Here is a 57671-nt window from a genome sequence, read left to right on the forward strand (position 1 = left end):
CCGCCTTGCCCTTCACCAGGTCACCTGCCGAGGCCAGCTCGTCCGCGGTGGCGACCACCGTCGAGCTCAGCGGATTCCCGAACCCGTCCGTGCCGCCGCGCAGATCGTCCAGCACGCGGACTCCCGCCGCCCCGATCGCGACATCGGTCAGACCGTTGCGCCAGGGACGCCCGAAGGTGTCCGTGACGATCACCCCGACCGACACGCCGAGAGTGTCCCGCAGCCCGTCCCGGATGACCCGGGCGGATGCGTCGGGGTCCTCGGGCAGCAGCAGGACCGTCCCGGCAGGCGTGTTCGACGCGTCGACCCCCGCCGCCGCCATGATCAGGCCCTGCCGGTTCTCCACGATCCGCAGGGACCCGCGCCGCGCGACCACCCGCACCGTCTCGGCGTCGATCGCGGCCTCCCGGTCGGCGGCCCGCACGATCCGGCCCTCCGCCTTGGAGACGATCTTGGAGGTGACGAGCAGCACGTCCCCGTCCACCAGTCCCGGCTCGGTGCTCGCGATCAGCTTCGCGAGGTCGTCCCCGGCCCGCACCTCCGGAATCCCCGGCAGTGCCCACACCCGGAACGAGGGCGCGTCGGCAGAGGCCTCGCTCATGCGCGTACCTCCTCGGCCAGCGCGAGCGCCTGCCGCGCCATCTCGGCCGTCGCGTCGATGTCCGTCATCATCAGCGGCACGGCCCGGCACCGGATGCCCGCCGTCTCCACCTCGTCGACCGCCCCGGCGTCCACCGTGTCGACGAGCCACCCGTCGAGCAGCCCGGACCCGTAGTGCTGTGCCACCGCCGCGGCCGTCGTCTCGACACCGACCGCGGCCAGCACCTTGTCGGCCATGCCCCGCACCGGTGCGTCACCGACGATGGGGGAGAGGCCGACGACCGGCACCCCGGCCTCGGCGATCGCTTCCCGGATGCCGGGCACGGCCAGAATCGTCCCCACCGAGACGACGGGGTTCGACGGCGGGAAGACGATGACATCGGCCTCCCCGATCGCTTCGAGCACACCCGGCGCCGGCTTGGCCTGCTCCGCGCCGACCGGCACGATCGCCTGCGCGTCGACCGAGGCACGCAGCTTCACCCAGTACTCCTGGAAGTGAATCGCCCTGCTCTCACCGTCGACATCGACCGCCACATGCGTCTCGACCCGGTCGTCGGTCATCGGCAGCAGCCGGACCCCCGGCTTCCAGCGCGCACAGAGCGCCTCCGTGACCGCGCTCAGCGGATAGCCCGCGCCGAGCATCTGCGTACGGACGATATGGGTCGCGAAGTCACGGTCGCCGAGCCCGAACCACTCCGGTCCCACGCCGTACGCCGCGAGTTCCTCCTTGACGTGGAAGCTCTCGTCGGTACGCCCCCAGCCCTGTTCCTCGTTGATGCCACCGCCGAGGGTGTACATCACGGTGTCCAGGTCGGGGCAGACCTTCAGCCCGAACAGATGGATGTCGTCGCCGGTGTTGCCGATCACCGTGATGTCCGCGTCGGGCGCGGCCTGCTTGAGGCCACGCAGAAAACGAGCACCACCGATACCGCCGGCCAGAACCACAATGCGCATGCACGGCAGTTTGTCAGGCGGGTACGACATCCACGGCCGCCGGGGCGCACCGCGCAGCGTGCATCGGCATATCGGTCAGGCCGGGGAAGTAGATGTGCAGGCTGACGGCCGGTTCCAGCGAGTCGTTGACGACCTCGTGGACGTAGCCGGGGGCGAACACACGCTGCGCGCCCGCGTCCAGGGCCCGCGCCTCGCGGCGGGTGTGCTCGGTCAACTGTCCGTCCAGGACCGTCAGTACGCCGGAGGACAGCCCGTGGTCGTGACTCCCGCTGCCCTGGCCGGGCACCCAGCTGAGCAGCCAGACCTCGTAACCGGGGCCGGTGCGCAGCCGGTGGTACCAGCGGCTCGCGGTGTCGTACCGGACGAGGGGCGCCCACAGGGCGCGGTCGGCCGCGAGGGAACGGGCCAGGCCGACGAACTCGGCCACGGTGGAGGGGTGCTCGCGGGCGGGCCTCAGGAGGTGCTGGACCTCGAGGATGTCGCCGGCGATCTGAAGGTCGCTGTCGCTGTTCATGGGTGCGGTGGTTCCTCGGCGTGGGGAAGAGTCGCGGGGCTGACGAGTCGCGGGGCCAACGAGTCGCGGACGTCAGAAGAGTCGCGCGGCAGTCGAAGAGCTGGAACGAAAGGCTGGATCAGAGCTGGAGCACGAGGGCATCAACAGCTGTGACAGCTGGAACAGCAACAGCTGGCCTGGACAGCGCTGCGGAACCCACGGACGTGGGTCACGTACATCGCTGCGGTCGCTGGCATGACGTCAAGGAGACCGGCTCTCTGTACCTCTGTCAACCCAATGACCGATTTGGGGGCAATGTTTCACCTCATCCGGTTGCCCGGTCCGGAGAAAGGTTTGTGCAGCCACCTCAGCGGAGATGTGGCGCATCAACCGCACCGCCAAACACTGTTGAGGACCCGTGACCCGACTGTGATCTTGGTCGCTTCGGTGATCGAATCACAACAATGCGGGGAACACGCTCGTCTCACAGGGCGGGAGGCGGTGTCACGCCGACCGCGTGGCATATGTCAGATTTTTGACGATTTGAACACTTTCCGCATACGCTTGGTCCCGCAGAGTGAATCCCGGGGCCAATACCAGATCCTCGCTTGACCGGCACGGAGATACACACTTGTAATTTCACTCGTGTCGTTCGGCCGCAATCAGCGACGGCCGCACCACGGGGACGCAAGAGACAGACGAGGGGCGCACATGACCGAGCTGTTCCAGCAACTGCTGGTCGAGGACGCGGACGAGGAACTCGGCTGGCAGGAGCGCGCATTGTGCGCCCAGACCGATCCCGAGTCCTTCTTTCCCGAAAAGGGCGGATCCACCCGCGAGGCCAAGAAGGTCTGTCTCGCCTGCGAGGTCCGTTCCGAATGCCTTGAGTACGCGCTCTCCAAAGACGAGCGGTTCGGCATCTGGGGCGGGCTTTCGGAGCGCGAGCGGCGGCGCCTCAAGAAGGCCGCCATCTGACAGCCGCGCACACCTGGCGGCCGAAGCGCACGAGACAGACCCACGACGGTCCCGTCCGGGAGACGACCACTCATCGGCCGGTACCGGCCGGCCGGTGACCGCCGGAGCGTGACCAGGCCGATGGCCCGTGGTCCGGACCCTGCCACGCAGGGTCCGGACCACGGGCCATCGGCCTGTCCGCCCGCACCCCGGAACCGGTGCCTCGGGGCCCGTTCCCCCGCTCGGCGCCGACGCGGTTGTCCGTACCGTTAGTGTGGGGCCCCGTCCGAGATGCGCCACGCCCCGCCGGGGCGCGCGTGTACACCGATGCAGCCCCCGGGGGGACGCCCCCGGGACCCGGCCGGAGGGCCCGTACCTCGATGTCCGTGCACAGCCACTCGGCGGCGCCGAATCCGGCCGCCGCCGCCCCAGAGTTCCCCCGGCACGTCGTCACCGCCGTGCTCGTCGCCCACGACGGCGCCCGCTGGCTGCCCGCCGTGCTCGCCGGGCTGCTCGGGCAGGAACGCCCCGTACAGAACGTCGTCGCGGCCGACACCGGCAGCGCCGACGACTCCGCGCGGCTGGTCACCGAGGCGCTCGGGGGCGAGCGGGTCCTCCATCTCGCACGCCGTACGGGCTTCGGCACCGCGGTCGACGAGGCGGCCCGTACGGCCGGTGTCCTGACCGCCGAGGAGCTGCCGTACCTGAAGCGTCCCAGCGGATGGGACCCGGTCAGCCGGTCCTGGCGCGACGACACGTACGACATGCCCGACTTCCCGCACGGTGAGCCGGTCCAGTGGCTCTGGCTGCTGCACGACGACTCCGCACCCGAGCCCGACGCGCTCGCCGAGATGCTCCGCGTCGTCGACGGGGACCGTCACGCCGCGATCGTCGGACCCAAGCTCCGCGGCTGGTACGACCGCAAGCAACTGCTCGAAGTCGGCGTCTCCATCGCCAACAGCGGGCGCCGCTGGACCGGACTCGACCGCCGCGAGCAGGACCAGGGCCAGCACGACCAGGTCCGCACCGTGCTCTCCGTCTCCTCCGCCGGCATGCTGATCCGCCGCGACGTCTGGGACGAGCTCGGCGGCTTCGACCGCGCTCTCCCGCTGATGCGTGACGACGTGGACCTCTGCTGGCGTGCGCACATGGCGGGACACCGGGTGCTCATCGCCCCCGACGCGGTCCTGCGGCATGCCGAGGCGTCCGCGCGGGAACGCCGCCCCATCGACTGCGCGGGGCGCTCCGTCTCCAACCCGCACCGTGTCGACAAGGCGGGCGCCGTCTACACGATGCTCGTCAACGCCCCCACCAAGACCCTGCCGTGGGTCCTGCTCCGCCTCGTGTTCGGCACCCTGCTCCGTACCCTCGCCTATCTGGTCGGCAAGGTTCCCGGACAGGCCGTCGACGAGGTCAGAGGACTCCTCGGCACGCTGCTGCGGCCGGGCAGGATCATCGCGGCCCGCCGCAGACGCGGCAGGTCCACGGTCGAGGCCGGCGAGCTGCGCTCCCTGTTCCCGCCGCCCGGCGCCACCGTCCGCGCCACCGTCGAACAGGTCGCCGAGAACTTCGGCGGCCGGACCGAATCCGAATCCGGCGGCTCGCGGCACGGCGCCGTCGAGTCCGGCCCCGGCGGCGACGACGCCGACTTCCTGGAGATCGAGCAGTTCGCCCGGCTGAAGCGCATCGCGCGCCGGCCCGGTCCCGTCCTCTTCGCCGTCCTGCTGCTCGTCTCCCTCATCGCCTGCCGGGGTCTCCTCGGCGGCGGCGCGCTCGCGGGCGGCGCGCTGCTGCCCGCGCCCGGAGACGTCTCCGAACTCTGGGGGAGGTACGCGGACGGCTGGCACCCGGTCGGCACCGGCGGCACCCAGACGGCACCGCCCTACCTCGCCGTGCTCGCCGCCCTGTCGGCCCTGTTCCTCGGCTCCACGGGCTTCGCGCTCACCCTGCTGCTGGTCTGCTCAATCCCGCTGGCCGGACTGGCCGCGTACTTCGTCTCCCGGCCGCTCATCGAATCGCGGCTCCTGCGGGCCTGGGCGAGCGTGGCGTACGCCTTCCTGCCCGCCGCGACCGGGGCGCTGGCCACCGGCCGCCTCGGCACCGCCGTCCTCGCCGTGCTGCTCCCGCTGATCGCCCGTACCGCCGTATCGGCCCACGGGCTGCGCGCACCAGGCTCGGACGCGCCGCGCGGCAGCTGGCGCGCGACCTGGGCGTACACCCTCCTGCTCACCCTCGCGACGGCCTTCACCCCCATCGTCTGGCCGCTCGCCGTGGCACTCGGCATCGGTGTGCTGGTCCTGCGCCGCGGCGACATCACCGCGTACGGGCTCCGCTTCCTGGCCGCCGTCGGCACCCCGCTGCTCGTCCTGGCGCCCTGGTCGCTGACCCTGCTGACCAGCCCGGCGAGCCTCCTCAAGGAGGCGGGCCTCGACCTGGGCGCCGGCACCGCGTCCGCCGTCGACCTCCTCGGGATCAGCCCCGGCGGCCCGAAGGCGGCAGGCGGCGTCCTCCTCCTGGGCGTCGTGCTGGCCGCCCTCGCCGCACTGCTGCGCGGTGAGCGGCAGTTCGCGATCCGTACCGCCTGGGCCGTCGCACTCGTCGCACTGCTCTTCGCGGGCCTCGCCAACGGCTCGACGTGGGCCGGCCCCGCCACCCTCGTCTACGGCATCGCGCTGATCGCCGCCGCGCTGCTCGGGGCGGACGGCGCCCGGGTACGCGTCGCGGGACTCAGCTTCGGCTGGCGCCAGCCCGTCGCCGCCCTGATAGCCGTGGCCGCGCTGGCCGCACCCGCCCTCGCCGCGTTCGTCTGGATGGCCGGTGGCGCGACCGGGCCGCTGGACCGCCGGGACCCGGTACAGGTGCCCGCGTTCGTAGCGGCGGAGAGCGTCACCCGCGACCAGCCCCGCACGCTGGTCCTGGGCGGAACCTCGCCGCACTCCGTCTCGTACACCCTGGTCCGTGGCTCGGGCGCCCGCCTCGGAGACGCCGAGCTGACCGAGTCGGGCGGCGGCAACACCCACCTCGACAAGGTCGTCGCCAACCTCGTCGCGGGCTCGGGCGCCGACCAGGGCCGTCAGCTGAGCGGCTTCGCCATCCGTTACGTCCTCGTACGGGACGGGGCGCCCCGCGAGATGAGCCGGGTCCTCGACTCGACGCCCGGTCTGAGCCGGCTCAGCCAGCTGGACGGCAGCGCACTGTGGTGGGTGGACCGTCAGGTCGCCAGGGTCATGGTCGTTCCCCCGTCCGCCGAGAGCGGCACGGGCGGCACGGAGCCCGAGTGGCTGCCCGTCGCGTCGAGCCCCGTCGAGGCACACACCGCGATCCCTTCGGGCACCGCCGGCCGTACGCTGCGGATCGCCGACGCCGCGGACCCCGGCTGGCAGGCCACGCTCGACGGGAAGGCCCTGACCGGCAAGACCGTCGACGGATGGGCCCAGGGCTTCGAGCTGCCCGCCGAGGGCGGCACCCTGGACCTCACGTACGACGCCCCCCTCACCCACACCGCCTGGATCTGGGCGCAGGCCGTGCTCGCCGTCGTCCTGCTGGTGCTCGCCCTGCCGACCCGGCGCCGGGTCATCGACGACGACCTGCCCGAGGAGACCGAGGCCGTACCGCTCGAAGCGGTCGCGGGGGAGGGCCGCCGGGCCCGCAGACTCCGGGCCGCCGCCCAGACGGAGGCCGAGGGCCAGGACCGGGACGGCGAGGCACTCGCCGCGGAACCGACGGTGGCGCCCGAGGAGTTCATCCCGGCGCAGCGGTCCGCCGACCCGTACGCGGCGGTCCCGGACGACCAGGACGCCTTCGCCCAGCAGAGCGACACCGGTACGTACGCGGCGGTGCCGCAGCAGCAGTACGCCGAGTGGGACGCGCAGCAGTATCAGGGCGCCGACTACCAGCAGCCGTACCAGGGCGAGCAGTACGACCAGTACCAGGGCGGCGCACAGCCGCAGACCGGCCAGTACGGCGGCGAGCAGTACCCGGCGGCCGGTCAGTACCAGGCCGACCCCTACCAGCAGGACCCCGGCTATGACCCGTACGGCTACGCACAGCAGCAGCCCTACGGCACCACGGGCGGCACCACGGGCACGGGTGAAGCCGCCGCCCCGTACGACGGCCAGGGCGGGTACGGCCCGCAGCACGGCACCCGGAACGACGAGCACGACCCAAGCACCGCCCCGGGCGAGGGCCCGTGGCATCCCGGTAACGCATCGCGAGGCGAGTCCGAGTGAAGTCCACCCCCCTTTCCCTCATCGCGGGCGTCGTCGCCCTCGCCGCCGTCACCGGGTTCGCCGCGCTCAACGCGCCCGGCGACCCGGCCCCGGAAGTGGCGAAGGCCGCCGCCCGGCTGCCCGTCGAACGCTCCAGCCTGCTCTGCCCGGCGCCCAGCAGCTCCGACCTGGCGGCCACGACGTACATGTCCTTCACCCCGGCGGGCAAGAGCGCCGGTGAGGCCGCCGGCGCCGAGCTGAAGCCGGCCGCGGCGTACTCCGCCGACGAGGCGACGGAACCGGACCCGAAGCAGGACAAGAAGGTTCCGGCCAAGGACGGCAAGGCGGTCCTCACCCTCAAGGAGCCCGGAAAGCCGGTCGGCGCCGAGACCTCGAAGCCCGACGCCCCCGCCCTGGTCGGCACCGCCACCGGCAGCCTGGCGCCCGGCTGGACCGCGCAGCAGACCACCGCGGTCACCGCGGGCGCCGCCCGCGGCCTGCTCGGGGCCACCTGCACCGGGCCCGGCACGGACTTCTGGTTCCCCGGCGCGAGCACCTCGAAGGCACGCCAGGACTACGTCCACCTCACCAACCCCGACGACAGCGCGGCCGTCGCCGACATCGAGCTGTACGGCCCCGACGGGCCGCTCAAGTCGGACGTGGGCGACGGGATCACGATCCCGGCCCGCTCCAGCGTCCCGATGCTGATCTCCACCCTGACCAGCGAGGCCGTCGAGGACGTGGCCGTCCACGTCACCACCCGTTCCGGCCGGATCGGCGCCCTCGTCCGCGCCGCGGACGACACGGCGGGCAGCGACTGGATCGCCCCGTCCGCCGACCCCACGGGCACCCTCGTGCTGCCGGGCATTCCGGCCGACGCCACCTCCGTACAGCTGGTGGCCTTCGCACCGGGCGAGGACGACGCCGATGTGAAGGTGCAGCTGCTGGGGAAGAACGCGGCGTTCGCCCCCGCGGGGAACGACACCCTGCACATCAAGTCGAGGATGACCGCGAGCATCGACCTGCGGGACGTCACCAGGGGAGAACCCGGTTCGCTGCGGCTGACGCCGGTGGATGCCGGACGAGCCACCCCGATCGTCGCCGCGCTGCGCGTCGTCCGCGGTACGAAGAGCGGGCGGGAGGTCGCCTTCATCCCGGCCACGGGACCGGTGGGCGTCCGGGCGAGCGTGGCCGACAACAGGGCCAAGGGCTCGGTCCTCTCCCTCACCGCGCCGGGCGCCACGGCCGAGGTCGAGGTCACCGCGTCGGCGGGCACCGAGGGCGGCGAACAGGTCGTCAAGACGTACACCGTCAAGGGCGGCACCACACTCGCGGTCACCCCGCCGGTGCCGTCCGGTCTCAAGGGCAGCTACGCGCTGACGGTGGCGACGAAGTCCGGCGGCCCGGTCCACGCGGCCCGTACGCTCGCTCTCCCGCAGGGCGGCGTCGAGATGTTCACGGTGCAGACGCTGACCGACGACGGGGGCACGGTCGCTGTCCCGACGGCACGGCAGGACCTGTCACTCCTGGACGACTGAACTCCTGTACGGCTGAGCTCCCGGACGGCTGACCTCCCGACAACTCGCGCCGACGGGGCGCACAGGTACGGGCGGGGCTCAGTCCTGCCCGTACCGGGGATCGACCGACTCCGGTGCGAGTCCGAGCAGCTCGGCGACCTGCTCGACCACGATCTCGTGCACCAGCAGGGCACGTTCGTCGCGGCTCTTGGTGCGGATCTCGACAGGACGCCGGTAGACGACGATCTGAGCGGGCTGTCCCTTCTCGGCGGAGACGGCACGCCCGAGCGGCACGGTGTCGCCGAGGGTTCCCGGCACGTCCAGGACCTGGAAGTCGACATCCGCCAGCTGAGGCCAGCGCCGCTCCAGCCGCTCCACCGAGTCCTGCACGAGATCGCGGAACGTCTCACTCCTACTGGCCGACATCGGCACCTGGGGCGGCGCGACGGGTCCGCGCATGCCACGTCCGTGTCGGTCGCGGCGGCGGGGACGGGGCTCGGACGGGTGGGGAGGTACGGGACTGTCCATCACTGACGCAGCGTAACGCTCCGCGCGGCGACCCGGTCGAGGCTCCCGCACAGGACCCACGGGTGTTCAATTCCGAACATTCAGGCCAAGGTGAGTCAGGATCAGGCCCCGACTCCGACTGTCCCTCCGCGCCGGATGACAGCCTGTGCTCATGACATCCACCGGAATCCACCGGCCGATGGCCCGGACCCTTCTGCTGCCGTGCAGGTCAGGGCTGTTGCCCGGAACGCCGTTGTGCCGGAGGTCACAGGGCGACACGTGGGGGTGAGGTGCGGGAGAGTCGTCGCAGCCCGCTCAAGAGTGCGGTACCGTCCAACATCGTGAGCCCTGTACGTCGCTGTTCGCGAACTGCGTGCGGCCGCCCTGCCGTCGCGACACTGACGTACGTCTATGCCGACTCGACTGCGGTCCTCGGCCCGCTCGCCACCTATGCCGAGCCCCACTGCTACGACCTGTGCGCCGAACACAGCGAGCGGCTGACCGCGCCACGCGGCTGGGAAGTGGTCCGGCTCTCCGACCCCTCGGCCCCCACGCGCCCCAGCGGGGACGACCTCGAAGCGCTCGCCAACGCGGTGCGGGAAGCGGCCAGGCCGCACGACCGCGGTCCGGGCGCCGGCAACCGCGGACCGCGCACGGCCGATCCGGTGGAGGTCGCGCGCCGCGGCCATCTGCGGGTGCTCCGCTCACCCGATTCCTGACCCGTACCGAGCCCGCCGATCCCTCTTCCGTCCTGGGCTGGATGCCGCCCTGACGGGCGCCCCGGGTAGTTTGGGCCCTCCGCAGAGACCCCCAGGAGGACCGGCCGTGGTTGCTGACCTGTCGCAGCTCGTGAAGGCGTACGACGTGCGCGGCGTCGTGCCCGACCAGTGGGACGAGCCGCTGTCCGAACTCTTCGGCGCCGCCTTCGTCCAGGTCACGGAAGCGGACGCGATCGTGATCGGCCACGACATGCGGCCCTCGTCGCCCGGCCTGGCCGCGGCCTTCGCACGGGGCGCCGCGGCGCGGGGCGCCGACGTCACCCTGATCGGCCTCTGCTCCACGGACCAGCTGTACTACGCGTCGGGGGCACTGGACCTGCCGGGCGCGATGTTCACGGCCTCGCACAACCCGGCCCGGTACAACGGCATCAAGATGTGCCGGGCGGGCGCGGCACCGGTCGGCCAGGACACCGGCCTCACGGAGATCCGCACACTGGTGGAGAACTGGTCGACCGACGGCGCCCCCGTCCAGGCGCCCACCACCCCGGGCACCATCACCGAACGCGACACCCTCACCGACTACGCCGCCCACCTCCTCGGCCTGGTCGACCTGTCGGCGATCCGCCCCCTGAAGGTCGTCGTGGACGCGGGCAACGGCATGGGCGGCCACACCGTCCCCACCGTCTTCGCGGGCCTCCCGGTGGACCTCGTCCCGATGTACTTCGAACTGGACGGCACCTTCCCCAACCACGAGGCCAACCCCCTCGACCCGAAGAACATCCTCGACCTCCAGGCCCGCGTACTCGCCGAGGGCGCCGACCTGGGCCTCGCCTTCGACGGCGACGCGGACCGCTGCTTCGTCGTCGACGAGCGCGGCTCGGGGGTCTCCCCCTCCGCGATCACGGCCCTGGTCGCGGCCCGCGAACTGGCCCGCAACGGCGGCGAGGGCATCGTCATCCACAACCTGATCACCTCCTGGTCGGTCCCCGAGGTGATCCGCGAGAACGGCGGAACCCCGGTCCGCACACGCGTCGGCCACTCCTTCATCAAGGCCGAGATGGCCGAACACGGCGCGATCTTCGGCGGCGAACACTCGGCGCACTACTACTTCCGGGACTTCTGGAACGCGGACACGGGGATGCTGGCCGCTCTCCACGTCCTGGCCGCGCTGGGAGGCGGGGATGCCCCGCTCTCGGAACTGCTCGCCCAGTACGACCGGTACACGGGCTCCGGCGAGATCAACTCCACCGTCGACGACCAGACCGGCCGTCTGACCGCGATCAAGGCGGCGTACGGCGACCGTGACGACATCACCTTCGACGAACTCGACGGCCTCACGGCAACATCCATGGACTGGTGGTTCAACGTCCGTGCCTCCAACACGGAACCGCTGCTGCGCCTGAACGTGGAGGCCCGTGACGAGAAGACGCTGGCAGCGGTACGCGACGAGGTCCTGACCCTGATCCGGGCCTGACCACATCCAGCTCCGGTATCAAGCCCGCCCGGCGATCGAGGGCAGCTCTCGGGGGCTCCGGGGAGCGCCCCGGTTCCGGGGAGGGGCGGGCGGGGGACAGCCCGACGCAGGCGCCCAGCCCCGGGCACACCTCACCCCCGGGCACACCTCACCCCCGTGCCGCCCCCGCCCCGGCCGCGCCCCCGCCACCCCGGCGGTAGGCTGACGTCGCCCGACCCACGCGACCGCAACCGCACCCCGCGACCGCGCCAGCGAACCGCTCGTACGAACGCCCGAAGGGACCCACCCCATGCCGCTCGAAGCCGGCCTTCTGGAGATCCTCGCCTGCCCGGCCTGCCACTCTCCGCTCGACGACCGGTCGGCAGCCGGGACCCCGGAGCTCGTCTGCACCGGCAAGGACTGCGGTCTGGCCTACCCGGTACGCGACGGCATCCCGGTCCTCCTCGTCGACGAAGCCCGCCGCCCCGCGTAACAGCGCGCCACACGCGCCCAGCGCGACCCGCGAGAACGGGGACACGACGCGACGGGTCGGCGACGACCGGCGCCCGCACTCCCGTACCCGCACCCCGCACCCCGTACGGTGATCGGAGGCCCACCGCCATGCTCGACGAGTCATTGCTCGACGCCCCGGAAGCCCTGGCCCGCGCCGACCGCCGCGGTCTGCTCCGCGGCGCCGCCGAGGCCGGTGCCCGGGTCCGTACCGCCGCCCGGCACGCCGCAGAGGCAGGCATCGGCGGCCTGGCCCCGGAGGGCAGGCCCAGAGCCGTCCTCGTCGCGGGCCCCGGTACGGCCGCGTCCGGCGTCGCCGACCTGATCGGCGCACTCGTGGGCGCCGCGGCCCCCGTCGTCCGTGTCCACTCCACCGGCGTCGCACCCGCCGCGGGCGCCCTGCGCTGGGCACTCCCCGGCTGGGCGGGTTCCGTGGACCTGCTGCTCATCGCCACTCCCGACGGCTCCGAACCCGGCCTCGCCCAGCTCGCCGAGCAGGCGTACCGCCGGGGCTGCACGGTCGTGGCCGTCGCCCCCATGCGCTCCCCGCTCCGTGAGGCCGTCGACGGCGTCCACGGCCTCGTCGTCCCCATGGCGGCGGCCCCGCACGGCGAGTACGACGCCGAGACCGAGGCAGCGGGCCCCGGCACCCTCTGGGCGCTGCTCACACCCCTGCTCTCCCTGCTCGACCGGCTCGGCCTGGTGGACGCGTCGTCCGAGGCGCTGCAGAGCGCCGCCGACCGCCTCGACCACACCGCCGAACGCTGCGGCCCCGCCATCGCGACGTACAGCAACCCGGCGAAGACGCTCGCAGCCGAGCTCGCCGACAGCCTGCCGCTCATCTGGACGGAGGCCGGAGCCGCGGGCCCGGTCGGACGCCGGTTCGCCGCGGTGCTGACCGATCTCGCCGGCCGCCCCGCCCTCGCCGCCGAGCTGCCCGAGGCGCTGCCCCTGCACGGCAGGCTGCTGGCCGGGGCCTTCGCCGCCGGAGCCGACCCCGACGACTTCTTCAGGGACCGCGTCGACGAGCCGGAGGCGATGCGGGCCCGCGTCGTCCTGCTCCGGGGCCGCACCGCCGGCGGCCTGAGCGCCGCACCCGCGGCCCGCGAACTGGCGCTCAGCCACGACACGGCGATCAGCGAACTCGAACCGGAGGAGGGCACCGACCTCGAAGCCCTCGCCGAACTCCTCGCGGTCACCGACTTCGCCGCCGTCTACGTGGCCCTGGCCTCCCGGAACCACTGACTCCTGCCCTCGCGGCACCCACCACCGCATCCACCCCGCTTCCCGAGGACGAACCCCATGGACCGGCTCTCCAACACCGTGCGCCCCTATGCCTGGGGCTCCACCACGGCCATCCCCGAGCTGCTCGGCATCGCCCCCACCGGCGAGCCGCAGGCCGAGATGTGGATGGGCGCCCACCCAGGAGCGCCGTCCAGGGTCACCCGCGCGGGCGCCGAGCAGCCCCTCACCGAGGTCATCGCCGCCGACCCCGGCCGCGAACTGGGCCGGCCGGCCGTCGACAAGTTCGGCCCCCGCCTCCCCTTCCTCCTGAAGCTGCTGGCCGCCGGCGCCCCGCTCTCCCTCCAGGTGCACCCCGACCTCGACCAGGCCAAGAGGGGATACGCGGACGAGGAGAGCCGGGGGGTCCCGGTCTCGGCTCCCCACCGCACGTACAGGGACGCCAACCACAAGCCCGAGCTGATCTGCGCGCTCACCCCCTTCGAGGGACTCTGCGGTTTCCGCAGGCCCGCCGAAGCGGCCGACGCGATAGAGGCACTCGGTGTCGATTCCCTCATGCCGTACGTGGACCTCCTGCGTGCCAAGCCCGAAGAGGCGGCCCTGCGTGAGGTCCTGACGGCGATCCTCACCGCCGAACCGGCGGAGATGGCGGCCACGGTCACCGAGGCGGCGGCCGCGGCCGAACGCCTCGGCGGCGCCCACGCCCCGTACGCCCAGCTCGCCCACCACTACCCCGGCGACCCCGGCGTCCTCGCCGCGATGCTCCTGAACCACGTGGAACTCCAACCCGGAGAGGCCCTGTTCCTCGGCGCGGGCGTCCCGCACGCCTATCTCGGCGGCCTCGGCGTCGAGATCATGGCCAACTCGGACAACGTGCTGCGCTGCGGACTCACCCCCAAGCACATCGACGTCCCCGAACTCCTGCGCGTCGTTCGCTTCGAGGCGACCGACCCGGGCGTCCTGCGCCCCGAGGCGGCACCGTCCGGCGAGGAACCCTACGAGACGCCGGTCGACGAGTTCCGGCTGTCCCGCTACGACCTGTCGCCCGGAGCCGCCCCTGTCGACCTGACGGTGTCCACTCCGCAGATCCTGCTCTGCACCTCCGGTGCCCCCCGCGTCGGTGATCTCGAACTCGCCCCTGGCGAATCGGTGTTCGTTCCGGCGGACGAAAAGGTCGAAGCATCCCGTACGGGCACGCTGTTCCGCGCGACCGTGGTGGCTTGACGTACCGTCCGCACAGCGGCTGCAACAATGTCCGGCCGTACAGCGGCGCCCGTGCCGCAGCACCGAGGAAGGGACACCAGGCACCCATGAGCGCGTCAGGCGGAACCAAGGCGATCGTGGCGGCACTAGTCGCCAACCTCGCGATCGCAGTGGCCAAATTCGTAGCGTTCGTCTTCAGTGGCTCGTCGTCGATGCTCGCGGAGAGCGTCCACTCGCTCGCCGACTCCGGCAACCAGGGTCTCCTCCTGCTCGGCGGCAAGAAGGCCAAGCGCGAGGCCACTCCCGAGCATCCCTTCGGATACGGGCGCGAGCGCTACATCTACGCCTTCCTCGTCTCCATCGTGCTGTTCTCGGTCGGTGGCATGTTCGCGATCTACGAGGGCTACGAGAAGATCAAGCACCCGCACGAGATCGAGGCCTGGTACTGGCCGGTCGGCGTGCTGGTCTTCGCGATCATCGCCGAGACCTTCTCCTTCCGCACGGCCATCAAGGAGTCCAACCTGACCCGGGGCGAGCGCTCCTGGACGGAGTTCGTCCGCCACTCGAAGGCCCCCGAGCTCCCCGTCGTCCTCCTGGAAGACCTCGGTGCCCTGGTCGGCCTGATCCTGGCCCTCGCCGGTGTGAGCCTCGCCCTGGTCACCGGCGACGGCGTCTGGGACGGCATCGGCACCCTCTGCATCGGCATCCTGCTGATCATCATCGCGATCGTGCTCGCAGTCGAGACGAAGTCCCTCCTCCTCGGCGAGTCCGCAGGCATCGAGGACGTCGAGAAGATCAAGGCGGCGGTCGTCGACGGCGAGAGCGTCACCCGCATCATCCACATGCGCACCCTCCACCTCGGCCCGGAAGAACTGCTGGTGGCGGCAAAGATCGCGGTCGAGCACGACGACAGCGCCACCGAGATCGCCCACGCCATCAACGCCGCCGAATCCCGTATCCGCGAAGCCGTCCCGATCGCCCGGGTCATCTACCTGGAGCCGGACATATACAACGAGGAAGCCGCCGCCGCGGGCACCAACCCGGCCACGTCTCCCGGTGCCCCGGCTCCGACGAAATCCGGCCACTGACGAGCGGCTGACGAGCCTCTGACGAACACCGCCTTCCACCCCCGACGGCCCGGTGATCGCCCCAAGCCCCTGGACGGGCTGGGGCACACCGGGCCGACCGGTGTAGATTCTTATGGAGTAACAGACGTCGCTGCTGATGGCGGTCGATCGGTCCGCACCGCGGACCGGCCGAGGGAGAGAGGGCCTCCGACGGACTGCACCGCGAACTCCCGGGCATTCGTGTGCCCGCCGCCGCAGAGCCAGCCAAGCCCACCCTCGACCCATCACGAGGAGCAGCCCGTTATGACGACGACCGCCAATCGCCAGGACTTCAAGGTCGCCGACCTTTCCCTTGCCGCCTTCGGGCGCAAGGAGATCACCCTCGCCGAGCACGAGATGCCCGGCCTGATGTCGATCCGCAAGGAGTACGCCGCCGCGCAGCCGCTGGCCGGCGCCCGGGTCACCGGTTCGCTGCACATGACGGTGCAGACGGCCGTGCTCATCGAGACCCTGGTCGCCCTCGGCGCCGAGGTCCGCTGGGCGTCCTGCAACATCTTCTCCACCCAGGACCACGCCGCCGCGGCCATCGCCGTCGGACCGAACGGCACCCCGGAGGCCCCCGCAGGCGTCCCGGTCTTCGCCTGGAAGGGCGAGACGCTGGAGGAGTACTGGTGGTGCACGGAGCAGGCGCTGACCTGGCCGAACACCCTCACCGGTGGCCCGAACATGATCCTCGACGACGGTGGCGACGCCACCCTCCTCGTCCACAAGGGCGTCGAGTTCGAGAAGGCGGGCGCGGCCCCGGACCCGTCGACGGCGGACAGCGAGGAGTACGCGTACATCCTCACCCTGCTGAACCGCACCCTCGGTGAGGCCCCGCAGAAGTGGACCCAGCTGGCGTCCGAGATCCGCGGCGTCACCGAAGAGACCACGACCGGTGTGCACCGCCTGTACGAGATGCACCGTGACGGCACCCTCCTCTTCCCGGCGATCAACGTCAACGACGCGGTCACCAAGTCGAAGTTCGACAACAAGTACGGCTGCCGCCACTCGCTGATCGACGGCATCAACCGCGCCACCGACGTCCTGATCGGCGGCAAGACCGCCGTCGTCTGCGGCTACGGCGACGTGGGCAAGGGCTGCGCGGAGTCCCTGCGCGGCCAGGGCGCCCGCGTGATCATCACCGAGATCGACCCGATCTGCGCCCTTCAGGCCGCAATGGACGGCTACCAGGTCGCCACGCTCGACGACGTCGTCGCCCAGGCCGACATCTTCATCACCACGACGGGCAACAAGGACATCATCATGGCCGCGGACATGGCCAAGATGAAGCACCAGGCCATCGTCGGGAACATCGGCCACTTCGACAACGAGATCGACATGGCAGGCCTGGCGAAGATCGACGGCATCGTCAAGGACGAGGTCAAGCCGCAGGTCCACACCTGGACGTTCCCCGACGGCAAGGTCCTCATCGTGCTGTCCGAGGGCCGCCTGCTGAACCTGGGCAACGCCACCGGCCACCCCTCGTTCGTCATGTCCAACTCGTTCGCGGACCAGACCCTGGCCCAGATCGAGCTGTACACGAAGCCCGAGGAGTACCCGACGGACGTCTACGTGCTGCCCAAGCACCTCGACGAGAAGGTCGCCCGTCTCCACCTCGCCGCACTCGGCGTCAGGCTCACGACCCTGCGTCCCGAGCAGGCCGCCTACATCGGCGTCGAGGTCGACGGACCGTACAAGTCCGACCACTACCGCTACTGATCCACCCGCCGGCGCCGCGGTCGTCACCACCTGGCGCCGACGGAGGGAAACAACCTCAGCAGCAGCTACGAGCGCAGGCCCCCGCACCCCCGTGCCGGGGGCCTGCCCCGTATCGCACCCGCACAGCCCCGAGGAACCCGAAGGACCCCATGCCCCGCGGCCGGTATTCGCTCCACGATCTCCACGACCACACCCCCCTCGGCGAAGAACACTTCCACTGCGCCCCCGGCCCTTCCGGTTGGCGCTACGTCTCGCAGACCACGGCCCCGTCCGGAGACCACCTCGGCTCCCTCGACCTCACCCTCGACGAGCTCGGCCGCCCCATCCGCATGGAACTCCATGCCAGGAGCTGGCAGGTCCGCGGCGCAGCCCTCGAAGGCGTCACCTGGGTCCGGAACGACCCGAGCGGGACCCATGCCACGGAAGGCAATGTCCGCGCCCACGCCTTCTCCGGCACCTCTCCCGCGTTCCTCGTCGCCACTGCCCGACTCCTGCGCCTCACCCCCGATTCCGCCGAGACCCGGATCCGCCTGGTCACCTTCACGGACCCGGTCCTCGCACCCCGCACCGTCGATCAGTCCTGGGCCCTGGTGAACAGTGAAGCCCACGCCACTGACAACGGACCCTTGGTCGTGGACGAATACCAGGTCAGCGACCTGGACACCGGCGACAGGCACACGGTCCACCTCGCGGGCGACGTGGTCCTCTCGGCCCCGGGCATCGAGCTGGAACACCTGGAATCACCTCCCTCGCCCCCCGCGCACTAGGCAGGCGGAGCGAACCCGCTGGACGTGCCCTCCTCGGGTTTCGAAGTGCCCGCCTCAGACTTCCGCAGAGGCACACGAGCCCCAGCGACGGGCACCCGCGCAGGCACCACAGCCGCCGCCCCCGCCCCACGCGCCATCGTTGGTAGTGACGGAACCCCGCCCCCACCCGAGGCCACGGGGCGCCCGGCGGGCGAAGGCGCGAACGCCCGCCGCGCATCCCGCGCCTGCCGCTCGTTCACCACCGCCGCCAGAAAGGCCGCCGCGGGGACCCCGGTCGGCACCGGTACCCCCGTCCGCGCCGCCAGATCACCGGCCAGACGCTCGGCGACGGACCATCCCACCGCCGCGTCGAGTTCGCGCATACGCGTCAGGTACTGCCGGATCGCCAGCCAGAGATCATCGGGGACGGACGACAGATCCAAGTGGGCGAACCGTCCGACCAGCCACGGCGGCGGAGGCGGTACGGCCACGGCCCGCCCGGCCGGCAGCCGCTCACGTACGACGAGCGTGCCGGCGAAGACATCACCGAGCCGCCGTCCACGCGCCGACACCAGCGACGCGATGCAGGCCACGACACCGAACGTCAGCAGAATCTCGACGATCCCCATGGACCCCCGCACGAGCGCGTGCCGGAACCGGATCGGCCCCCCGTCGTCGCGCACCACGCGGAGCCCGCACGCCAGCTTCCCCAGCGAACGGCCGTGGCTCAGTGTTTCCACCGCGATAGGGCCTCCCACCAGTACGAGGAGGAAGGTCGCGACCGCTATCGCCGCCTTCGCCGCCTCGTCGAGTGACACCGTCGCAATGGCAAGACAGATCGATACCGTCACGAACACCAGCAGAACCGCCGCCAGATCGATCGCTGTCGCCAACGCGCGGCTCGGCAGCCTCGCAGGCCGCAACCCCAATACGACCGCGTCACCGGTCACCAGCTCATTCATCGCGCCCACCCCTTCGACGACCTTCCATGCCCCTCAAAACCTCAGTCTGCCAAGCTGACCCGCAACGCGCCGCAGTAGTACGGACCCGTACGCACCCATGCCTGGAGCAGCAGCCGACCATGGATCTCGACGTCTTCGTCACCGCCCACCACACCGAGTGGGACCGCCTGGACCACCTCCTGCACCGCGGAAGGCAGCTCACAGGGGCGGAGGCGGATGAACTTGTCGTGCTCTACCAGCGCACGGCGACCCATCTGTCACTGATCCAGTCCAGCGCTCCGGACCCCCTGCTCACCGCCCGTCTCACGCAGCTGGTTGCCCGAGCCCGCTCCGTGGTCACCGGCACCCGCAAGGCGTCTTGGCGCGACGCCGCCCGGTTCCTGAGCGCCGGATTTCCCGCAGCCGTCTACCGCTCCCGGCACTGGTGGGTTCCCACCGCCGTACTCTCCACACTGCTGGCGGCACTCATCGGCTGGTGGATCGGCACGCACCCGGAGGTCCAGTCGGCGATCGCCGCCCCCGACGACCTGCGTCGGCTCACGCGACCGGGCGGGGAGTACGAGACGTACTACTCCAGCCACCCGGCAGCCTCGTTCGCGGCCCAGGTGTGGACGAACAACGCGCAGGCCGCCGCGATGTGCCTGGTCCTCGGGGCGTTCCTCTGCATACCGGTGATCTACATCCTCTTCGTCAACGTCCTCAATCTCGCCGTGGGCATAGGCCTCATGTCCTCGGCCGGCCGGCTGGACGTCTTCCTCGGCCTTGTCCTTCCGCACGGCCTGCTGGAGCTGACGGCCGTCTTCGTGGCAGCGGGTACGGGCCTCCGGCTCGGCTGGACCGTCATCGATCCGGGCCCCTTCACCCGACGTTCGGCCCTGGCCCAACAGGGACGTGCCGCGATCGGTATGGCTATCGGACTCGCGTTGGTGCTCTTCGTCTCGGGCCTCATCGAAGGCTTCGTCACCCCTTCCGGCCTTCCGACCTGGGCCCGCGTCTCCATTGGTATCGGGGCTGAGCTGGCATTTCTTGCCTACGTCTACATCCTCGGAGGCCGAGCGGCCCGCGCCGGGGACACCGGCGACCTCGACGCGGGCGAGCGCAGCGCCGAACTCCCGTCCGCCGCCTGAGGACCGATGTGCAACGCCCCTCGGCGACCTGCTAGTCTCCTCTTCGCCCACAAAAAACTGTTGACACAGTCTGCGTGGGGAGGTAGATTTAAACAGTTCACTCGGACTGGACAAGTTCGGGTGTGACGGTTAAGTTCATCTCGCTCGTACCGGAAGTCCAGGACTTCCGCAGAGCCATCGATTCTCTTATTTGAAATCATCAGGCCGTTCAATCGGCCGGAATATTTCTGATAAAGTCGGATCAGCCGAAAGGCAAAGGCCCTCCAACAGGCCGCCGGAAGCAAATTCGAACCGGAAACGGTACGAAATGATTCTGGTAAGGTTGGAACCGCCGGAAAGGGAAACGCGAAAGCGAGGAACTGGAAAGCGAATCCCGCTTCGACCGGGAATCGGACACGAAAGAGTCTGATAGAGTCGGAAACGCAAGAACGAAGGGAAGCGCCCGGAGGGCCCCGGTGAAACGGGACCGAAGGAAGCGTCCGTTCCTTGAGAACTCAACAGCGTGCCAAAAGTCAACGCCAGATATGTTGATACCCCGGCCTGCTTCGGCAGGTTGGTGGTTCCTTTGAAAAGTCCTATTCCGGGCCCTCGTGGTCCGGGTAGGCAACACTAGCGAGGACGCTGTGAACGACCGGTCATATTCCGACTCGGTCGTTCCGCTCTCGTGGTGTCGTCCCGATTACGGGAATACATTCACGGAGAGTTTGATCCTGGCTCAGGACGAACGCTGGCGGCGTGCTTAACACATGCAAGTCGAACGATGAAGCCCTTCGGGGTGGATTAGTGGCGAACGGGTGAGTAACACGTGGGCAATCTGCCCTTCACTCTGGGACAAGCCCTGGAAACGGGGTCTAATACCGGATAACACTCTGTCCTGCATGGGACGGGGTTAAAAGCTCCGGCGGTGAAGGATGAGCCCGCGGCCTATCAGCTTGTTGGTGGGGTAATGGCCTACCAAGGCGACGACGGGTAGCCGGCCTGAGAGGGCGACCGGCCACACTGGGACTGAGACACGGCCCAGACTCCTACGGGAGGCAGCAGTGGGGAATATTGCACAATGGGCGAAAGCCTGATGCAGCGACGCCGCGTGAGGGATGACGGCCTTCGGGTTGTAAACCTCTTTCAGCAGGGAAGAAGCGCAAGTGACGGTACCTGCAGAAGAAGCACCGGCTAACTACGTGCCAGCAGCCGCGGTAATACGTAGGGTGCGAGCGTTGTCCGGAATTATTGGGCGTAAAGAGCTCGTAGGCGGCTTGTCACGTCGGATGTGAAAGCTCGGGGCTTAACCCCGAGTCTGCATTCGATACGGGCTAGCTAGAGTGTGGTAGGGGAGATCGGAATTCCTGGTGTAGCGGTGAAATGCGCAGATATCAGGAGGAACACCGGTGGCGAAGGCGGATCTCTGGGCCATTACTGACGCTGAGGAGCGAAAGCGTGGGGAGCGAACAGGATTAGATACCCTGGTAGTCCACGCCGTAAACGTTGGGAACTAGGTGTTGGCGACATTCCACGTCGTCGGTGCCGCAGCTAACGCATTAAGTTCCCCGCCTGGGGAGTACGGCCGCAAGGCTAAAACTCAAAGGAATTGACGGGGGCCCGCACAAGCAGCGGAGCATGTGGCTTAATTCGACGCAACGCGAAGAACCTTACCAAGGCTTGACATATACCGGAAAGCATCAGAGATGGTGCCCCCCTTGTGGTCGGTATACAGGTGGTGCATGGCTGTCGTCAGCTCGTGTCGTGAGATGTTGGGTTAAGTCCCGCAACGAGCGCAACCCTTGTTCTGTGTTGCCAGCATGCCCTTCGGGGTGATGGGGACTCACAGGAGACTGCCGGGGTCAACTCGGAGGAAGGTGGGGACGACGTCAAGTCATCATGCCCCTTATGTCTTGGGCTGCACACGTGCTACAATGGCCGGTACAATGAGCTGCGATGCCGCGAGGCGGAGCGAATCTCAAAAAGCCGGTCTCAGTTCGGATTGGGGTCTGCAACTCGACCCCATGAAGTCGGAGTTGCTAGTAATCGCAGATCAGCATTGCTGCGGTGAATACGTTCCCGGGCCTTGTACACACCGCCCGTCACGTCACGAAAGTCGGTAACACCCGAAGCCGGTGGCCCAACCCCTTGTGGGAGGGAGCTGTCGAAGGTGGGACTGGCGATTGGGACGAAGTCGTAACAAGGTAGCCGTACCGGAAGGTGCGGCTGGATCACCTCCTTTCTAAGGAGCATCTAGGTTTCCTTCGGGGAATCCAGAGACCATTTCGTCGGCAAATGTTCGACGGTGGTTGCTCAAGGGTGGAACGTTGACTATTCGGCACGACAGGTTGGTTTTCTCAAGTACTGCTTCGGCGTGGAAAGAGGGAATGGGTCGGTCGGGTCGGGCACGCTGTTGGGTATCTGAAGGTACGGGCATTTTTTTGTCTGGATCTTCGGTGCCGGCCCCAGTGAACTCGCCTGTAAGGGTGGGGTGATGGGTGGCTGGTCGTTGTTTGAGAACTGCACAGTGGACGCGAGCATCTGTGGCCAAGTTTTTAAGGGCGCACGGTGGATGCCTTGGCACCAGGAACCGATGAAGGACGTGGGAGGCCACGATAGTCCCCGGGGAGCTGTCAACCAAGCTTTGATCCGGGGGTTTCCGAATGGGGAAACCCGGCAGCCGTCATGGGCTGTCACCCACTGCTGAACACATAGGCAGTGTGGAGGGAACGCGGGGAAGTGAAACATCTCAGTACCCGCAGGAAGAGAAAACAACCGTGATTCCGGGAGTAGTGGCGAGCGAAACTGGATGAGGCCAAACCGTATGCGTGTGATACCCGGCAGGGGTTGCGCATACGGGGTTGTGGGATCTCTTTTTCATAGTCTGCCGACTGTGAGACGAGTCAGAAACCGTTGATGTAGGCGAAGGACATGCGAAAGGTCCGGCGTAGAGGGTAAGACCCCCGTAGCTGAAACATCAACGGCTCGTTTAAGAGACACCCAAGTAGCACGGGGCCCGAGAAATCCCGTGTGAATCTGGCGGGACCACCCGCTAAGCCTAAATATTCCCTGGTGACCGATAGCGGATAGTACCGTGAGGGAATGGTGAAAAGTACCGCGGGAGCGGAGTGAAATAGTACCTGAAACCGTGTGCCTACAAGCCGTGGGAGCGTCGCTGTTGTTCTTCGGAACAGCAGTCGTGACTGCGTGCCTTTTGAAGAATGAGCCTGCGAGTTAGCGGTGTGTAGCGAGGTTAACCCGTGTGGGGAAGCCGTAGCGAAAGCGAGTCCGAATAGGGCGATTGAGTTGCACGCTCTAGACCCGAAGCGGAGTGATCTAGCCATGGGCAGGTTGAAGCGGAGGTAAGACTTCGTGGAGGACCGAACCCACCAGGGTTGAAAACCTGGGGGATGACCTGTGGTTAGGGGTGAAAGGCCAATCAAACTCCGTGATAGCTGGTTCTCCCCGAAATGCATTTAGGTGCAGCGTCGTGTGTTTCTTGCCGGAGGTAGAGCACTGGATAGGCGATGGGCCCTACCGGGTTACTGACCTTAGCCAAACTCCGAATGCCGGTAAGTGAGAGCACGGCAGTGAGACTGTGGGGGATAAGCTCCATGGTCGAGAGGGAAACAGCCCAGAGCATCGACTAAGGCCCCTAAGCGTACGCTAAGTGGGAAAGGATGTGGAGTCGCAGAGACAACCAGGAGGTTGGCTTAGAAGCAGCCACCCTTGAAAGAGTGCGTAATAGCTCACTGGTCAAGTGATTCCGCGCCGACAATGTAGCGGGGCTCAAGCGTACCGCCGAAGTCGTGTCATTCACACATATAGGGCCAACGCCCGTGTGGATGGGTAGGGGAGCGTCGTGTGCCGGGTGAAGCAGCCGCGGAAGCGAGTTGTGGACGGTTCACGAGTGAGAATGCAGGCATGAGTAGCGATACACACGTGAGAAACGTGTGCGCCGATTGACTAAGGGTTCCTGGGTCAAGCTGATCTGCCCAGGGTAAGTCGGGACCTAAGGCGAGGCCGACAGGCGTAGTCGATGGACAACCGGTTGATATTCCGGTACCCGCTTTGAAACGCCCAGTACTGAATCAGGCGATGCTAAGTCCGTGAAGCCGGCCCGATCTCTTCGGAGTTGAGGGAAGTGGTGGAGCCGATGAACCAGACTTGTAGTAGGTAAGCGATGGGGTGACGCAGGAAGGTAGTCCAACCCGGGCGATGGTTGTTCCCGGGGTAAGGGTGTAGGCCGTGTGATAGGTAAATCCGTCACACATCAAGGCTGAGACCTGATGCCGAGCCGATTGTGGTGAAGTGGATGATCCTATGCTGCCGAGAAAAGCCTCTAGCGAGTTTCATGGCGGCCCGTACCCTAAACCGACTCAGGTGGTCAGGTAGAGAATACCGAGGCGTTCGGGTGAACTATGGTTAAGGAACTCGGCAAAATGCCCCCGTAACTTCGGGAGAAGGGGGGCCATCACTGGTGATCCGATTTACTCGGTGAGCTGGGGGTGGCCGCAGAGACCAGCGAGAAGCGACTGTTTACTAAAAACACAGGTCCGTGCGAAGCCGTAAGGCGATGTATACGGACTGACGCCTGCCCGGTGCTGGAACGTTAAGGGGACCGGTTAGTGCACTTTCGGGTGTGCGAAGCTGAGAACTTAAGCGCCAGTAAACGGCGGTGGTAACTATAACCATCCTAAGGTAGCGAAATTCCTTGTCGGGTAAGTTCCGACCTGCACGAATGGCGTAACGACTTCTCGACTGTCTCAACCATAGGCCCGGTGAAATTGCACTACGAGTAAAGATGCTCGTTTCGCGCAGCAGGACGGAAAGACCCCGGGACCTTTACTATAGTTTGATATTGGTGTTCGGTTCGGCTTGTGTAGGATAGGTGGGAGACTTTGAAGCGGCCACGCCAGTGGTTGTGGAGTCGTCGTTGAAATACCACTCTGGTCGTGCTGGATGTCTAACCTGGGTCCGTGATCCGGATCAGGGACAGTGTCTGATGGGTAGTTTAACTGGGGCGGTTGCCTCCTAAAGAGTAACGGAGGCGCCCAAAGGTTCCCTCAGCCTGGTTGGCAATCAGGTGTTGAGTGTAAGTGCACAAGGGAGCTTGACTGTGAGACCGACGGGTCGAGCAGGGACGAAAGTCGGGACTAGTGATCCGGCAGTGGCTTGTGGAAGCGCTGTCGCTCAACGGATAAAAGGTACCCCGGGGATAACAGGCTGATCTTCCCCAAGAGTCCATATCGACGGGATGGTTTGGCACCTCGATGTCGGCTCGTCGCATCCTGGGGCTGGAGTCGGTCCCAAGGGTTGGGCTGTTCGCCCATTAAAGCGGTACGCGAGCTGGGTTTAGAACGTCGTGAGACAGTTCGGTCCCTATCCGCTGTGCGCGTAGGAATATTGAGAAGGGCTGTCCCTAGTACGAGAGGACCGGGACGGACGAACCTCTGGTGTGCCAGTTGTCCTGCCAAGGGCATGGCTGGTTGGCTACGTTCGGAAAGGATAACCGCTGAAAGCATCTAAGCGGGAAGCCTGCTTCGAGATGAGTATTCCCACCCCCTTTGAGGGGTTAAGGCTCCCAGTAGACGACTGGGTTGATAGGCCAGATGTGGAAGCCCGGTAACGGGTGGAGCTGACTGGTACTAATAGGCCGAGGGCTTGTCCTCAGTTGCTCGCGTCCACTGTGTTAGTTCTGAAATAACGAACAGCTGTGTTCATGCCAGCGTTCAAATTTCATAGTGTTTCGGTGGTCATTGCGTCAGGGAAACGCCCGGTTACATTCCGAACCCGGAAGCTAAGCCTTTCAGCGCCGATGGTACTGCAGGGGGGACCCTGTGGGAGAGTAGGACGCCGCCGAACAATTATTCCGGGAAAGCCCCGTGCCCTTGTGGCACGGGGCTTTTCTGCGTTCAGACACATTTTCAGCGGGCTGCCCCCTTCTGCTGGTCCTTGCGGCCTGCTGGTTCCGACCGACGAGGGGAAGGGGACGCTGGGCGTCGGGATTCAGAGCCGACCGGCAGCCTTGAGAGCCAGATAGGCATCCGCCAGCGCGGGCGCAAGCTTCTCCGGGGTGGCATCGACGACCACGACACCATGACGCTTGAGCTGATCCGCGGTGCGGCGCCGCTGGGCCTGAGCCTGAGTGCCGGCTGCTGCCTCGTAGATCGCGTCCACTGTGCCCCGTGCCTGCGTCATCGACTCGGTGCGGGGATCGGCTACCGAGGCCAGCAGCACCGTGTGGCGCTTGGTGAGCTGAGGAAGAACCGGCAGCAGACCCTCCTCGATGGGGGCGGAATCCAGGCCGGTGAGAAGGACGATCAGGGAGCGGCGGGGCGCGCTCGCCAGTGCGGCCTTGCTGAGGCCGCGGGCATCCGTCTCGACGAGTTCGGCTTCCAGAGGCGCCATGGCTGTGACGATCGACGACAGAACGTCGCCCGCAGCCGTGCTGCCCTGGACCTGGGCGCGGACTCGGCGGTCGTAGGCGAGGAAATTGACTCGGTCGCCGGCACGCGTCGCGAGAGCGGTGAGGAGCAGGGTGGCGTCCATCGCCGCGTCGAGACGGGGAACGTCACCTACGCGGCCCGCCGATGTGCGGCCGGTGTCCAGCACGATGAGGATGTGCCGGTCCCGCTCGGGACGCCAGGTCCGCACAGCGACGGCTGACTGCCGGGCCGTGGCCCGCCAGTCGATGGAGCGGGTGTCATCACCGGGCACGTAGGCACGAAGGCTGTCGAACTCGGTGCCTTCACCACGGGTCAGCACGCTGGTGCGGCCGTCGAGCTCGCGCAGACGCGCCAGACGGGAAGGCAGATGCTTGCGGCTCGTGAACGGCGGAAGGACGCGGACCGTCCAGGGGACCTGGTGGTTTCCCTGGCGGGCGGCCAGGCCGAGAGGACCGAAGGAGCGAACAGTCACCTGCTCGGCCCGGCGGTCTCCGCGCCGGGTGGGGCGGAGGAACGTGGTGAGGCGTCGGCGTTCACCCGCCGGGACCGTCACCTCGTGCCGGGACGCGGCCCGGTCCGTGCCGACGGGCCAGCTGCTGGGCGGCCAGGCATCGCGCACGTGGGCCCGCAGTCGGCGACGCGAGGGATTGGTTACGGTCAGTTGCACCTGCGCCGCGTCACCCAGTCGAACGGACGTGTCGCCGGATCGGGTGAACTGGAGCGTACGCACTGGCGCTGCCAGGGCGTAGTCGCACAGAATTGCGAGAGACAGCGGGGCGTTCACCGCGAGCATGCCTGTCCAGCTCGGGGCCAGGATGCCTACGGGGAGTGACCCGAGGGCGGCCAGGAGCGCGGTTCGTCCGGTGAGGGCCATGGTCACCGCCTCATCGGGGAACGGGTACGTGGGCGAGCACCGCGGTGATGACGGAGTCAGGGGTGACTCCTTCCATCTCCGCTTCGGGCCGCAGTTGGATGCGATGACGGAGTGTGGGAAGCGCCAAAGCCTTTACGTCGTCCGGAATGACGTAGTCCCGGCCGGTAAGCCAGGCCCAGGCGCGTGCGGTGGAGAGCAGGGCTGTGGCGCCTCGGGGGGAGGCGCCGAGCGAGAGTGAGGGGGACTCACGTGTGGCACGACAGATATCCACGACATAGCCCGCGATCTCAGGGGAGACCTTGGTCTTCGCGACGGCCGAGCGAGCGGCCTCCAGGTCGGCGGGTGTGGCGACGGGGCGGATACCGGCTGCTCGCAGATCACGGGGGTTGAAGCCGTCGGCGTGACGGGTCAGGACGCTGATCTCGTCCTCGCGTGACGGAAGAGGCACCGTCAGCTTGAGGAGGAAGCGGTCCAGTTGGGCCTCGGGGAGGGGATAGGTGCCTTCGTACTCGACCGGGTTCTGAGTGGCGGCCACCAGGAACGGGTCGGGCAGGAGGCGAGGGGTCCCATCGACGGTGACCTGGCGTTCCTCCATCGCTTCGAGGAGGGACGACTGGGTCTTGGGGGGCGTGCGGTTGATCTCGTCGGCGAGAAGCAGGTTCGTGAAGACCGGGCCGGGCTGGAAGGAGAACTCTGCCGTGCGGGCGTCATAGACGAGGGAGCCCGTGACGTCGCTCGGCATGAGGTCCGGGGTGAACTGGACTCGCTTGGTGTCGAGTTCCAGTGACGCGGCGAGAGCCCGGACCAGAAGGGTCTTGGCCACCCCGGGGACGCCTTCCAGCAGGACGTGACCTCGGCAGAGCAGCGCGACGACGAGCCCGGTGACGGCCGGGTCCTGTCCGACGACGGCCTTGGCGATCTCGGAGCGCAGGGCTTCCAAGGAGGCGCGGGCGCTGTCGGAGTCCATGGGGGCCGCAGGGGGCCAGGCGGCCGCGTTCGGCTCCGTGGACTCGGGGGTCGGGGCGCTCATGAAGTGCGTACCTCTCTTTCGAGGGCGTCGAGTTGGTCGGTCAGGAGGACTAGGGCCGCGTTGTCGTCGGGTGCGGGACCGAAGAGCAGTGAGCTGAGGTCGCCGACCCGTTCGGTGACGCGGGCCGAGATCGCGGGGAGGAGCACTTCGGGGGAATGCGCTTCGCGGGGGGAGACACCGGCCAGGGGTGCGAGGCGGGCACGGGCGGCTGAGCGCAGGGAGTCGGCGGCCCGGTCGCGGGCATTGGCCTTGCGGTACAGGCGGGCGCGGCCCTCGGTGGTCTCGGACGCCTGGATGGCTACGGGCAGGTGTTCGGTGACGAGAGGACCCAGACGGCGTGCTCGCCAGATGGCGACGAGTACGGCAGCGAGGGCGAGTTGCAGGGTGCCCCACAGCCAGCCGGAGGGGATCAGGTCCGTGAAACTCTGCGAGTCACCTGCTGCTCTGTCCTCCTCGGTGGGCGGGGCTCCGCTTTCCTCGTCGGTTTCGGTGGCGGTGGGATCAGAGAGCGAAGGGAGGTACCAGACGAGATGCGGGCGGGAACCGAGGAGTTGCAGCGCCAGCGAGGCGTTGCCCTGCTGGGCGAGGCGGTCGTTGTGGAGCAGGTCGGGGGAGCCGAGCAGCACGGTGTCGCCGGCTTGCTGTCCCTGGAAGACGAGGACGGTGGCGAGGCCGTCGTCCGGATAGCAGGAGGTGGTGGCCGGGGCGTCCGCCGTGTAGCGGATGCCGCCCGTCTCCGCTGTGCCCGCGTCTCGGGCGGCGGGGAGGTCGCAGCGCGGGGTCCTCGGCTCGACGGGGCGGGGCGACCGGGCTCGTACGCCTGGGGCCAGGTGGTGCAGGGACAGTCCGTCCGGGGCGAGCAGGACCGTGCGGCCGGCGGAGTCCGCTGTGGCTGCGCTGAGCCGGCGTTGCTGGTACGGCGTGAGCAGATTGGGCGCGGTGGTGAGGAGGGTCGTGTCGGGGCCGGCTGCGGCGGTGGCCTCGTCGAGTGTGGTGACGACGTCTACGGAGACGCCGCTCCGTTCGAGGAGTTCCGCGACGGCGCGACTGCCCTGCGGGTCCGCGGAGCGGGGATCGAGGCGGCCGTGGTGGTCGCCGGAGCGAACGGCCGCGAGCGTGATGCCCGCCACCACGAGGATGAGCAGGGCGAGCATGAGCCCGCGGGTGCGGTTCCAGACCTGGCGTGCTGTGAGGGATGCCGAGGTGGGGGAGGTGGTGGGCGTCCTGGTCATGCGCCGGCTCCTTGGACCGTGCTGGTCAGCAAGGGCTTGGCGGCCACGAGCTCCAGGTCGAGGGCGAGCAGCGTGGCGTATGTCTGCTCGGTTCCTGTGCGGCCGCCGTATGTGACGTCGTCGAAGGTCCTGGCCGCGGTGCGGAGGCGGACGGCGTACGGCGGGAGGTGGCGGCCTGCTTTGGCGGCTGCCTCGTCCGCGGTGCGGCCGGGCCGGGGGTCGAGCAGTGCGCGTTCCTCCAGGTCGCGGACTACGGCGCGCATGCGCTCCTGGATCGCTTCGGTCCAGCGGCCGGCGGCGGCGTGTGTCTCGGCGGCCGTGCGGTGCGCGTCCGCGGTGTGGGTGCCGCCGCCGAAGAGGGCGTCGGCGGAACGGACCGTGCGCTGGGGTGTGCCCAGCCGCCACCAGAGGGCGACGGCCAGGCCCACGACGATCAGTACGACCAGGACGATTCCGAGCGGTCCGCCAGGTGCGCCGCCTGCGACGGCGTCGAAGAGGCCGGCGAGCCAGTCCCAGAAGCTGTTGAGGCCGCGCTGGAGAAGGTTCGGATCGTTCTCGTGGTACATCGGCTTGGACAGTTCGTCCTCAGCCGCCTCACGGGCGGGGACCCGTGGAGTGTCCACGGGTATCTCGTCCGCCCGGATGAATCGCCGTATCGAAGTGGTGCCCCCCGCCCCCCGCACTGCGTCAGCTCCTGTGGGTGTCGTAGCCCGGCACGTTCGCGGCACGCGCCAGGTCGAGATCGAGGGCTTCGCGGCGGATGCGCTGGTCGACGTAGAGCAGCGCCATCACTCCCGCGGTGAAGGGGTAGGTCAGCGTCGAGACGATGACCTCGCCGATGCCCGAGACGATGAGGAAGGGCCAGCCGAACTCGGCGCTGCCGTTCATCAGGTCGCCGATCCCGGCGCCGTCCATGGCGATCGCGACGATGGCGAAGGGGACGCCGATGACCAGGGCCACGACGATGACCAGCAGGTAGGTGAGCGCCAGGATGCCGAAGGTGCGCCACCACGCACCCTGGACCAGCTTCGCGGAGCGGCGCATCGAGGTCAGGATCGACTGTCGTTCCAGCATCAGTGCCGGAGCGGCGAGTGTGAAGCGGACCATCAGCCAGAGGACGACGACCAGCGCGGCGGTGAAGCCGAGCAGGGCCAGCATGATCCCGGCGGTGGAGCCGATCAGCAGGCCGGGGAGCAGACCGGCCGCCATGATCGCGGTGCTCATGAGGCTGAGCAGGAGGGTCAGGCCGAGCAGCTGCGGGAGCCTGGGGCGGGCCTCGGTCCAGGCATCGGAGAGCGTCGCGCGGCGGCCGAGTACCGAACGGCTGATCACCACGGTCAGCACCGCTGTGGTGATGAGCGTGGCGATCAACGAGATGAGTGTCGCCGGGGCGCTGCTGAGCAGGGTGGACTGCATGGAGTCCGCGGTCTGGCGCAGAGCCTCGGCGCCGACGGCGTTCGGGTCGACCGATACCGGCGCGGGCAGCAGATAGCGCTGGATGAGAATGATCGCGACCTGCGCGATCACGGCGACGGTGAGGCTGACGCCCAATACCGTGCGCCAGTGGGCGCGCATCGTGGACACCGCGCCGTCGAGGATTTCGCCGATGCTCAGGGGGCGGAGCGGGATGACCCCGGGCTTCGCCGCCATGGGCGCGTTGCCCCATCCCGGGCCCTGCGGGGCGCCTCCCCAGCCGGGCGCCGGCGGGTGTGCTCCGGGGCCGGTGCCGGACGTGCTCGGTGGGGACCACTGCCCGGGAGGCGGCTGCGCGGGAGACCACTGGGGTGCAGGGCTGCCGGCGTCCACGGGCTCGGAGGGGCGGGGGATTCCCGCCTCCTGGCCGTCGGAGGGGGCAGATCCGGGCGAGGCCCAGCCCGGAGAGTCGTTCATTCTCGCTCCTTCACGATCCCGTCCGCTCATCGGGGCGGGAGGTTGGCAGCCATCGTGCCACGCGACGCTGCGGCGCGGACCGGACGCTCCATCTCCTTCGTGCCTTCATTTGTGGACGCCTTACCGGGCAGACTGGGCGGATGGCTGATCAGGACGCGCAATCACCGGTGGGCATCGAGCCTCCGGCGCTCTCCGTACTTCGCTGGGACGAGCTTCCGGAAGGCCCTGTGCTGGTCCTTCTCGACCAGACCCGGCTGCCGGTCGAGGAAGTGGAGCTGGTGTGTACCGACGTACCCGCGCTGGTGCGGGCCATCCGGGCCCTGGCGGTCCGGGGTGCCCCGCTGCTGGGTATCGCCGGGGGGTACGGGGTGGCGCTCGCCGCGGCCCGTGGATATGACGTGGCCGAGGCCACGGGACTGCTGGAGAGGGCGCGGCCCACCGCTGTGAACCTCGCCTACGGGGTGCGGCGGGTGGCCCGCGTGTACTGGGCGGCCGTCGAGAAGGGCCTGACCGCCGGGCAGGCGGCCGGGGCGGCGCTCGCGGAGGCGCGGGCGCTGCACAGGGAGGACGCGGCGGCCAGCGGGCGTATGGCGCGATTCGGTCTGGCCCTTCTGGACGAGCTGTTGCCCGGTGGCGGTCATCGGCTCCTCACCCACTGCAACACGGGTGCGCTCGTGTCGGGTGGTGAGGGCACGGCTTTCGCGGTGGCCCTCCAGTCGCACCGGGCCGGCCGGCTGAGGCGGCTGTGGGTGGACGAGACGCGTCCGCTGCTCCAGGGTGCCCGGCTCACGGCCTACGAAGCGGCGCGGAACGGGATGGCGTACAGCTTGCTCACGGACAACGCGGCGGGTTCGCTGTTTGCCGCGGGTGAGGTGGATGCCGTACTTATCGGGGCGGACCGCATCGCCGCGGACGGCTCGGTGGCGAACAAGGTGGGGAGTTATCCGTTGGCCGTGCTCGCCAAGTACCACCATGTGCCGTTCATCGTCGTCGCACCCACGACGACTGTCGATCTGGACACCGCGGACGGGGAAGCGATCATTGTGGAGCAGCGCCCCGGCCGAGAAGTGACGGAGCTCACATCTCCGCACATGGTGTCACCGGGCGGAGAGGCGGGCGGACTGCCCGTCGCACCGGTTGGGGCCCCGGCGTACAACCCCGCATTCGACATCACGCCGCCGGAGCTGGTCACGGCGATCGTCACGGAGGAGGGCGTAATCTCCCCGGTCACGGGGGTCGGACTGGCAGAGCTGTGTGCCAGGTCATCGCAGATAACGATTAGCTAATGGGATGATGTCGTTTATGAAGGGACGCGTCCTTGTCGTCGACGACGACACCGCACTGGCCGAGATGCTCGGGATTGTGCTGCGTGGAGAAGGTTTCGAGCCGTCGTTCGTAGCGGACGGTGACAGGGCACTTGCTGCATTTCGTGAGGCGAAGCCGGACCTGGTTCTGCTGGATCTCATGCTGCCCGGTAGGGACGGCATCGAGGTCTGCAGGCTGATCAGGGCCGAGTCAGGTGTGCCGATCGTCATGCTCACTGCCAAGAGCGACACGGTCGATGTAGTGGTGGGCCTGGAATCCGGGGCCGACGACTACATCGTCAAGCCGTTCAAACCGAAGGAGTTGGTTGCCCGGATCAGGGCGCGTTTGCGGAGGTCCGAAGAGCCTGCGCCGGAACAGCTGGCCATCGGTGACCTGGTCATCGACGTGGCCGGTCATTCGGTGAAGCGGGAGGGTCAGTCCATCGCGCTGACCCCGCTGGAGTTCGACCTGCTGGTCGCGCTCGCCCGTAAGCCGTGGCAGGTCTTCACCCGTGAGGTGCTGCTCGAGCAGGTGTGGGGCTATCGCCACGCCGCCGATACCCGTCTGGTGAACGTTCACGTCCAGCGGCTCCGTTCCAAGGTCGAGAAGGACCCGGAGCGGCCGGAAATCGTCGTGACCGTCCGAGGCGTCGGTTACAAGGCCGGACCGAGCTGACATGACCCTGGGCAGCGCTGCTCCGAAACCCGGGGAGCCGGGAGTCCGTATGGAGCGGGCTGCCGGTCCTGGGCGGAAGTCTTCCCGGGCGGGCCGTCTCCTGCAGGGCGGACCTGTGCCCCGTCTGCTGATGCGGTGGGTGCGGCGTCCGGTGCTGCCCGCTGTGCGGCTGTGGCGGCGCAACCTTCAGCTGCGCGTCGTCGCCGGCACCCTGCTGATGTCGATCGGCGTGGTGCTGCTGCTGGGCTTCGTCGTGATCGGGCAGGTCCGCAACGGCCTGCTCGAAGCGAAGGCCAAGGCTGCCCAGACGCAGGCCGCCGGTGGTTTCGCCGCTGCCCAGGAGAAGGCGAACGAACCGCTCGTCCCGGGTGACCGGGGACAGGACGCTGCGGACGGCGTCACCGCCAACACGTCCTGGCGTACGGAGCTCGTCGACCAGCTCGCCAGCGGTGGCAAGAACGCCTTCAACGTGGTCGCGCTCAGCGCCGAGTCCGGCGCGGGGGGCGCGTCCAGCCGCGCGCCGCGCGGTTCGGGCAGCGTCGACGCCGCCAGCGTCCCGCAACGACTGCGGGACGACGTGAACGAGGGGCCCGGGGCCTTTCAGACCTACTCCCTGATCCGGTACTCGTACGGTAAGGAGTCGCAGTCCGGTCTGGTCGTGGGCAAGCGGCTCTACGACATCGACCACAATCCGTACGAGCTGTACTACCTCTTCCCGCTGACGCAGGAGGAGAAGTCCCTGAGCCTGGTCATGACGACGCTGGCGACGGCAGGGCTCTTCGTCGTGGTGCTTCTCGGGGCGATCGCCTGGTTCGTGGTGCGGCAGGTCGTCACGCCCGTACGCATGGCCGCGGGCATCGCCGAGCGGCTCTCCGCAGGCAGGCTCCAGGAACGTATGAAGGTCACCGGCGAGGACGACATCGCCAGACTCGGTGAAGCGTTCAACAAGATGGCGCAGAGCCTTCAGCTGAAGATCCAGCAGCTCGAGGAGCTCTCGCGCATGCAGCGGCGCTTCGTCTCGGACGTCTCGCACGAACTGCGGACGCCGCTGACCACCGTGCGGATGGCCGCTGATGTCATCCACGAGGCGCGCGCCGACTTCGATCCCGTCACCGCACGCTCCGCGGAACTGCTCGGGGACCAGCTGGACCGTTTCGAGTCGCTCCTCTCCGATCTCCTGGAGATCAGCCGGTTCGACGCGGGCGCCGCGGCGCTGGAAGCCGAGCCCATAGATCTGCGTGCGGTCGTGCGGCGGGTGATCGGCGGCGCGGAGCCGCTTGCCGAGTGCAAGGGGACCAGGATCCGGGTGGTCGGCGACGAACAGCCGGTGATCGCGGAAGCCGATGCCCGCCGTGTCGAGCGGGTGCTGCGCAACCTTGTGGTGAACGCCGTCGAGCACGGCGAGGGCCGGGACGTCGTCGTACGGCTCGGTGTGGCCCAGGGCGCGGTGGCCGTGGCGGTCCGCGACTACGGCGTGGGACTCAAGCCAGGCGAGGCGACCCGGGTCTTCAACCGCTTCTGGCGGGCCGACCCGGCACGGGCCCGTACGACCGGTGGCACCGGCCTCGGGCTCTCGATCGCCGTGGAGGACGCCAGGCTGCACGGCGGCTGGCTCCAGGCATGGGGTGAGCCCGGTGGAGGTTCTCAGTTCCGGCTCACGCTGCCGCGTACGGCGGACGAGCCGCTGCGGGGTTCACCGATACCGCTGGAGCCGGAGGACTCGCGGCGCAACCGGGAGAATCGGGAGCGCGCCGAGGCCAGCCCGGTGACCGTGAGCGACCACCGGCTGATGGCCGTACCGAACCAGCCGGGTTCCTCGGAACGTTCGCAGCTGGCGGTGCCCGCGCGTGCCCCTGTGGCGCCGCGCACCGCGCCGGCGTCCGTCCATCCCGCCGCGCTGCCGGGCAATGGCGCACGCGTGGTGGCGCGTCAGGCCGGGGACCGGCCTCGCGGCGGCGCCGACTACGAAGCGCAGAACCCGGACCGGGAGGACACGACTCGTGGACACTGACCGTCTGAAGGGCGGCCATGGACGCGCGGTGCGGATGTCCGCGCTGCTCTGCTGCGGCGTGGTGGTGCTGGCCGGATGCGCCTCCATGCCGGTCACCGGGGATGTGAAGCCGGTCGACGCCTCGCAGCCGGGCGACTCCCAGGTGCAGGTGTACGCGGTGCCGCCCAGGGAAGGCGCCACCCCCATCGAGGTGGTCGACGGCTTCCTGGAGTCGATGACCAGTGACGACCCCGAGTTCATGACGACCCGCAAGTACCTGACCGAGGAAGCGGCCCGTACCTGGAAGCCGAGCGCGGGCACCACGGTGCTCGCCAAGGCGCCCAACCGGAACGGCCCCTCCCTCGGCGACAAGGACCGCAAGCGCACGGAAGGCGCCTACACGCTGACCGGCGAGCAGGTCGCCGCGGTGGACGCGCAGAGCTCCTACCAACCGCTCGCCCCCACCGACTACTCCCAGACCCTCCATCTGGTGCAGGAGAAGCGGGCCGACGGCAAGCGGGAGTGGCGGATCGACATCGTGCCGGACGGCCTGGTGCTCGGACAGTCGGACTTCAGGCGGCTCTACCGGTCCGTCAACAAGTACTACTTCGCCACGGGCCTGACGAACGGCCGTTCCACGCTGGTGGCCGACCCCGTCTACGTACGGAACCGGACGGACCCCGTCACCCGGATGGACACCGCGACGCAGACCGTCCGGGCCCTGCTCGGGGGGCCGACGAACTGGTTGCGGCCCGTCGCCGATTCCCGCTTCCCCATCGGCACGGCGCTCAAGAAGGGCGTCACATCCCTGGCGCCCGACGACCAGAACGTCCTGAAGGTCCCGCTCAACCGGAAGGCGGACAAGGTCGGCCGGACGGCCTGTCGGATGATGGCCGCTCAGGTCTTCTTCACCTTGCGGGACCTGACGTCCGCGCGAGTGGAACAGGTGGAGCTGCGCGGCGACCGGGGCCAGCTGTGTTCGCTGGGCGCGGACGAGGCGGTGGAGTTCGCCCCCGACAGTGGGTCCGGTGCGCCGGACAGCCAGTACTTCGTCGACGCCAAGGGGCAGGTGGAACGGATACCGGGGAACAGCAAGGGCACCGGCGACCCCGAACCCGTGACCGGACCGCTCGGCAGTGGGACGGTGCCGATGAGCACGGTCGGAGTGGCCCGCGACGAGCAGTTGGCGGCGGGTGTCTCCGCGAACCATCAGGACCTCTACGTCTCCTCCCTCGTCTCGGACGGCGAACTCGCCGAACCCGTCGTGACGAGCAGGGCGAAGAAGCCCGAAGACCGGCTCTCGGCTCCGAGCTGGGACGGTCTGGGCGACCTCTGGGTGGCCGACCGGGACCGGGCGGGACCCAGGCTGCTGCGCCTGGTCGGCGGCGAGGGCACGCCGCAGGAGGTCACCGTGCCGAGCCTGAACGGCGGGCGGATCGAGGCCCTGCGGATGTCGGCCGACGGGGTGCGGATCGCGCTGCTCCTGTCGAAGGACGGGCACACGACGCTCAAGATCGGGCGGGTGCAGCGCCGTGGCCCGGCGGAGCGGCCGCAGGTCTCCGTGGAGGACCTGCGCCAGGCGGCGCCGCAGCTCACGGACGTGTCGGCGATTTCCTGGTCCGGCCGCAGCCGCCTTGTGGTGGTCGGCAAGGAGGAGGGGGGTGTGCAGCAGGTGCGTTATGTGCAGGCGGACGGCTCGACCTCGTCCTCCGGTGTGCTGCCCGGGGTGAACCAGGTGACGGCGGTCGCGGCGGCGGACGACGAACAGCTTCCCCTGATGGCGGAGACCGAGGACGACGGCATCGTGAAGCTGTCTCCGGGCGACAACTGGCAGACGGTGATCAAGGCGGGCTCCTCCCTGGTCTACCCGGGCTGAGGCGGCCGGAGTTTTCCACAGGGGGTGGCCGGTTTCGGCCGCCCCCTGCAGAGTGTCGGGATGCGGGGATGGTGGCGGGAATTCGCCGGACTGGTCCTGCCGGTGGCCTGTGGCGGCTGCGGCAGGCCGCGTACGGACCTTTGCGCGGAGTGCGGGGCCGCGCTGCTCGGCGCGGGGCCGCGCACGGTGAGACCGGTGCCCGAACCCGAGGGACTGCCGTCGGTGCGTGCCGCGGCGCCGTACGAGAACGCGGTACGGGCGATGCTGCTGGCCCACAAGGAGCGAGGCGCACTGGGGCTCGTCGGCGTGCTCGGCAGCGCTCTGGCGGGCGCTGTGCGGGCCGGGGCGGGGCCGGTGTGCGGGGCGGGGCCGCTCCTGCTCGTGCCCGTACCGTCGGCGCGGCGTTCCACTGCCGCGCGGGGGCATGATCCGGCGCGGCGTATCGCCCTTGCGGCAGCGGCGGAGCTGCGGCGCACGGGGACGCCGGCCGGGGTGCTCGCGGTGCTCCGGCAGCGGCGGGCCGTGGCGGACCAGTCAGGGCTCGGGGCCGGACAGCGGCGGGCGAATCTGGCCGGGGCGCTCGAAGTGGCGGGCGGCGCCGGGCGACTTCTCGCGGGCGGCCCGGTGGTGCTGGTCGACGACCTGATGACGACCGGAGCCTCGCTGGCCGAGGCGGCACGCGCGGTCCGCGCAGGCGCCGTGGCGGATGCCGGTGCACGCTGGAGGAACACCGGGGAGCAGGGCCTGCGAGCCGCGGTTGTCTCAGCCTCTCCGTCCGCTTTTGAAATAAACCGGAACTGACGCAGAAGTTGCGTCGTTGCAGCTAGTGAGTAGGCAAATGAACCTGAACGGAGGTACGTGCCGGTAGCGGGTGCCGAGACCGGGCCGGGCAGGCTATGTTCGGTTGTGAGGAATGGTGAATGCCAGACCTCGACGAATGCACCATCAGGTTTCGGGCAAGTGACTCATCGGTAGTCCAGAAACGATGGAACCGGTGGGGTGGAGACCGCGCCGGCGGGGGAGGAGGGGTGAGAGCCGCCGAGTCCGAGGTTCCGGCCAGACCGGAGCCTGGTGCAAAAAGGGAAATGCTCCGCCGTTGAAGCGGAGCGATCCGGGAACGGAGTTCTGCGTGGACATCGTCGTCAAGGGCCGCAAGACCGAGGTGCCCGAGCGGTTCCGCAAGCACGTGGCCGAGAAGTTGAAGCTGGACAAGATCCAGAACTTCGACGGCAAGGTGATCAGCCTGGACGTCGAGGTGTCCAAGGAGCCGAATCCCCGTCAGGCCGACCGTTCCGATCGGGTGGAGATCACGCTCCGCTCCCGCGGGCCTGTCATCCGGGCGGAAGCGGCCGCGGGCGACCCGTACGCGGCGCTGGACCTGGCCACGGGCAAGTTGGAGGCGCGGCTGCGCAAGCAGCACGACAAGCGCTACAGCCGCCGTGGTGCGGGTCGGCTGTCCGCTGCCGAGGTCGGAGAGACCGTGGCGGGCGTCGCGTCGTTCAACGGGAACGGTGAACTGGTCGCCGACGAGGCGTCGACGGGCAGTGTGCCCACCACCAAGATCGGCTCGCTCGAGGTACAGGGTGAGGGGCCGCTGGTGATGCGCGAGAAGACGCACGTCGCGGCACCCATGGCGCTCGACCAGGCGCTCTACGAGATGGAGCTGGTCGGGCACGACTTCTACTTGTTCGTCGACTCGGAGAGCAAGGAACCCAGTGTCGTCTATCGGCGGCACGCCTACGACTACGGTGTCATCCGCCTGGTGACGGACCCGCTCGCCGCTGACGAAGCAGGCGGCGCGGGCGGTGCGCTCGGCGGCTGACGTCAGCAATGCCGCGGTGCCCCTGGAGCGTCTGTGCGCCCCCAGGGGCACCCGTGTGCGGCAACTGGATCACCGTTCCGGCGTCCAGGCATGAAAGCATGGCGTCCCAGGCCAACCGGGGCTCCACGAGCTGCTGTTGGCGGACAGTTTGTGGACGACAGGCCGCGGCCTTCAGGGGGAGCAACGATGGCGAACACCTTCGGGCCCGTGCGCGATGCGAATGACGCCTACGGTGCGACCGGTGCGGGCTCCGACGCGGACAACGGCAGTGGCTCCCGTAAGGAGCCCATCCGGGTTCTTGTGGTCGACGACCACGCGCTCTTCCGCAGAGGTCTCGAGATCGTCCTCGCGCAGGAAGAGGACATCCAGGTCGTCGGCGAGGCCGGCGACGGGGCGGAAGCCGTGGACAAGGCGGCCGATCTGCTGCCCGACATCGTGCTGATGGACGTGCGGATGCCCAAGCGCGGCGGTATCGAGGCGTGCACCTCCATCAAGGAGGTGGCTCCCAGCGCGAAGATCATCATGCTGACGATCAGCGACGAGGAGGCCGATCTCTACGACGCCATCAAGGCGGGCGCGACCGGATATCTCCTCAAGGAGATCTCCACCGACGAGGTGGCCACGGCGATCCGGGCGGTGGCCGACGGCCAGTCCCAGATCAGCCCGTCGATGGCGTCGAAACTCCTGACCGAGTTCAAATCGATGATCCAGCGCACCGATGAGCGCAGACTCGTCCCGGCACCGCGGCTCACGGAGCGTGAGCTGGAAGTCCTCAAACTCGTTGCAACGGGCATGAACAATCGCGATATCGCGAAGGCGTTGTTCATTTCCGAGAACACGGTGAAGAACCACGTCCGCAATATCCTGGAGAAGCTGCAGCTCCACTCCCGGATGGAAGCCGTGGTCTATGCCATGCGGGAGAAGATCCTCGAGATCCGGTAGCGGGAAACGGGGCGGGGGAACGCGACAGGGAACGCCGCGAGGTAATCCGCTCAGGCGAGAGCGCGGGCGATTTCCGCCATGAGCGGCTCGCGCAGCTCCGGGGCATCGACGCGCTCCAGCCGGACGTTCGTGCAGCCGACCCAGGACGCCGCTTCCACCAGGGCCTGGGCCATCGGCGTCACGGCCTTCCGGCTCAGGAGGGACACCTGCCTGGCGACCAGCGTCGACCCCTCACGGGCCGGGTCGACCCGGCCCTGAAGCCTGCCTCCGGCCAGCAGCGGCATCGCGAAGTACCCATGGACCCGCTTCGGCTTGGGGACGTACGCCTCCAGGCGGTGGGTGAAACCGAAAATCCGCTCCGTGCGTGCCCGTTCCCAGATCAGCGAGTCGAAGGGTGAGAGCAGCGTCGTGCGGTGCCGTCCGCGTGGCTCCGATGCCAGCGCCTCCGGGTCGGCCCAGGCCGGCTTGGTCCAGCCCTCCACCGATACCGGCACCAGACCCGAGTCGGCCACCACGGCGTCGAACTGCTCGCCCTTGAGCCGGTGGTAGTCCGCGATGTCGGTCCGGGTGCCGACTCCCAGCGACCGGCCCGCCAGGGCCACCAGTCGGCGGTGGCACTCCGCGTCGTCGAGGTCGTCGTGGAGGAGGGCGTCCGGGATGGCACGCTCGGCGAGATCGTAGACGCGCTTCCAGCCGCGCCGCTCGGCGCAGACCACCTCGCCGTGCATCAGCGCCCGCTCGACGGCCACCTTCGAGGCGGACCAGTCCCACCACTCGCCGCCGTTCTTCGCGCCGCCCAGTTCCGTGGCGGTCAGCGGGCCCTCCGTGCGCAGCTGCTTGATCACCGTCTCGTACGCCCCGTCGGGCAGGTCCTGGTACCAGTGCGGACGGGCGCGGTAGGCGCGGCGGCGGAACGCGAAGTGGGGCCACTCCTCGACCGGCAGGACGCAGGCGGCGTGCGACCAGTACTCGAAGGACCGGCCGCCCGACCAGTACGCCTCCTCGACGGTGCGACGGTCGACGGCACCGAGACGGGCGTACGGGACGAGTTCGTGCGATCTGGCCAGCACCGAGATCGTGTCGAGCTGTACGGCTCCGAGGTGGCGCAGCACGCCCGGCACGCCTGCCCGGCGGTCCGGGGCGCCCAGGAAACCCTGTGCGCGCAGGGCGATCCGGCGGGCCTGGTCGGCGGAGAGCTCCACGGTGGGAAGCGGTACGGGCGTCATGGACCGAACCCTAGAGCGGTGCACTGACAGCCGGGCCCGGATGAGCGAAAGGCATCCGTATCCGGTGGTCAGCGGGGCGCGGGTACATCAGCGGGGCGCCGGTACATACGGGTGGCTGCCGGGCAGGCCCAGGTCCGAGGGCAGCAGGGCGCCGATCCAGACATCGCGGCGTACGCCCTTGTTCAGCAGCGCCGACCGCTGCTCGCCCTCCATCCGGAAGCCGGCCCGTCGGGCGACCGACCGCGAGGGGGTGTTGCCGACCTCGGCCCGCCACTCCAGCCGGTCCGCGCCGAGGGAGGTGAACGACCAGTGGGCGGACGCCAGCACGGCCTCCGTCATGTAGCCGCGGCCCCGGTGTTCCTTGCCGGTCCAGAAGCCCACCTCGTACGTCCCGGGCAGAACACGCTGGTTGACGCCGAGGGCGCCGACGAGCAGGCCGCTGTCCCGCAGCACCACCGCGAAGTTGTACATCGAGTCGTCCTGCCAGCCCCTGGGCGACAGCGCGGCCGTGAAGATCTCCGCGTCGGATCTCGCGTACGGGGAAGGGGCCACCGTCCAGCGCTGGATGTCATGGTCCTGGCAGGCCGTGTGGACGCCGTCCGCGTCGTCCGGTGCGAAGGGACGCAGGACGAGGCGTTCGGTGGTGAGAGTGATCGGCTCCATGGAGGGATTGTGGTGAGGAGCGGCCACTTGTGCGAGCGTTTTTGCCGCATCCCGGCACCTTAGTGGCCTTCCGTCCGTTGTTCTGTGAGGGTGCGGCGAGGTCCACGCGGCAGCAGCCCTCCCGACGCGGTGGGGTCCTCGCTTACGATGGCCGTTGCGGTGGGGCCCACCTGCCGTGCCCGCGCCAGAGTCCATTACACGACCCAGTGCCAGGCCCGACCGGCAAGGAGACCAGCCTCAGTGTCCGTCTTCAACAAGCTCATGCGTGCAGGCGAAGGCAAGATCCTGCGCAAACTGCACCGCATCGCGGACCAGGTCAGCTCCATCGAAGAGGACTTCGTCAACCTCTCCGACGCCGAGCTGCGGGCGCTCACCGACGAGTACAAGGAACGGTACGCGGACGGCGAGAGCCTGGACGACCTGCTTCCCGAAGCGTTCGCGACCGTCCGTGAGGCGGCCAAGCGCGTCCTCGGACAGCGCCACTACGACGTACAGATGATGGGCGGAGCCGCCCTGCACCTCGGCTACGTCGCCGAGATGAAGACCGGTGAGGGCAAGACCCTCGTCGGCACCCTGCCCGCGTATCTCAACGCGCTCTCCGGCAAGGGTGTTCATCTGATCACGGTCAATGACTACCTGGCCGAGCGTGACTCCGAGATGATGGGCCGGGTCCACAAGTTCCTCGGCCTGTCCGTCGGCTGCATCGTCGCGAACATGACTCCGGCCCAGCGCCGTGAGCAGTACGCCTACGACATCACGTACGGCACCAACAACGAGTTCGGCTTCGACTACCTCCGCGACAACATGGCGTGGTCCCAGGACGAGCTCGTCCAGCGCGGCCACAACTTCGCCATCGTCGACGAGGTCGACTCCATCCTGGTCGACGAGGCCCGTACGCCGCTGATCATCTCCGGCCCGGCCGACCAGGCCACCAAGTGGTACGGCGACTTCGCCAAGCTGGTGACGCGCCTCACCAGGGGTGAGGCGGGCAACCCGCTGAAGGGCGTCGAGGAGACCGGCGACTACGAGGTCGACGAGAAGAAGCGCACCGTGGCCATCCATGAGTCCGGTGTCGCGAAGGTCGAGGACTGGCTCGGTATCGACAACCTCTACGAGTCGGTGAACACACCGCTCGTCGGTTACCTCAACAACGCGATCAAGGCCAAGGAACTCTTCAAGAAGGACAAGGACTACGTCGTCGTCGACGGCGAAGTCATGATCGTCGACGAGCACACCGGCCGTATGCTCGCCGGCCGCCGGTACAACGAGGGCATGCACCAGGCCATCGAGGCGAAGGAAGGGGTGGACATCAAGGACGAGAACCAGACGCTCGCCACGATCACCCTCCAGAACTTCTTCCGCCTCTACGGCAAGCTCTCCGGCATGACCGGTACGGCGATGACCGAGGCCGCCGAGTTCCACCAGATCTACAAGCTGGGCGTCGTGCCGATCCCGACGAACCGGCCGATGGTCCGGGCCGACCAGTCGGACCTGATCTACCGCACCGAGGTCGCGAAGTTCGCCGCCGTGGTCGACGACATCGCCGAGAAGCACGAGAAGGGCCAGCCGATCCTGGTCGGCACCACCTCGGTCGAGAAGTCCGAGTACCTCTCGCAGCAGCTCTCCAAGCGCGGGGTCCAGCACGAGGTGCTCAACGCCAAGCAGCACGACCGTGAGGCGACGATCGTCGCCCAGGCCGGCCGCAAGGGCGCTGTCACGGTCGCGACGAACATGGCCGGCCGAGGCACCGACATCAAGCTCGGCGGCAACCCCGACGACCTCGCCGAGGCGGAGCTGCGCCAGCGCGGACTCGACCCGGTCGAGCACGTCGAGGAGTGGGCGGCGGCACTGCCCGCGGCGCTGGAGAAGGCCGAGCTCGCGGTGAAGGCCGAGTTCGAAGAGGTCAAGGACCTCGGCGGGCTGTATGTGCTCGGCACGGAGCGGCACGAGTCGCGGCGTATCGACAACCAGCTGCGCGGCCGTTCCGGCCGTCAGGGTGACCCGGGCGAGTCCCGCTTCTACCTGTCGCTGGGCGACGACCTGATGCGGCTGTTCAAGGCGCAGATGGTCGAGCGCGTGATGTCGATGGCCAACGTGCCGGACGACGTGCCGATCGAGAACAAGATGGTGACCCGGGCGATCGCGTCGGCACAGTCGCAGGTCGAGCAGCAGAACTTCGAGACGCGTAAGAACGTCCTGAAGTACGACGAGGTGCTCAACCGGCAGCGCGAGGTCATCTACGGGGAGCGCCGCCGCGTCCTGGAGGGCGAGGACCTGCAGGACCAGATCCGTCACTTCATGGACGACACGATCGACGACTACATCCGGCAGGAGACCGCCGAGGGCTTCGCCGAGGAGTGGGACCTGGACCGGCTGTGGGGCGCGTTCAAGCAGCTCTACCCGGTGAAGGTCACGGTCGAGGAGCTGGAGGAGGCCGCCGGGGATCTGGCCGGGGTCACCGCGGAGTTCATCGCCCAGTCCGTCAAGGACGACATCCACGAGCAGTACGAGGAGCGGGAGAAGACTCTCGGCTCGGACATCATGCGCGAGCTGGAGCGTCGCGTGGTGCTGTCCGTCCTGGACCGCAAGTGGCGTGAGCACCTCTACGAGATGGACTATCTCCAGGAGGGCATCGGTCTGCGGGCCATGGCGCAGAAGGACCCGCTGGTCGAGTACCAGCGCGAGGGCTTCGACATGTTCAACGCCATGATGGAGGGGATCAAGGAGGAGTCCGTCGGCTACCTGTTCAACCTGGAGGTCCAGGTCGAGCAGCAGGTCGAGGAGGTCCCGGTGCAGGACGCCGCCGAGCGGACCTCGCTCTCCAAGGACGGGGCGCCCGTCGCGGCGGTCTCCCGTCCGGAGATCCGGGCCAAGGGCCTGGACGCGCCGCAGCGGCCCGACCGGCTGCACTTCTCCGCTCCCACGGTGGACGGCGAGGGCGGTGTCGTCGAGGGCGACTTCACCAACGGCGACAGTGCGCGCTCCGAGGCGGACGGCATGACGCGTGCCGAGCGCCGCAAGGCGCAGAAGGGCGGCAGCACCGGTGGCGGCGGCGGCCGTCGTCGCAAGAAGTAGCACGCGGCGTCGAGGGCGCGGCGGTACCGGGGTATCGCCGCCGTCCGCCGCACGGCTGGGGCCGGGCACCTTCCGGGTGTCCGGCCCCAGCCGTTTCCGTGTCGCGGGGTCCTTCGTGGCGCCCGCCGCGGGGTCTGTGGCGCGGTGGGTCACGGGGTCCGTCGTGCGGTTTCCGCTCATCGGCTTCCTGCTCCGATCAGCGGCCGTGGGGGGTGGGCCTCGCGTGCGGGACGGGCTCGCCGCCGAGTTCCACCGCCGCGCAGCGCCAGCGGAGGTCGGTGCCCCGTTCCAGGCGGAAGGCCATGGCGCGGACCCGGTCGCCCGCGGCGATGCTGGCGAAGGCCTCGACGACCCCGGTGGCGGGCTGGGCGCCGTGGCAGTGCCGCAGGACCGGCCGGACGCCTTCCGCGCCGAACGGGCTGCTGGGTGCGAGCTCGGCGAGCTGGTCGTACGCCTCGCCGATGGTGTGACCGAGCATCCAGTGCACCGGGCGCCGGCCGCTGAGGACGGCGAGCAGGCGTTCGGCGAACCACTGGTGCGGGTGGGGGTGCCGCGCGGTCCGTTGCCGGACCTGCTGCGGGGGTACGGTTCCGGGCCTCCGCTGATCGCGTCGTGCGGCGGGCCTGGTCTTGTCCATGCTCATGCTCATCGCCCCCGTGCTGTTCCGTGCCCGGAGGAATACCGGGCAGTAACTTCTGTTGCGGATCTTCTACGGGGGAGTCGGGTGGCGCCGCAAGCCGGGAAAGCGACCCGGCCCGGATGCCCGGAGATCACCTATCCGGGTGTCGGGGCCTGTGCCGCAAGGGCACGGTGAGGGTGAGGGGCCGTTGCGGGGTGGACGAACGGGGGCTGCTCAAGGACCCCAACGAGGGACCTCCCACGTATCCTGGGAACGTCTCCGACTACGAAAGCGGCCAGCCATGCGTGTGTACGTCCCCCTGACCCTCTCCGGTCTCGCTGCGGCGCACAGGGCGGGCGAAGTCGGGCCTGGGCCACTGACCGCTTATGCGGTGACCCCGGCACTGCGTGAGTGGTACGTCTCCGACGACATCGAGGAACTGGAGTACGCGGCGCTCAGCCGGGCCGCTTCCGCTTCGCTGCGCGTGATCGCCGGGAGCCCCGACGAGCCCCGGCGCAGGGTCGTCGTCGCGGTCGACGTACCGGACGGGACGGCGGTCGCCGACCCCGGTCACGGCCTGGACGGCGCCTCGCTCGGCGAGGTGCGGATCGCGGGCGCCGTGGCGCTGGCCAAGGCCGCGGCCGTGCACGTGGACGCCGACGACGCCGAGAAGGACGTGGCGGCCGCCGCGGCGGCGCTGGGAGCGGCGGACCTCGGTGACGACGACGCACAGTTCACGGTGGACGGGGCCGAGGACCACGAGCTGCTGTGGTTCGGCATCCAGGAGATCCCGAACCTGATCGGCTGACTGTCGGACCCGGCAGGTACTTTCTTCCGCATGGCGACGTCAGGGAATCACGAAGTACATCTGGTCTGGGACTGGAACGGCACGCTGCTCGACGACATCACGGCCGTCATCGGTGCGGCGAACGCCGCGTTCGCCGAGGTCGACCTCGCGCCGGTCACGCTGGAGCAGTACCGCGAGATGTACTGCGTGCCGATTCCCCGCTTCTACGAGCGGCTGCTCGGGCGGCTGCCCACCGAGGCGGAGTGGGAGCGGATGGACGGCATCTTCCATCGCCACTACACCGAGCAGCGGGTCGGCTGCCGGCTCACCCAGGGCGTCGAGGATCTGCTGTCGCAGTGGCGGCTGGCGGGGCGCAGCCAGTCCCTGCTGAGCATGTACGGACACGAGGAGCTGGTTCCCGTGGTGCGGGGGTACGGCATCGAGCCGCACTTCGTGCGGGTCGACGGCCGCACGGGGCCGTCGGGGGGCAGCAAGGCGCTGCACATGGAGCGGCACTTCGCCGCTCTGGACGGGATATCCCCGCAGCGGTCGGTGGTCATCGGCGACGCGGTGGACGACGCGGTGGCGGCGGCGCATGTGGGTGCGCGGGCGGTGCTCTATACCGGCGGGTCGCACAGCAGGGCCAGCCTGGAGGCGGCTGGGGTGCCTGTGGTGGACAGCCTGAGCGAGGCGGTGTCGCTCGCGGAGCGGATGATGGGGTGAGTGGGGGCGGGGGCCTGGCTTCGGGCTCGGGCTCGGGGTCGGTCAGGGATGCGTGGCCTTGCGGCCTCGCTTCATCCTCAATCGCCGGACGGGCTTGATCCTGGCCGCGCTCTGTCCCTGGCGGTCGGGATGATCGCGGCTCGGCCCGTCCTCGGTCGCCGGACGGCTTGATCTGCCGAGGTGCGTGAGTGTCAGGGCTGGGGGGCTGTGGTGCGGAGCACTTTCAGGAACGCGCGCATCCAGGCCGAGTGGTCCGGCCAGGCGCGGGAGGAGACGAGGGCGCCGTCCACGACCGCTTCGGTGTCGTGGAACACCGCGCCGGCCGTTCGCATGTCCGGTTCCAGCGCGGGGTACGCGGTGACTTCGCGGCCGGACAGGACACCCGTGGCCGCGGTGATCAGCGGACCGTGACAGATCTGGGCGACCGGCCGGTCGGAGTCGAAGAACGCCTGGACGATCTTGCGGAGCTCGGCGTCGTTGCGCAGATACTCGGGGGCCCGGCCGCCCGGGATCACCAGGGCCACGTAGAAGCCGGGGTCGACGTCCGCGAAGGCGAGGTCGGCGGGCCAGGTGTAGCCGGGCTTCTCGGTGTACGTGTCGAAGCCGGGCTCGAAATCGTGGACCACGAAGCGGAGCGTCTTGCGTTCGGGGGCCGCGATGTCGACCTCGTACCCCTCCTCGCGCAGCCGCTGGTACGGGTAGAGGACCTCGAGGGACTCGGCCGCGTCGCCGGTGATGATCAGGATCTTCGCTGCCATGACTGGGCTCCCACACGTCGAAGGGTGTCGAAGGGGCGCCGCAGGGCAGGTGCCGGAAGGCGGATGCCGTGCGACCCGGACAGCCTGCCGGTTGGCACACGGTTCGCCAGGACGGCACGACGCACTGTCCAAAGTGTCAAAGTTGGGACCCATCTTTTGTACACATACGGCTCATGACGGTGACGGGGGCAAGGACGATAGCCTGGTGCCGTGATCAGCGCGATACGCCTCGGGGGCAGCGAAGCCCCCGGCCTGCGCCCGGAGTGCCATAGTGCCCGGGCGATCCGCGCTCTCCGTACCCCGGACCGCCTGCCAGAAATGGCCAATAGGGTCCCGGGTATCTCTCATTGCGGCATAGCGTCGAGGCGGACCGGATACCCCGTGTCGAGGCGGTACGCCGTATTTTTCACCTACGTCACGCAACGGCGCGCGACAGGAGCCAGAGGACATGCAGACCAAGCTGGACGAAGCCAAGGCCGAGCTGCTCGCACGAGCCGCCGAGGTAGCTGACAACAGCCCGGGCGGTGGTGTCGGTGGCCCAGGGCATACCCCTCGGGTGCATGTTGCCGGGACTGGGACCGGTACCGGACAGGGGAAGCGCCCGAGCGAGGGCGCCCTGCTCGCCTATCTCCAGCGCTACTACCTGCACACGGCTCCGGAGGACATCAGCGGGCGTGACCCGGACGATGTCTTCGGTGCTGCTTCTTCCCACTACCGGCTCGCCGCAGAGCGGCCCCAGGGTACGGCGAACGTCCGGGTGCACACCCCGACCGTCGAGGAGAACGGCTGGACGTCCAGCCACTCCGTGGTCGAAGTCGTCACGGACGACATGCCGTTCCTGGTCGACTCCGTCACCAACGAACTGTCCCGCCAGGGGCGTGGCATCCATGTCGTGATCCACCCGCAGATCATCGTCCGCCGCGATGTCACCGGGAAGCTCATCGAGATCCTCACCGACGTCAACGGCGCCGGCCCGGCCCCGAAGGGCCGTAAGAACGCCAAGGGCGCCAAGGACGACAAGGCGGAACTGCCGCACGACGCGCTCGTCGAGTCCTGGATCCACGTCGAGATCGACCGTGAGTCCGACCGCGCCGACCTCAAGCAGATCACCGCCGACCTGCTGCGTGTCCTGTCCGACGTACGGGAGACCGTCGAGGACTGGGGGAAGATGCGCGACGCCGCTCTGCGCATCGCCGACGACCTTCCCGGTGAGCCCCTGGACGACCTCGCCGACGAAGAGGTCGACGAGGCCCGCGAGCTGCTGCGCTGGCTCGCCGCAGACCACTTCACCTTCCTCGGCTACCGCGAGTACGAACTGCAGGACAGCGACTCGCTCACCGCCGTCCCCGGCACCGGCCTCGGCATCCTGCGCGCCGACCCGCACCACACCGGCGAGGAGGCCCACCCGGTCTCCCCGTCCTTCGACCGGCTGCCCGCCGACGTCCGGGCCAAGGCCCGTGAGCACAAGCTGCTCGTCCTGACGAAGGCCAACAGCCGGGCGACCGTGCACCGCCCCAGCTACCTCGACTACGTCGGAGTGAAGAGGTTCGACGCCGACGGCAACGTCATCGGCGAGCGCCGCTTCCTCGGACTGTTCTCCTCCGCTGCGTACACCGAGTCCGTGCGCCGGGTGCCCGTCGTCCGCCGCAAGGTCGCCGAGGTACTCGAGGGCGCGGGCTTCTCGTACAACAGCCATGACGGCCGCGACCTGCTCCAGATCCTGGAGACGTACCCGCGCGACGAGCTCTTCCAGACGCCGCCCGACCAGCTGCGCTCCATCGTCACCTCCGTGCTCTACCTCCAGGAGCGCCGCCGACTGCGGCTGTACCTGCGCCAGGACGAGTACGGGCGCTACTACTCCGCGATCGTCTACCTGCCGCGCGACCGCTACACCACCGGTGTGCGCCTGCGGCTCATCGACATCCTCAAGGAGGAGCTGGGCGGCACCAACGTCGACTTCACCGCCTGGAACACCGAGTCGATCCTCTCCCGGCTGCACTTCGTCATCCGGGTCCCGCCGGGCACGGAACTGTCGCACCTCACCGACGCCGACACCGACCGCATCGAGGGACGGCTCGTCGAGGCCGCCCGCTCCTGGGCCGACGGCTTCCAGGAGGCGCTGAACGCCGAATGCGGCGAGGAGCGCGCGGCCGAGCTGATGCGCCGCTACGGACACTCCTTTCCGGAGGGTTACAAGGCCGACCACTCGCCGCGCGCGGCCGTCGCCGACCTGGTGCACGTCGAGGCGCTCCAGCGGGGCGAGAAGGACTTCGCGCTCAGCCTCTACGAGCCCGTCGGGGCCGTCGCCCGCGAGCGACGCTTCAAGATCTACCGGAGCGGCGAGCAGGTCTCCCTCTCGGCCGTCCTCCCGGTGCTCCAGAGGCTCGGCGTCGAGGTCGTCGACGAGCGTCCGTACGAACTGCGCTGCGCCGACCGTACGAGCGCCTGGATCTACGACTTCGGGCTGCGTATGCCGCAGACTGGCGGCGACTACCTCGCCGACGACGCCCGGGACCGCTTCCAGGAAGCCTTCTCGGCCTCCTGGACGGGTGAGGCCGAGAACGACGGCTTCAACTCCCTCGTGCTGCGCGCCGGTCTCAACTGGCGCCAGGCCGTGGTGCTGCGCGCCTACGCGAAGTACCTGCGCCAGGCGGGGTCGACCTTCAGCCAGGACTACATGGAGGACACCCTCCTCAACAACGTCCACACCACCCGGCTGCTGATCTCCCTCTTCGAAGCGCGGATGTCGCCCGAGCGGCAGCGGGCCGGCACGGAGCTGACCGACGGGCTCCTGGAGGAGCTCGACGGCGCGCTCGACCAGGTCGCCTCGCTCGACGAGGACCGCATCCTGCGGTCCTTCCTCACCGTCATCAAGGCCACGCTGCGCACCAACTTCTTCCAGAAGACGCAGAGCGGCCGGCCGCACGGATACGTGTCGATGAAGTTCGACCCGCAGGCCATTCCGGACCTCCCCGCGCCGCGCCCGGCGTTCGAGATCTGGGTGTACTCGCCGCGCGTCGAAGGCGTGCACCTGCGCTTCGGCAAGGTCGCCCGCGGTGGTCTGCGGTGGTCGGACCGGCGGGAGGACTTCCGTACGGAGATCCTCGGCCTGGTCAAGGCGCAGATGGTGAAGAACACCGTCATCGTGCCGGTCGGCGCCAAGGGCGGCTTCGTCGCCAAGCAGCTCCCGGACCCGGCCGTCGACCGTGACGCCTGGCTGGCCGAGGGCATCGCCGCGTACAAGATGTTCATCTCCGCTCTGCTCGACATCACCGACAACATGGTGGTCGGCGAGGTCGTGCCGCCCGCCGACGTCGTGCGCCACGACGAGGACGACACCTATCTCGTCGTCGCCGCAGACAAGGGCACGGCTAGCTTCTCCGACATCGCCAACGACGTCGCCGTCGCGTACGGCTTCTGGCTCGGTGACGCCTTCGCCTCCGGCGGCTCCGCCGGTTACGACCACAAGGGCATGGGCATCACGGCCCGCGGCGCCTGGGAGTCCGTCAAGCGGCACTTCCGCGAACTCGGCCACGACACCCAGACGCAGGACTTCACCGTCGTCGGCGTCGGCGACATGTCCGGTGACGTGTTCGGCAACGGCATGCTGCTCTCCGAGCACATCCGGCTGGTCGCGGCCTTCGACCACCGGCACATCTTCATCGACCCGAAGCCGGACGCCGCGACCTCGTACGCCGAGCGGCGCCGCCTCTTCGACCTGCCGCGCAGCTCCTGGGCCGACTACAGCAAGGAACTGCTGTCCACGGGCGGTGGCATCCACTCGCGCGACGCCAAGTCGATCCCGATCAACGCCCATGTCCGTGAGGCGCTCGGCATCGAGTCGGGGGTCACGAAGATGACGCCCGCCGAGCTGATGCAGAACATCCTCAAGGCCGACGTCGACCTCCTGTGGAACGGCGGCATCGGTACGTACATCAAGTCGTCCTCCGAGTCGAACACGGACGTCGGCGACAAGGCCAACGACGCGATCCGGGTCAACGGCGAGGACCTGCGGGCCAAGGTCGTCGGTGAGGGCGGCAATCTCGGTGCGACCCAGCTCGGCCGGATCGAGTTCGCCCGAAACGGCGGCCGGATCAACACCGACGCGATCGACAACAGCGCCGGTGTGGACACCTCCGACCACGAGGTGAACATCAAGATCCTGCTCAACGGGCTCGTCCGCGACGGTGACATGACCGTCAAGCAGCGCAACAAGCTGCTCGCCGAGATGACCGACGAGGTCGGCCAGCTGGTGCTGCGCAACAACTACGCGCAGAACACCGCGCTCGCCAACGCCAGTGCGCAGGCGCCGTCCCTGCTCCACGCCCAGCAGCGCTTCATGCGCCGGCTGGGCCGCGACGGGCACCTGGACCGCGCCCTGGAGTTCCTGCCCAACGACCGGCAGATCCGCGAACTCCTCAACTCCGGCAAGGGACTCAGTCAGCCCGAGTTGTCCGTGCTGCTCGCGTACACCAAGATCACGGCCGCCGACGAGCTGATCTCCACCAGCCTGCCGGACGACCCGCATCTGCAGAAGCTGGTGCACGCGTACTTCCCGCAACAGCTGCGGGAGCGCTACCCGGACGCCATCGACGGGCACGCGCTGCGTCGCGAGATCATCACGACGGTGCTGGTCAACGACACGGTGAACACCGGTGGTTCGACCTTCCTGCACCGGCTCAGGGAAGAGACCGGAGCGTCGATCGAGGAGATCGTGCGGGCGCAGGCCGCGGCGCGCGAGATCTTCGGCCTGGCCGAGGTGTGGGACGCCGTCGAGGCGCTCGACAACCAGGTCGACGCGGATGTCCTCACCCGTATCCGGCTGCACTCGCGGCGCCTCGTCGAGCGTGGCTCGCGCTGGCTGCTCGGTAACCGGCCGCAGCCCGTCCGGATCGCCGAGACGATCGAGTTCTTCCGGGACGGGGTGGAGCAGGTCTGGGGCCAGCTGCCCAAGATGCTCATGGGTGCGGACCAGGACTGGTACCAGTCGATCCGGGAAGAGCTCACCTCGGTGGGTGTCCCGGACGAGCTGGCGACGCGGGTCGCCGGATTCTCCTCCGCCTTCCCGGCGCTGGACATCGTGGCGATCGCGGAGCGCACGGGCAAGGACCCGTTGGCGGTCGCGGAGGTCTACTACGACCTGGCCGACCGGCTGCGGATCACCCAGCTGATGGACCGGATCATCGAGCTGCCGCGGGCCGACCGCTGGCAGTCCATGGCCCGCGCGTCCATCCGCGAGGACCTGTACGCGGCGCATGCCGCGCTCACGGCGGATGTGCTGGCCGTGGGGAACGGGTCGTCGACGCCGGAGGAGCGGTTCGCGGCGTGGGAGGAGAAGAACGCGGCGATTCTGGCCCGGTCCCGGTCCACGCTGGATGAGATCCAGGGCTCGGACTCGTTCGATCTGGCGAATCTGTCGGTGGCCATGCGGACGATGCGGACGTTGTTGCGGACGCACGCGTAGGTCGGGGCGGGGGTGGGCGCCCGGTCCACCTTTTGTCCTCAATCGCCGGACGGGCTGGTTCTGCCGTCCGGCGATTGAGGTGCGGGTTACAGATTGTCCTCAATCGCCGGACGGGCTGGGGGTGGCTGCCGGGCCGTCCATGCGGAGCGTGCCCGCTTCCAGCCACAGCCCTGCGCCACCCCGTCGCCTCGCAGGTCATCCCCGATCTGCTCGTCGAGGCGGCGCGCAACCCGGAGATCTCCGACGCGATCAAGGCCGCGCTGCTCGACCAGCAACAGGGCGTGGCCGCCGTCGGGCAGCGATCCCGACCGGGCCCTGGACCTGATCGTCGGTCCGCTGTACTGGCGCCTGGCCGTCGTCCGCGGGGATCTGCCCAAGGGCTACCTGGACGACCTCGCGGCCTCGGCGGTCGCCGCGCTCCGGCAGAACTGATCCGGGCGCGGGCGCTCTACTCCGGGTCCGTCAGCAGCCGGTCCGCGACCCGGGCCGCCGCACCCCCGTCGTCCAGGTCGCAGTACTCCTTGCGGAAGCTCTCGTACGCGTCCGCGTGCCGTGCCGCCAGCCCGTCCGTGCCGCGGAGCGCCTGTGCCACCTCGTCCGTCGTGACGAGGAGCGGGCCCGGCGCCCGGGTCTCGAAGTCCAGGCAGAAGCCGCGCACGGTGTCCCGGTAGTGCTCCAGGTCGTAGGTGTGGAAGAGCATCGGGCGGCCGGTGTGCGCGTAGTCGAACACCAGGCCCGAGTAGTCCGTGACCAGTACGTCGGCGATCAGGAGCAGCTCGGCGGTGTCCGGGTGCCCCGACACGTCGAGCACGCCGGGCCCGGTCGGGACGCTGCCCGTCACCCGGGGGTGCCTGCGTACCAGCACCGTGTGGCCCGCGCCGAGCGACCGCGCCAGGGCGGCCGTGTCGAGCGCCGGGTCCCAGCGGTACGGGCCCGGCGCGTCACCGGAGGATGCCGTCCGGTCGTGGGCCAGGTGGTCGCGGTACGTCGGTGCGTAGAGCACGACGCGGTCGCCGTCCGGGATGCCCGTCCGGCGCCTGACCCGCTCGGCCGTCTTCTCCCGGCCGGGCGCGAACAGCAGGTCGGCGGCGGGCGAGCCCGCCTCCAGCACCTCGCCCCCGTACGCCAGGGCGCGGCGCAGATGCGGAGTGGCGAAGCGGCTGGGGGAGACCAGCACCGACCACTGGGCCGAGCGGTGCGGCAGGGAGGTGAGGGTGTGGTGGTCGGCGTACAGACTGCCGTCGAGGTCCGTGCCGAAGCGGCCGAGCGGGTTGCCGTGCCATGTCTGCACGACCGTCTGGCCGGGGCGCCGTTCGAACCACTCCGGCAACTGGTCGTCGGTCACGATGCGGCGGGCCCGCGCCAGAGCCTCGTACCAGGCGGCGCTGTACTCGACGACGGGGACCGCCGTGTCCGGCACGTGCGCCGCTCGCCCCGCCCGCCCCGCGGTGACCCAGAGGTGCTCGACGTCGGTGCCGCGCCGCACCAGTTCGGTGTGGACGGCGCGGGGGGAGTCGCCGCCCGTGTAGAGGACGGCGTCGCGCAGGGGGAGGGTGCGCCGCTGCGGGTAGTGGGCGGTGCGCAGCAGGCGCCGGCGGTACGCGCCCCGCTCGGCGGCCGGCAGGGCCGGGCCGGCGTGCAGGGTCAGCCGGTCGCCGTGACGCCGTTCGAGGGTCAGCTCGCCCTCACCGTCCGGACGGGGGAGCGGCAGACGGGTGGTGAGCGACGCGGTGGCCCGTACGGGGAGACCGCCCAGCCGCAGGTCCCAGCGGCCCTCCTGGAGTGCGGCGGCGACGAGCGCGGGGGGCACGGACGCGGCGAAACGGCCGTCCCTCCGCGTCACCGTCACGGACGCCGTCTCGCGCAGCGCCTCGTGGCGCAGGACGAGTTCGGTGCCCGTCCCCGTCCCCTCGATGCGCAGGCCGCCGTCGGCCGTCCACCGCGCCCCGTCCACGACCGCCTGCCCGCTCAGGTCCACCACCAGCTCACCCGCAGGGCCGGCGGTGGCCGGCGGCAGCAGGTCGGACGCGGCGGCGAGCGGGGCCCGGCTGCCGTCTTCGAGCACCAACGAGGCGTGCCACAGGGCACCCCCCTCCGGCTCCACTTCGGGAGGAGCCGGGCGGTTGGGCGGTGGCACGTCGGCGAGTTCCGCGAGTGGAATCCGTACGGCGAAACGCCCGTCGTCCCCGCACTCGACCGGGCAGGTCCGCTCCTCCTCGGTGCCGTCCAGGGTGAGCAGCAGGGCTTCCGGCCGGGCACCGCCGTACCGCTGACCCGTCAGCCTCAGAGTTCCGGTTCCGCCGTCGTGCGTCTGTGCGAGGGCGGGCAGCTGTGAGACGTCCAGTTCGAGCCGGCCGTCCCGGTAGCCGAGTACCGCCCGTCGCCCGCCGTCCAGATCGCGGACGAACGGCTGGGCCGAGGCGGCGTCCACGGCCCGTACGGCGGCACGTCGCACCACACCGTGGCCGGCCACCACCATGCCCACCAGCCAGCGGCCGGGCCGCAGGGTGCGCGGATCGATGACCATCTCGAAGCCCGCACGGTCGTAATCGTGCAGCTCCTGACCGGAGTTCACCGTCGCCTCGGGGGCCGCGACGGACCGTACGGGCACCGTCCGAAGCTGCCTGCCCGCCGCCGAGCGCAGGACGCCCCACTTCAGTGCGTGAAGGGCCGTGTCCGCGGGGAGGTTGCGGATGTACGCGTATCCACGCAGCCCGAGCCGTCCGTCCGGCCGCCATGAGGCACCCGACAGCCGTGCCACCGCCGGAAGGTCGGACCGGTTGAGCCGTGAGTCCCCGTGCGTGACGCCAGGATGGCCGGCCCTGCGCCGGCCGGGCAGGCCCTCGACGGTGAACGTGCCTGCCCCGTTGGTCCGTTCGAAGGCGAGCACGGCCAGCAGGTCGTCGAGCCTGCGCTCGCGCACCAGCCGCCACTTGACCCGCAGCTCGACCGGCAGCCCGGCGAGGGCCGAGCTGCCCGCCCGGTCCAGGAACGCGCCCGCGTCGGCCATGAACGCCGTGCGGTAGGCGGCGCTCCCGAGCGTCATCCCTTCCAGGAAGTAGAGGAAGTCGTCGCGCAGGCACGACACGTCGTAGCGCCGCCGCTGCTCCGCGTCCCGGCCTGCCAGGAACGCGCTGACCCGCTCACAAGCGGCGATCCTGTCCCGGACGCCCGTCACGTCCGTACGCCGCCGGGTGATCGAGCCCTCCCGCACCCGCCAGTGGTACACGTGCTCGTGCAGCACGTCGACCGAGTGGGCGAGGTAGTGCGCCGGGATCATCACCGGGGTGTCCTCGTAGAGCTTCCCCTCGGGGAAGGTGAAGGCGTGGCGGTCCCAGAAGGAGCGCCGGAACACCTTGTTCCAGGCGACCCGGTCCGCGAGCAGACGGGCGTCGCGGGTGATGTGGGTCCGGGAGCGGGTGGCCGTCAGCCACCGGTACTGCCACGCCTGCTGCCTGCCCCGCTCGGTCAGCCGCCAGACGTTGCCGGTCGCCAGGTCGGAACCGGTGGACTCCAGGGACGCGGTCATCCGTTCGTAGGCGTCATGGACGAGGACGTCGTCACTGTCGGCGAACGCCAGGTACGGGACGCCGGGAGTGGTGTGCCGTACTCCCGTGTTGCGGGCGGCGCTCAGCCCCGCGTTGGGCTGGTGGACACATCGGAATCGGCTGTCGTGAGCGGCGAACTCCTCCGCGATCCGACGGCTGCCGTCGGTGGAGCCGTCATCGACGAGCACCACCTCGATCGCTTCGAGGGACTGCCCGGCCAGGGACCGCAGGCACTGCTGCAGCCACTCCTCGACGTTGTGGACGGGGACGACGACGCTGAGCAGAGGCTTCATGGTCATGCTCAACCGGGGTGGGCGCCGCGAGTCACCGGCACTGACCCGAACGGGTGAAGGAGAAGGCCGGATCACGGGCCTGCCCGATTACGCTCGGCTGCCATGCTCCTCAGTGTCGTCATGGTCGTTCCTCGTGGGCCGGGATATCTGCGCGCCGCCATGGACTCCGTACTGGACCAGCCTGTGCGGGAGTTGGAGATCGTCCTGGTGGCCTCTGCGGCCTCTGCGGCCTCCGCGGCCACCGACGCCTTCGCCGCCATCGCGGCCGAGTACCGGGAGCGCGACACCCGGGTGAGGGTGCCGGCCTCCGCGGGAGGCCTCACGCCGGGCGGAGCCCGTAACACCGGGGCCGCGGAGGCGCGCGGTGATCACCTCCTCTTCCTCGACGGCGACGACCTGCTGCTGCCGGGCGTACTCGCCCCGGTCGCCGC

General features: G+C 69.2%; 39 protein-coding genes, 3 rRNA genes and 1 pseudogene (2 of these 43 running past the window's edge). 28 read left to right on the forward strand and 15 right to left on the reverse strand.

Translation table 11 applies throughout. The features are described 5' to 3' along the window. The 3 genes in view from F0344_RS22185 to F0344_RS22195 are tightly spaced (at most 13 nt apart) and all read right to left on the reverse strand, a layout consistent with a single transcriptional unit that may run on beyond the window. Positions 1-601 carry the 5' portion of a coenzyme F420-0:L-glutamate ligase gene (locus F0344_RS22185; RefSeq protein ID WP_185300474.1) on the reverse strand. The gene continues 716 nt to the left of window position 1, outside the view, so 601 of the gene's 1317 nt are visible here — the first part of the coding sequence; its start codon is at positions 599-601; the stop codon falls past the left edge of the window. After that, positions 598-1554 carry a 2-phospho-L-lactate transferase gene (gene cofD / locus F0344_RS22190; protein WP_185300475.1) on the reverse strand — a complete coding sequence of 319 codons (957 nt, stop codon included), beginning with the start codon at positions 1552-1554 and terminating at the stop codon, positions 598-600. Before cofD ends, F0344_RS22185 begins: the two co-directional genes overlap by 4 nt. A 13-nt stretch (positions 1555-1567) precedes the next feature. Next, the gene (locus tag F0344_RS22195) at positions 1568-2068 is read right to left on the reverse strand and encodes a cysteine dioxygenase (RefSeq protein WP_185300476.1); all 501 of its coding nucleotides are present in this window, start codon (positions 2066-2068) and stop codon (positions 1568-1570) included. A gap of 690 nt (positions 2069-2758) precedes the next feature. Between F0344_RS22195 and F0344_RS22200 the strand changes: the two genes are divergently transcribed. The 3 genes from F0344_RS22200 to F0344_RS22210 all read left to right on the forward strand — a co-directional run bounded on the left by F0344_RS22200 (position 2759) and on the right by F0344_RS22210 (position 8747). Next, positions 2759-3022, forward strand: coding sequence for a WhiB family transcriptional regulator (locus tag F0344_RS22200; protein WP_024494319.1), 264 nt, complete (start codon positions 2759-2761; stop codon positions 3020-3022). Between the two features lie 359 nt (positions 3023-3381). Next, positions 3382-7230: a glycosyltransferase family 2 protein gene (locus F0344_RS22205; protein WP_185300477.1), complete on the forward strand. Its 3849-nt coding sequence runs from the start codon at positions 3382-3384 to the stop codon at positions 7228-7230. Further along, entirely contained in the window at positions 7227-8747 is a 1521-nt protein-coding gene (locus F0344_RS22210) for a DUF5719 family protein (protein WP_185300478.1), read from the forward strand. The genes F0344_RS22205 and F0344_RS22210 overlap by 4 nt, the downstream gene beginning before the upstream one ends. 78 nt (positions 8748-8825) lie before the next feature. Here the strand turns inward: F0344_RS22210 and F0344_RS22215 are convergent, their stop codons facing one another. Then, positions 8826-9254 carry a metallopeptidase family protein gene (locus F0344_RS22215; protein WP_185302826.1) on the reverse strand — a complete coding sequence of 143 codons (429 nt, stop codon included), beginning with the start codon at positions 9252-9254 and terminating at the stop codon, positions 8826-8828. Positions 9255-9574: 320 nt separating this feature from the next. On the opposite strand from F0344_RS22215, the gene F0344_RS22220 reads away from it, so the two are divergent. The 8 genes from F0344_RS22220 (at position 9575) to F0344_RS22255 (ending at position 17955) form a co-directional block, all read left to right on the forward strand. Continuing rightward, positions 9575-9952, forward strand: a complete 378-nt coding sequence (locus tag F0344_RS22220) for a DUF3499 domain-containing protein (RefSeq protein ID WP_185300479.1) — start codon at positions 9575-9577, stop codon at positions 9950-9952. Between the two features lie 106 nt (positions 9953-10058). Next, positions 10059-11426, forward strand: a complete 1368-nt coding sequence (locus tag F0344_RS22225; protein ID WP_185300480.1) for a phosphomannomutase/phosphoglucomutase — start codon at positions 10059-10061, stop codon at positions 11424-11426. A gap of 289 nt (positions 11427-11715) precedes the next feature. Then, positions 11716-11898, forward strand: a complete 183-nt coding sequence (locus F0344_RS22230) for a Trm112 family protein (RefSeq protein ID WP_185300481.1) — start codon at positions 11716-11718, stop codon at positions 11896-11898. Between the two features lie 128 nt (positions 11899-12026). Continuing rightward, positions 12027-13160 (forward strand): SIS domain-containing protein, encoded by a 1134-nt coding sequence (locus tag F0344_RS22235; protein WP_185300482.1) that lies wholly within the window; start codon positions 12027-12029, stop codon positions 13158-13160. A 57-nt stretch (positions 13161-13217) separates the two neighbouring features. Next, positions 13218-14381 carry a mannose-6-phosphate isomerase, class I gene (gene manA / locus F0344_RS22240; protein WP_185300483.1) on the forward strand — a complete coding sequence of 388 codons (1164 nt, stop codon included), beginning with the start codon at positions 13218-13220 and terminating at the stop codon, positions 14379-14381. An 86-nt stretch (positions 14382-14467) separates the two neighbouring features. Continuing rightward, positions 14468-15448, forward strand: coding sequence for a cation diffusion facilitator family transporter (locus F0344_RS22245; protein ID WP_185300484.1), 981 nt, complete (start codon positions 14468-14470; stop codon positions 15446-15448). 282 nt (positions 15449-15730) lie between these two features. Next, a complete protein-coding gene (gene ahcY, locus F0344_RS22250; protein WP_185300485.1) occupies positions 15731-17188 on the forward strand; it encodes an adenosylhomocysteinase in 1458 nt (485 codons plus the stop codon). Positions 17189-17337: 149 nt separating this feature from the next. Then, positions 17338-17955, forward strand: coding sequence for a hypothetical protein (locus tag F0344_RS22255; RefSeq protein ID WP_185300486.1), 618 nt, complete (start codon positions 17338-17340; stop codon positions 17953-17955). Here F0344_RS22255 and F0344_RS22260 read toward each other — a convergent pair. Continuing rightward, positions 17952-18896 (reverse strand): RDD family protein, encoded by a 945-nt coding sequence (locus F0344_RS22260; protein WP_185300487.1) that lies wholly within the window; start codon positions 18894-18896, stop codon positions 17952-17954. The two genes, F0344_RS22255 and F0344_RS22260, sit on opposite strands and share 4 nt — an antisense overlap. Positions 18897-19015: 119 nt before the next feature. Here F0344_RS22260 and F0344_RS22265 point away from each other — a divergent pair, with 119 nt between their 5' ends. The 4 genes from F0344_RS22265 to rrf all read left to right on the forward strand — a co-directional run bounded on the left by F0344_RS22265 (position 19016) and on the right by rrf (position 25864). Then, complete coding sequence (locus tag F0344_RS22265; RefSeq protein ID WP_185300488.1) at positions 19016-20023, forward strand: stage II sporulation protein M; 1008 nt, start codon at positions 19016-19018, stop codon at positions 20021-20023. Positions 20024-20715: 692 nt separating this feature from the next. Further along, positions 20716-22241: ribosomal RNA gene (locus F0344_RS22270) — 16S ribosomal RNA — on the forward strand. A 303-nt stretch (positions 22242-22544) separates the two neighbouring features. Beyond that, positions 22545-25671: ribosomal RNA gene (locus tag F0344_RS22275) — 23S ribosomal RNA — on the forward strand. 76 nt (positions 25672-25747) lie between these two features. Continuing rightward, positions 25748-25864, forward strand: a 5S ribosomal RNA gene (rrf, locus tag F0344_RS22280). The 16S, 23S and 5S rRNA genes sit together here, the layout of an rRNA operon. 144 nt (positions 25865-26008) lie before the next feature. On the opposite strand, the gene F0344_RS22285 is transcribed toward rrf, so the two are convergent. The 5 genes from F0344_RS22285 to F0344_RS22305 are packed head-to-tail and all read right to left on the reverse strand — an operon-like array spanning position 26009 to position 31474. Beyond that, entirely contained in the window at positions 26009-27322 is a 1314-nt protein-coding gene (locus tag F0344_RS22285; RefSeq protein WP_185300489.1) for a DUF58 domain-containing protein, read from the reverse strand. Positions 27323-27332: 10 nt separating this feature from the next. Beyond that, positions 27333-28352 (reverse strand): AAA family ATPase, encoded by a 1020-nt coding sequence (locus tag F0344_RS22290; protein WP_258050047.1) that lies wholly within the window; start codon positions 28350-28352, stop codon positions 27333-27335. Then, positions 28349-29584, reverse strand: coding sequence for a DUF4350 domain-containing protein (locus F0344_RS22295; protein ID WP_185300490.1), 1236 nt, complete (start codon positions 29582-29584; stop codon positions 28349-28351). The genes F0344_RS22290 and F0344_RS22295 overlap by 4 nt, the downstream gene beginning before the upstream one ends. Continuing rightward, positions 29581-30267 carry a DUF4129 domain-containing protein gene (locus F0344_RS22300; protein WP_185300491.1) on the reverse strand — a complete coding sequence of 229 codons (687 nt, stop codon included), beginning with the start codon at positions 30265-30267 and terminating at the stop codon, positions 29581-29583. Before F0344_RS22300 ends, F0344_RS22295 begins: the two co-directional genes overlap by 4 nt. A 4-nt stretch (positions 30268-30271) precedes the next feature. Continuing rightward, positions 30272-31474 (reverse strand): glycerophosphoryl diester phosphodiesterase membrane domain-containing protein, encoded by a 1203-nt coding sequence (locus tag F0344_RS22305; RefSeq protein ID WP_185300492.1) that lies wholly within the window; start codon positions 31472-31474, stop codon positions 30272-30274. A 140-nt stretch (positions 31475-31614) separates the two neighbouring features. On the opposite strand from F0344_RS22305, the gene mtnA reads away from it, so the two are divergent. The 7 genes from mtnA to F0344_RS22340 all read left to right on the forward strand — a co-directional run bounded on the left by mtnA (position 31615) and on the right by F0344_RS22340 (position 40084). Beyond that, entirely contained in the window at positions 31615-32760 is a 1146-nt protein-coding gene (gene mtnA, locus F0344_RS22310) for an S-methyl-5-thioribose-1-phosphate isomerase (RefSeq protein ID WP_185300493.1), read from the forward strand. 4 nt (positions 32761-32764) lie between these two features. Beyond that, entirely contained in the window at positions 32765-33454 is a 690-nt protein-coding gene (gene mtrA, locus F0344_RS22315; protein ID WP_195826152.1) for a two-component system response regulator MtrA, read from the forward strand. A gap of 1 nt (position 33455) precedes the next feature. Next, complete coding sequence (gene mtrB / locus F0344_RS22320; RefSeq protein ID WP_185300494.1) at positions 33456-35465, forward strand: MtrAB system histidine kinase MtrB; 2010 nt, start codon at positions 33456-33458, stop codon at positions 35463-35465. 34 nt (positions 35466-35499) lie between these two features. Then, positions 35500-37320, forward strand: coding sequence for an LpqB family beta-propeller domain-containing protein (locus tag F0344_RS22325; RefSeq protein WP_185302828.1), 1821 nt, complete (start codon positions 35500-35502; stop codon positions 37318-37320). Positions 37321-37380: 60 nt separating this feature from the next. After that, the gene (locus tag F0344_RS22330; RefSeq protein WP_185300495.1) at positions 37381-38121 is read left to right on the forward strand and encodes a ComF family protein; all 741 of its coding nucleotides are present in this window, start codon (positions 37381-37383) and stop codon (positions 38119-38121) included. 328 nt (positions 38122-38449) lie between these two features. Beyond that, entirely contained in the window at positions 38450-39142 is a 693-nt protein-coding gene (gene hpf / locus F0344_RS22335) for a ribosome hibernation-promoting factor, HPF/YfiA family (RefSeq protein ID WP_185302829.1), read from the forward strand. 186 nt (positions 39143-39328) lie between these two features. Continuing rightward, positions 39329-40084 (forward strand): response regulator, encoded by a 756-nt coding sequence (locus F0344_RS22340; protein WP_185300496.1) that lies wholly within the window; start codon positions 39329-39331, stop codon positions 40082-40084. 50 nt (positions 40085-40134) lie between these two features. Here the strand turns inward: F0344_RS22340 and F0344_RS22345 are convergent, their stop codons facing one another. Then, on the reverse strand, positions 40135-41310 hold the full coding sequence (locus tag F0344_RS22345) for a winged helix-turn-helix domain-containing protein (protein ID WP_185300497.1): 1176 nt from the start codon (positions 41308-41310) through the stop codon (positions 40135-40137). Between the two features lie 87 nt (positions 41311-41397). After that, positions 41398-41973: a GNAT family N-acetyltransferase gene (locus F0344_RS22350; RefSeq protein ID WP_185300498.1), complete on the reverse strand. Its 576-nt coding sequence runs from the start codon at positions 41971-41973 to the stop codon at positions 41398-41400. Between the two features lie 240 nt (positions 41974-42213). Here F0344_RS22350 and secA point away from each other — a divergent pair, with 240 nt between their 5' ends. Then, positions 42214-45048 (forward strand): preprotein translocase subunit SecA, encoded by a 2835-nt coding sequence (gene secA, locus F0344_RS22355; RefSeq protein ID WP_185300499.1) that lies wholly within the window; start codon positions 42214-42216, stop codon positions 45046-45048. A gap of 196 nt (positions 45049-45244) precedes the next feature. Here the strand turns inward: secA and F0344_RS22360 are convergent, their stop codons facing one another. Further along, on the reverse strand, positions 45245-45691 hold the full coding sequence (locus tag F0344_RS22360; RefSeq protein WP_185302830.1) for an Rv3235 family protein: 447 nt from the start codon (positions 45689-45691) through the stop codon (positions 45245-45247). 277 nt (positions 45692-45968) lie between these two features. Between F0344_RS22360 and F0344_RS22365 the strand changes: the two genes are divergently transcribed. Together F0344_RS22365 and F0344_RS22370 are read left to right on the forward strand one after the other, a co-directional pair. Continuing rightward, entirely contained in the window at positions 45969-46475 is a 507-nt protein-coding gene (locus F0344_RS22365) for a DUF6912 family protein (protein ID WP_185300500.1), read from the forward strand. A 30-nt stretch (positions 46476-46505) separates the two neighbouring features. Then, positions 46506-47177, forward strand: coding sequence for an HAD family hydrolase (locus F0344_RS22370; RefSeq protein ID WP_185300501.1), 672 nt, complete (start codon positions 46506-46508; stop codon positions 47175-47177). A gap of 191 nt (positions 47178-47368) precedes the next feature. On the opposite strand, the gene F0344_RS22375 is transcribed toward F0344_RS22370, so the two are convergent. Then, positions 47369-47935, reverse strand: a complete 567-nt coding sequence (locus F0344_RS22375) for a DJ-1/PfpI family protein (protein ID WP_185300502.1) — start codon at positions 47933-47935, stop codon at positions 47369-47371. Positions 47936-48383: 448 nt separating this feature from the next. Here F0344_RS22375 and F0344_RS22380 point away from each other — a divergent pair, with 448 nt between their 5' ends. Together F0344_RS22380 and F0344_RS36015 are read left to right on the forward strand one after the other, a co-directional pair. Further along, on the forward strand, positions 48384-53399 hold the full coding sequence (locus tag F0344_RS22380) for an NAD-glutamate dehydrogenase (RefSeq protein ID WP_185300503.1): 5016 nt from the start codon (positions 48384-48386) through the stop codon (positions 53397-53399). Positions 53400-53431: 32 nt separating this feature from the next. Further along, positions 53432-53831, forward strand: a pseudogene (locus F0344_RS36015) (TetR-like C-terminal domain-containing protein); the annotation flags it as partial. Between the two features lie 16 nt (positions 53832-53847). On the opposite strand, the gene F0344_RS22385 reads toward F0344_RS36015, so the two are convergent. Beyond that, on the reverse strand, positions 53848-57240 hold the full coding sequence (locus F0344_RS22385) for a CDP-glycerol glycerophosphotransferase family protein (RefSeq protein WP_185302831.1): 3393 nt from the start codon (positions 57238-57240) through the stop codon (positions 53848-53850). Positions 57241-57342: 102 nt separating this feature from the next. Between F0344_RS22385 and F0344_RS22390 the strand changes: the two genes are divergently transcribed. Then, positions 57343-57671, forward strand: the start of a protein-coding gene (locus tag F0344_RS22390) for a CDP-glycerol glycerophosphotransferase family protein (RefSeq protein WP_185300504.1). It continues 1684 nt past the right edge of the window; 329 of the gene's 2013 nt are visible here — the first part of the coding sequence; it begins with the start codon at positions 57343-57345; the stop codon falls past the right edge of the window.

Origin of the sequence: Streptomyces finlayi (assembly GCF_014216315.1) — a bacterium.
Taxonomy (GTDB): Bacteria; Actinomycetota; Actinomycetes; order Streptomycetales; family Streptomycetaceae; genus Streptomyces; species Streptomyces finlayi_A.

Excerpts from the sequence above, each read along its gene's own strand:
- F0344_RS22195 (WP_185300476.1), bottom strand. The coding sequence starts at position 2,068 with ATGAACAGCGACAGCGACCTTCAGATCGCCGGCGACATCCTCGAGGTC.
- F0344_RS22245 (WP_185300484.1), top strand. The coding sequence starts at position 14,468 with ATGAGCGCGTCAGGCGGAACCAAGGCGATCGTGGCGGCACTAGTCGCC.
- F0344_RS22255 (WP_185300486.1), top strand. The coding sequence starts at position 17,338 with ATGCCCCGCGGCCGGTATTCGCTCCACGATCTCCACGACCACACCCCC.
- F0344_RS22360 (WP_185302830.1), bottom strand. The coding sequence starts at position 45,691 with ATGAGCATGGACAAGACCAGGCCCGCCGCACGACGCGATCAGCGGAGG.
- F0344_RS22340 (WP_185300496.1), top strand. The coding sequence starts at position 39,329 with ATGGCGAACACCTTCGGGCCCGTGCGCGATGCGAATGACGCCTACGGT.
- F0344_RS22215 (WP_185302826.1), bottom strand. The coding sequence starts at position 9,254 with ATGGACAGTCCCGTACCTCCCCACCCGTCCGAGCCCCGTCCCCGCCGC.
- mtrA (WP_195826152.1), top strand. The coding sequence starts at position 32,765 with ATGATGTCGTTTATGAAGGGACGCGTCCTTGTCGTCGACGACGACACC.
- F0344_RS22365 (WP_185300500.1), top strand. The coding sequence starts at position 45,969 with ATGCGTGTGTACGTCCCCCTGACCCTCTCCGGTCTCGCTGCGGCGCAC.
- ahcY (WP_185300485.1), top strand. The coding sequence starts at position 15,731 with ATGACGACGACCGCCAATCGCCAGGACTTCAAGGTCGCCGACCTTTCC.
- F0344_RS22385 (WP_185302831.1), bottom strand. The coding sequence starts at position 57,240 with ATGAAGCCTCTGCTCAGCGTCGTCGTCCCCGTCCACAACGTCGAGGAG.
- F0344_RS22290 (WP_258050047.1), bottom strand. The coding sequence starts at position 28,352 with ATGAGCGCCCCGACCCCCGAGTCCACGGAGCCGAACGCGGCCGCCTGG.
- mtnA (WP_185300493.1), top strand. The coding sequence starts at position 31,615 with ATGGCTGATCAGGACGCGCAATCACCGGTGGGCATCGAGCCTCCGGCG.
- F0344_RS22375 (WP_185300502.1), bottom strand. The coding sequence starts at position 47,935 with ATGGCAGCGAAGATCCTGATCATCACCGGCGACGCGGCCGAGTCCCTC.
- F0344_RS22305 (WP_185300492.1), bottom strand. The coding sequence starts at position 31,474 with ATGAACGACTCTCCGGGCTGGGCCTCGCCCGGATCTGCCCCCTCCGAC.
- F0344_RS22330 (WP_185300495.1), top strand. The coding sequence starts at position 37,381 with ATGCGGGGATGGTGGCGGGAATTCGCCGGACTGGTCCTGCCGGTGGCC.
- F0344_RS22260 (WP_185300487.1), bottom strand. The coding sequence starts at position 18,896 with ATGAATGAGCTGGTGACCGGTGACGCGGTCGTATTGGGGTTGCGGCCT.
- F0344_RS22265 (WP_185300488.1), top strand. The coding sequence starts at position 19,016 with ATGGATCTCGACGTCTTCGTCACCGCCCACCACACCGAGTGGGACCGC.
- mtrB (WP_185300494.1), top strand. The coding sequence starts at position 33,456 with ATGACCCTGGGCAGCGCTGCTCCGAAACCCGGGGAGCCGGGAGTCCGT.
- F0344_RS22230 (WP_185300481.1), top strand. The coding sequence starts at position 11,716 with ATGCCGCTCGAAGCCGGCCTTCTGGAGATCCTCGCCTGCCCGGCCTGC.
- manA (WP_185300483.1), top strand. The coding sequence starts at position 13,218 with ATGGACCGGCTCTCCAACACCGTGCGCCCCTATGCCTGGGGCTCCACC.
- F0344_RS22380 (WP_185300503.1), top strand. The coding sequence starts at position 48,384 with ATGCAGACCAAGCTGGACGAAGCCAAGGCCGAGCTGCTCGCACGAGCC.
- cofD (WP_185300475.1), bottom strand. The coding sequence starts at position 1,554 with ATGCGCATTGTGGTTCTGGCCGGCGGTATCGGTGGTGCTCGTTTTCTG.
- F0344_RS22370 (WP_185300501.1), top strand. The coding sequence starts at position 46,506 with ATGGCGACGTCAGGGAATCACGAAGTACATCTGGTCTGGGACTGGAAC.
- F0344_RS22205 (WP_185300477.1), top strand. The coding sequence starts at position 3,382 with ATGTCCGTGCACAGCCACTCGGCGGCGCCGAATCCGGCCGCCGCCGCC.
- F0344_RS22200 (WP_024494319.1), top strand. The coding sequence starts at position 2,759 with ATGACCGAGCTGTTCCAGCAACTGCTGGTCGAGGACGCGGACGAGGAA.
- F0344_RS22235 (WP_185300482.1), top strand. The coding sequence starts at position 12,027 with ATGCTCGACGAGTCATTGCTCGACGCCCCGGAAGCCCTGGCCCGCGCC.
- F0344_RS22295 (WP_185300490.1), bottom strand. The coding sequence starts at position 29,584 with ATGACCAGGACGCCCACCACCTCCCCCACCTCGGCATCCCTCACAGCA.
- F0344_RS22345 (WP_185300497.1), bottom strand. The coding sequence starts at position 41,310 with ATGACGCCCGTACCGCTTCCCACCGTGGAGCTCTCCGCCGACCAGGCC.
- F0344_RS22350 (WP_185300498.1), bottom strand. The coding sequence starts at position 41,973 with ATGGAGCCGATCACTCTCACCACCGAACGCCTCGTCCTGCGTCCCTTC.
- F0344_RS22325 (WP_185302828.1), top strand. The coding sequence starts at position 35,500 with ATGTCCGCGCTGCTCTGCTGCGGCGTGGTGGTGCTGGCCGGATGCGCC.
- F0344_RS22285 (WP_185300489.1), bottom strand. The coding sequence starts at position 27,322 with ATGGCCCTCACCGGACGAACCGCGCTCCTGGCCGCCCTCGGGTCACTC.